This is a genomic window from Streptomyces sp. NRRL F-2580 (assembly GCF_000720115.1).
GTDB lineage: Bacteria > Actinomycetota > Actinomycetes > Streptomycetales > Streptomycetaceae > Streptomyces.
Genome location: NZ_JOIR01000007.1, coordinates 1 through 55,460 on the forward strand (window position 1 = coordinate 1; position 55,460 = coordinate 55,460).

Annotated in this window: 56 protein-coding genes, 1 tRNA gene and 1 pseudogene (1 of these 58 running past the window's edge); 31 read left to right on the forward strand and 27 right to left on the reverse strand. The window is 70.1% G+C overall.

The annotated features are described in order from the left end of the window. Positions 1 to 165 (reverse strand): MerR family DNA-binding transcriptional regulator (locus tag IF88_RS0109170; RefSeq protein WP_030709134.1); only part of this gene is annotated, 165 nt, incomplete at its 3' end. A gap of 919 nt (positions 166 to 1,084) precedes the next feature. Here IF88_RS0109170 and IF88_RS0109175 point away from each other — a divergent pair. Together IF88_RS0109175 and IF88_RS43295 are read left to right on the forward strand one after the other, a co-directional pair. Continuing rightward, positions 1,085 to 1,300: a hypothetical protein gene (locus tag IF88_RS0109175; protein WP_030709136.1), complete on the forward strand. Its 216-nt coding sequence runs from the start codon at positions 1,085 to 1,087 to the stop codon at positions 1,298 to 1,300. Positions 1,301 to 1,405: 105 nt separating this feature from the next. Continuing rightward, positions 1,406 to 1,579 carry a CsbD family protein gene (locus IF88_RS43295; RefSeq protein WP_078892791.1) on the forward strand — a complete coding sequence of 58 codons (174 nt, stop codon included), beginning with the start codon at positions 1,406 to 1,408 and terminating at the stop codon, positions 1,577 to 1,579. Between the two features lie 75 nt (positions 1,580 to 1,654). Here IF88_RS43295 and IF88_RS0109185 read toward each other — a convergent pair whose 3' ends face one another. The 3 genes from IF88_RS0109185 to IF88_RS0109195 form a co-directional block, all read right to left on the reverse strand. After that, positions 1,655 to 2,101 carry a DUF2267 domain-containing protein gene (locus IF88_RS0109185; RefSeq protein WP_030709137.1) on the reverse strand — a complete coding sequence of 149 codons (447 nt, stop codon included), beginning with the start codon at positions 2,099 to 2,101 and terminating at the stop codon, positions 1,655 to 1,657. 54 nt (positions 2,102 to 2,155) lie between these two features. Then, complete coding sequence (locus IF88_RS0109190) at positions 2,156 to 2,551, reverse strand: DUF2267 domain-containing protein (protein ID WP_030709138.1); 396 nt, start codon at positions 2,549 to 2,551, stop codon at positions 2,156 to 2,158. Between the two features lie 102 nt (positions 2,552 to 2,653). Further along, complete coding sequence (locus IF88_RS0109195) at positions 2,654 to 3,088, reverse strand: Hsp20/alpha crystallin family protein (RefSeq protein ID WP_030709139.1); 435 nt, start codon at positions 3,086 to 3,088, stop codon at positions 2,654 to 2,656. 126 nt (positions 3,089 to 3,214) lie between these two features. Between IF88_RS0109195 and IF88_RS0109200 the strand changes: the two genes are divergently transcribed. Then, positions 3,215 to 3,874, forward strand: a complete 660-nt coding sequence (locus IF88_RS0109200) for a hypothetical protein (RefSeq protein ID WP_030709140.1) — start codon at positions 3,215 to 3,217, stop codon at positions 3,872 to 3,874. A 233-nt stretch (positions 3,875 to 4,107) separates the two neighbouring features. Here the strand turns inward: IF88_RS0109200 and IF88_RS0109205 are convergent, their stop codons facing one another. Both IF88_RS0109205 and IF88_RS0109210 read right to left on the reverse strand, forming a co-directional pair. Continuing rightward, complete coding sequence (locus IF88_RS0109205; protein ID WP_008735947.1) at positions 4,108 to 4,311, reverse strand: cold-shock protein; 204 nt, start codon at positions 4,309 to 4,311, stop codon at positions 4,108 to 4,110. 251 nt (positions 4,312 to 4,562) lie between these two features. Continuing rightward, positions 4,563 to 4,901 carry a MerR family transcriptional regulator gene (locus IF88_RS0109210; RefSeq protein ID WP_030709142.1) on the reverse strand — a complete coding sequence of 113 codons (339 nt, stop codon included), beginning with the start codon at positions 4,899 to 4,901 and terminating at the stop codon, positions 4,563 to 4,565. A gap of 863 nt (positions 4,902 to 5,764) precedes the next feature. Here IF88_RS0109210 and IF88_RS0109215 point away from each other — a divergent pair. Beyond that, complete coding sequence (locus IF88_RS0109215) at positions 5,765 to 6,124, forward strand: hypothetical protein (protein ID WP_030709144.1); 360 nt, start codon at positions 5,765 to 5,767, stop codon at positions 6,122 to 6,124. A gap of 103 nt (positions 6,125 to 6,227) precedes the next feature. Here IF88_RS0109215 and IF88_RS0109220 read toward each other — a convergent pair whose 3' ends face one another. The 5 genes and pseudogenes from IF88_RS0109220 to IF88_RS0109240 all read right to left on the reverse strand — a co-directional run bounded on the left by IF88_RS0109220 (position 6,228) and on the right by IF88_RS0109240 (position 12,177). Continuing rightward, positions 6,228 to 6,539, reverse strand: a complete 312-nt coding sequence (locus tag IF88_RS0109220) for an SCO5918 family protein (protein WP_030709146.1) — start codon at positions 6,537 to 6,539, stop codon at positions 6,228 to 6,230. A 51-nt stretch (positions 6,540 to 6,590) separates the two neighbouring features. Next, positions 6,591 to 6,995, reverse strand: coding sequence for a CBS domain-containing protein (locus IF88_RS49020; protein WP_030709148.1), 405 nt, complete (start codon positions 6,993 to 6,995; stop codon positions 6,591 to 6,593). Positions 6,996 to 7,041: 46 nt separating this feature from the next. Next, positions 7,042 to 8,438 (reverse strand): annotated as a pseudogene (locus IF88_RS40165) (DEAD/DEAH box helicase). Between the two features lie 311 nt (positions 8,439 to 8,749). Beyond that, positions 8,750 to 8,953, reverse strand: a complete 204-nt coding sequence (locus IF88_RS0109235; protein ID WP_030647895.1) for a cold-shock protein — start codon at positions 8,951 to 8,953, stop codon at positions 8,750 to 8,752. Positions 8,954 to 9,558: 605 nt separating this feature from the next. Next, the gene (locus IF88_RS0109240) at positions 9,559 to 12,177 is read right to left on the reverse strand and encodes an RICIN domain-containing protein (protein WP_030709150.1); all 2,619 of its coding nucleotides are present in this window, start codon (positions 12,175 to 12,177) and stop codon (positions 9,559 to 9,561) included. A 403-nt stretch (positions 12,178 to 12,580) separates the two neighbouring features. Here IF88_RS0109240 and IF88_RS0109245 point away from each other — a divergent pair, with 403 nt between their 5' ends. The 6 genes from IF88_RS0109245 (at position 12,581) to IF88_RS0109265 (ending at position 19,887) form a co-directional block, all read left to right on the forward strand. Next, positions 12,581 to 14,122, forward strand: coding sequence for a sigma-70 family RNA polymerase sigma factor (locus IF88_RS0109245; RefSeq protein ID WP_078892808.1), 1,542 nt, complete (start codon positions 12,581 to 12,583; stop codon positions 14,120 to 14,122). Between the two features lie 282 nt (positions 14,123 to 14,404). Next, positions 14,405 to 14,560 carry a hypothetical protein gene (locus tag IF88_RS46450; protein WP_158754331.1) on the forward strand — a complete coding sequence of 52 codons (156 nt, stop codon included), beginning with the start codon at positions 14,405 to 14,407 and terminating at the stop codon, positions 14,558 to 14,560. Continuing rightward, entirely contained in the window at positions 14,557 to 16,920 is a 2,364-nt protein-coding gene (locus tag IF88_RS0109250) for a non-reducing end alpha-L-arabinofuranosidase family hydrolase (RefSeq protein ID WP_030709162.1), read from the forward strand. The genes IF88_RS46450 and IF88_RS0109250 overlap by 4 nt, the downstream gene beginning before the upstream one ends. Before the next feature lie 584 nt (positions 16,921 to 17,504). Beyond that, positions 17,505 to 18,413, forward strand: a complete 909-nt coding sequence (locus IF88_RS0109255; protein WP_234323465.1) for an expansin EXLX1 family cellulose-binding protein — start codon at positions 17,505 to 17,507, stop codon at positions 18,411 to 18,413. A 128-nt stretch (positions 18,414 to 18,541) separates the two neighbouring features. Next, the gene (locus IF88_RS0109260; RefSeq protein ID WP_030709166.1) at positions 18,542 to 19,075 is read left to right on the forward strand and encodes a SigE family RNA polymerase sigma factor; all 534 of its coding nucleotides are present in this window, start codon (positions 18,542 to 18,544) and stop codon (positions 19,073 to 19,075) included. Beyond that, positions 19,072 to 19,887 carry a hypothetical protein gene (locus IF88_RS0109265; protein WP_030709167.1) on the forward strand — a complete coding sequence of 272 codons (816 nt, stop codon included), beginning with the start codon at positions 19,072 to 19,074 and terminating at the stop codon, positions 19,885 to 19,887. Before IF88_RS0109260 ends, IF88_RS0109265 begins: the two co-directional genes overlap by 4 nt. A gap of 273 nt (positions 19,888 to 20,160) precedes the next feature. On the opposite strand, the gene IF88_RS0109270 is transcribed toward IF88_RS0109265, so the two are convergent. The 8 genes from IF88_RS0109270 to IF88_RS0109310 all read right to left on the reverse strand — a co-directional run bounded on the left by IF88_RS0109270 (position 20,161) and on the right by IF88_RS0109310 (position 26,171). Next, complete coding sequence (locus IF88_RS0109270) at positions 20,161 to 21,360, reverse strand: PP2C family protein-serine/threonine phosphatase (protein WP_030709169.1); 1,200 nt, start codon at positions 21,358 to 21,360, stop codon at positions 20,161 to 20,163. A 296-nt stretch (positions 21,361 to 21,656) separates the two neighbouring features. After that, entirely contained in the window at positions 21,657 to 21,941 is a 285-nt protein-coding gene (locus IF88_RS0109280; protein WP_030709171.1) for a hypothetical protein, read from the reverse strand. 49 nt (positions 21,942 to 21,990) lie between these two features. Next, positions 21,991 to 22,260, reverse strand: coding sequence for a hypothetical protein (locus IF88_RS0109285; protein WP_030709173.1), 270 nt, complete (start codon positions 22,258 to 22,260; stop codon positions 21,991 to 21,993). 95 nt (positions 22,261 to 22,355) lie between these two features. Then, positions 22,356 to 22,544, reverse strand: a complete 189-nt coding sequence (locus IF88_RS40170; protein WP_158754333.1) for a hypothetical protein — start codon at positions 22,542 to 22,544, stop codon at positions 22,356 to 22,358. Positions 22,545 to 22,549: 5 nt separating this feature from the next. Continuing rightward, positions 22,550 to 23,125 carry a DUF5994 family protein gene (locus IF88_RS0109295; protein WP_030709175.1) on the reverse strand — a complete coding sequence of 192 codons (576 nt, stop codon included), beginning with the start codon at positions 23,123 to 23,125 and terminating at the stop codon, positions 22,550 to 22,552. A gap of 945 nt (positions 23,126 to 24,070) precedes the next feature. After that, positions 24,071 to 24,958 carry an NmrA family NAD(P)-binding protein gene (locus IF88_RS0109300; RefSeq protein WP_030709177.1) on the reverse strand — a complete coding sequence of 296 codons (888 nt, stop codon included), beginning with the start codon at positions 24,956 to 24,958 and terminating at the stop codon, positions 24,071 to 24,073. 74 nt (positions 24,959 to 25,032) lie between these two features. Further along, on the reverse strand, positions 25,033 to 25,509 hold the full coding sequence (locus IF88_RS0109305) for a hypothetical protein (RefSeq protein ID WP_051836652.1): 477 nt from the start codon (positions 25,507 to 25,509) through the stop codon (positions 25,033 to 25,035). Positions 25,510 to 25,649: 140 nt separating this feature from the next. Then, entirely contained in the window at positions 25,650 to 26,171 is a 522-nt protein-coding gene (locus IF88_RS0109310; RefSeq protein WP_030709181.1) for a MarR family winged helix-turn-helix transcriptional regulator, read from the reverse strand. Positions 26,172 to 27,030: 859 nt separating this feature from the next. Here IF88_RS0109310 and IF88_RS43310 point away from each other — a divergent pair. Further along, complete coding sequence (locus tag IF88_RS43310) at positions 27,031 to 28,575, forward strand: restriction endonuclease fold toxin-2 domain-containing protein (RefSeq protein WP_030709185.1); 1,545 nt, start codon at positions 27,031 to 27,033, stop codon at positions 28,573 to 28,575. Between the two features lie 29 nt (positions 28,576 to 28,604). Beyond that, complete coding sequence (locus IF88_RS0109325) at positions 28,605 to 29,042, forward strand: hypothetical protein (protein WP_030709187.1); 438 nt, start codon at positions 28,605 to 28,607, stop codon at positions 29,040 to 29,042. Positions 29,043 to 29,482: 440 nt separating this feature from the next. On the opposite strand, the gene IF88_RS0109330 is transcribed toward IF88_RS0109325, so the two are convergent. Beyond that, positions 29,483 to 29,553 (reverse strand) — tRNA-Gly (locus tag IF88_RS0109330). 457 nt (positions 29,554 to 30,010) lie between these two features. Here IF88_RS0109330 and dcd point away from each other — a divergent pair. Both dcd and IF88_RS0109340 read left to right on the forward strand, forming a co-directional pair. Then, positions 30,011 to 30,598 carry a dCTP deaminase gene (dcd, locus tag IF88_RS0109335; RefSeq protein WP_030709189.1) on the forward strand — a complete coding sequence of 196 codons (588 nt, stop codon included), beginning with the start codon at positions 30,011 to 30,013 and terminating at the stop codon, positions 30,596 to 30,598. After that, the gene (locus IF88_RS0109340) at positions 30,595 to 31,092 is read left to right on the forward strand and encodes a phosphoribosyltransferase (RefSeq protein WP_030709191.1); all 498 of its coding nucleotides are present in this window, start codon (positions 30,595 to 30,597) and stop codon (positions 31,090 to 31,092) included. Before dcd ends, IF88_RS0109340 begins: the two co-directional genes overlap by 4 nt. Positions 31,093 to 31,168: 76 nt before the next feature. On the opposite strand, the gene IF88_RS0109345 is transcribed toward IF88_RS0109340, so the two are convergent. Next, entirely contained in the window at positions 31,169 to 32,110 is a 942-nt protein-coding gene (locus IF88_RS0109345; RefSeq protein ID WP_030709193.1) for a Yip1 family protein, read from the reverse strand. Positions 32,111 to 32,406: 296 nt separating this feature from the next. On the opposite strand from IF88_RS0109345, the gene IF88_RS0109350 reads away from it, so the two are divergent. Next, a complete protein-coding gene (locus tag IF88_RS0109350; RefSeq protein WP_158754335.1) occupies positions 32,407 to 32,739 on the forward strand; it encodes a hypothetical protein in 333 nt (110 codons plus the stop codon). After that, positions 32,736 to 32,876: a hypothetical protein gene (locus IF88_RS46455; protein WP_158754337.1), complete on the forward strand. Its 141-nt coding sequence runs from the start codon at positions 32,736 to 32,738 to the stop codon at positions 32,874 to 32,876. Before IF88_RS0109350 ends, IF88_RS46455 begins: the two co-directional genes overlap by 4 nt. Before the next feature lie 90 nt (positions 32,877 to 32,966). On the opposite strand, the gene IF88_RS0109360 is transcribed toward IF88_RS46455, so the two are convergent. Further along, positions 32,967 to 35,591, reverse strand: a complete 2,625-nt coding sequence (locus IF88_RS0109360) for a (Fe-S)-binding protein (RefSeq protein WP_030709197.1) — start codon at positions 35,589 to 35,591, stop codon at positions 32,967 to 32,969. 110 nt (positions 35,592 to 35,701) lie between these two features. Beyond that, complete coding sequence (locus IF88_RS0109365) at positions 35,702 to 36,238, reverse strand: sugar transferase (protein ID WP_030709199.1); 537 nt, start codon at positions 36,236 to 36,238, stop codon at positions 35,702 to 35,704. A 247-nt stretch (positions 36,239 to 36,485) separates the two neighbouring features. Between IF88_RS0109365 and dnaK the strand changes: the two genes are divergently transcribed. From dnaK to IF88_RS0109385, 4 genes are read left to right on the forward strand one after another with little or no spacing between them, the layout of a single operon-like run. After that, the gene (gene dnaK, locus IF88_RS0109370; RefSeq protein WP_030709201.1) at positions 36,486 to 38,330 is read left to right on the forward strand and encodes a molecular chaperone DnaK; all 1,845 of its coding nucleotides are present in this window, start codon (positions 36,486 to 36,488) and stop codon (positions 38,328 to 38,330) included. Beyond that, a complete protein-coding gene (gene grpE, locus IF88_RS0109375; protein WP_030709203.1) occupies positions 38,330 to 38,992 on the forward strand; it encodes a nucleotide exchange factor GrpE in 663 nt (220 codons plus the stop codon). The genes dnaK and grpE overlap by 1 nt, the downstream gene beginning before the upstream one ends. A 39-nt stretch (positions 38,993 to 39,031) precedes the next feature. Beyond that, positions 39,032 to 40,213, forward strand: a complete 1,182-nt coding sequence (gene dnaJ / locus IF88_RS0109380) for a molecular chaperone DnaJ (protein WP_030709207.1) — start codon at positions 39,032 to 39,034, stop codon at positions 40,211 to 40,213. 2 nt (positions 40,214 to 40,215) lie between these two features. Beyond that, the gene (locus IF88_RS0109385) at positions 40,216 to 40,686 is read left to right on the forward strand and encodes a heat shock protein transcriptional repressor HspR (protein WP_030709209.1); all 471 of its coding nucleotides are present in this window, start codon (positions 40,216 to 40,218) and stop codon (positions 40,684 to 40,686) included. A 59-nt stretch (positions 40,687 to 40,745) separates the two neighbouring features. Here the strand turns inward: IF88_RS0109385 and IF88_RS0109390 are convergent, their stop codons facing one another. Further along, complete coding sequence (locus IF88_RS0109390) at positions 40,746 to 41,819, reverse strand: hypothetical protein (RefSeq protein WP_051836654.1); 1,074 nt, start codon at positions 41,817 to 41,819, stop codon at positions 40,746 to 40,748. Positions 41,820 to 41,921: 102 nt separating this feature from the next. On the opposite strand from IF88_RS0109390, the gene IF88_RS0109395 reads away from it, so the two are divergent. Then, positions 41,922 to 42,182, forward strand: a complete 261-nt coding sequence (locus tag IF88_RS0109395; RefSeq protein ID WP_234323466.1) for a hypothetical protein — start codon at positions 41,922 to 41,924, stop codon at positions 42,180 to 42,182. A 29-nt stretch (positions 42,183 to 42,211) separates the two neighbouring features. Beyond that, complete coding sequence (locus IF88_RS0109400) at positions 42,212 to 42,493, forward strand: (2Fe-2S)-binding protein (protein WP_051762453.1); 282 nt, start codon at positions 42,212 to 42,214, stop codon at positions 42,491 to 42,493. A 134-nt stretch (positions 42,494 to 42,627) separates the two neighbouring features. Here the strand turns inward: IF88_RS0109400 and IF88_RS0109405 are convergent, their stop codons facing one another. Beyond that, the gene (locus tag IF88_RS0109405) at positions 42,628 to 43,038 is read right to left on the reverse strand and encodes a pyridoxamine 5'-phosphate oxidase family protein (protein WP_030709215.1); all 411 of its coding nucleotides are present in this window, start codon (positions 43,036 to 43,038) and stop codon (positions 42,628 to 42,630) included. A 125-nt stretch (positions 43,039 to 43,163) separates the two neighbouring features. Here IF88_RS0109405 and clpB point away from each other — a divergent pair, with 125 nt between their 5' ends. Beyond that, positions 43,164 to 45,749 carry an ATP-dependent chaperone ClpB gene (gene clpB / locus IF88_RS0109410; RefSeq protein WP_030709217.1) on the forward strand — a complete coding sequence of 862 codons (2,586 nt, stop codon included), beginning with the start codon at positions 43,164 to 43,166 and terminating at the stop codon, positions 45,747 to 45,749. 110 nt (positions 45,750 to 45,859) lie between these two features. Continuing rightward, positions 45,860 to 46,411 (forward strand): YbjN domain-containing protein, encoded by a 552-nt coding sequence (locus IF88_RS0109415; RefSeq protein ID WP_030709219.1) that lies wholly within the window; start codon positions 45,860 to 45,862, stop codon positions 46,409 to 46,411. Here the strand turns inward: IF88_RS0109415 and IF88_RS0109420 are convergent, their stop codons facing one another. Both IF88_RS0109420 and IF88_RS0109425 read right to left on the reverse strand, forming a co-directional pair. Continuing rightward, positions 46,412 to 47,602 carry a glycosyltransferase family 39 protein gene (locus IF88_RS0109420; protein WP_030709221.1) on the reverse strand — a complete coding sequence of 397 codons (1,191 nt, stop codon included), beginning with the start codon at positions 47,600 to 47,602 and terminating at the stop codon, positions 46,412 to 46,414. Positions 47,603 to 47,751: 149 nt separating this feature from the next. Next, positions 47,752 to 48,942, reverse strand: a complete 1,191-nt coding sequence (locus IF88_RS0109425) for a pyridoxal phosphate-dependent aminotransferase (protein ID WP_420710927.1) — start codon at positions 48,940 to 48,942, stop codon at positions 47,752 to 47,754. A gap of 130 nt (positions 48,943 to 49,072) precedes the next feature. Between IF88_RS0109425 and IF88_RS0109430 the strand changes: the two genes are divergently transcribed. The 7 genes from IF88_RS0109430 to fbaA form a co-directional block, all read left to right on the forward strand. Beyond that, entirely contained in the window at positions 49,073 to 49,297 is a 225-nt protein-coding gene (locus tag IF88_RS0109430; protein WP_030709224.1) for a hypothetical protein, read from the forward strand. Positions 49,298 to 49,641: 344 nt separating this feature from the next. After that, complete coding sequence (locus tag IF88_RS0109435; protein ID WP_030709226.1) at positions 49,642 to 50,190, forward strand: DUF2617 family protein; 549 nt, start codon at positions 49,642 to 49,644, stop codon at positions 50,188 to 50,190. Positions 50,191 to 50,401: 211 nt separating this feature from the next. Next, positions 50,402 to 52,045, forward strand: a complete 1,644-nt coding sequence (locus IF88_RS0109440) for a polyamine aminopropyltransferase (protein ID WP_030709228.1) — start codon at positions 50,402 to 50,404, stop codon at positions 52,043 to 52,045. A gap of 32 nt (positions 52,046 to 52,077) precedes the next feature. Then, positions 52,078 to 52,893 carry an SRPBCC family protein gene (locus IF88_RS0109445; RefSeq protein ID WP_030709230.1) on the forward strand — a complete coding sequence of 272 codons (816 nt, stop codon included), beginning with the start codon at positions 52,078 to 52,080 and terminating at the stop codon, positions 52,891 to 52,893. 33 nt (positions 52,894 to 52,926) lie between these two features. Further along, positions 52,927 to 53,715 (forward strand): aldose epimerase, encoded by a 789-nt coding sequence (locus IF88_RS0109450; protein WP_030709232.1) that lies wholly within the window; start codon positions 52,927 to 52,929, stop codon positions 53,713 to 53,715. Between the two features lie 21 nt (positions 53,716 to 53,736). Then, positions 53,737 to 54,276, forward strand: a complete 540-nt coding sequence (pyrE, locus tag IF88_RS0109455; protein ID WP_030709234.1) for an orotate phosphoribosyltransferase — start codon at positions 53,737 to 53,739, stop codon at positions 54,274 to 54,276. Between the two features lie 284 nt (positions 54,277 to 54,560). After that, on the forward strand, positions 54,561 to 55,460 hold the 5' portion of the coding sequence (gene fbaA / locus IF88_RS0109460; protein ID WP_030709236.1) for a class II fructose-bisphosphate aldolase. 123 nt of this gene lie beyond the right edge of the window; 900 of the gene's 1,023 nt are visible here — the first part of the coding sequence; it begins with the start codon at positions 54,561 to 54,563; the stop codon falls past the right edge of the window.

Sequence of the window (55,460 nt, forward strand, 5' to 3'; positions counted from 1 at the left end):
GTAGCGGCGGTGGCCGCCCTCGGAGCGGAGCGGGGTGATCAGGCGGGCCTCTCCGAGGGCACGGAGGAAGCCCTGGGTGGTGCCGAGCATGTCTGCCGCCCGGCCCATGGTGTAGGCGGGGTAATCGTCGTCGTCGAGACGGCCGAACGAGTCGTCTGCTGTCATTGAACCTCTCTCATGGAACGCGTGGAGGGGCCCTGGTGCCGTACGGCACCAGGGCCCCGAAGGAACTACTACACCATCTGTCGGCCCTGATACTGCGCCGACCCTGTGTTTCCGCCGACCCGACCGAGATGCTGCCGGGTGTGCGGGGATCGCGGTTGCTTGACCGGAGACCACCTCACTATCGATGTCCTGCGGTACCCGGGCTCAACTTCCACCCGGGCGATCCTGATGGTGCTCGGCTCCTCCGTTCTTCCCTCGGTGATCAACTGCTTACTGCTTACTGCTGGTACTGCTGGTACTGCGCTACTGCGTACTGCTGGTGGCCTGCGTCAGCGCCACTCTTCGGCAGCCAGCCCCGTTGCCCATCCTGCGTCTGCTCTGGCTTAGAACCCCACTGCCGAACTTCCCGGTGCGCGCGCCCGCAGCCGACGCCTTCACCGAGGTGCTGCTCATTACTTCACTGCTGGGTACTGCGCACTGCACTTACGGGTACTGCCACTGCGTTTACTGCGGTACTGCTCACGGCGGCCCCTGATGACTGCGGGCCACCCGGTCCGGTCGTCAGTCCCGTCGCCGTCCTTCAACAACCCTGGCTTCGGAACTCCACCACCGCACCGTCCTGCGAACTGCAACTGCGGGTACTGCGTACTGCGGGTACTGCTGCCCGGCAGTTCGTCTCTGCCAGGCCGAGACCGTCGCGGCACAGCGGAAACGGTGTCCTGGAGGAGGGAAGAATCGTTTTGACGAACGTGACGGACGATCATTGGACGGACTCCTGCCGCGGCGCACAGGTCGGCAGCGGCAAGCGCAGAGCGGTGAGCCGTCTTCCGGAACAAGCGTGCCGAAGGTCGGCTCCACCTGGCGGGGAGCCCCGCCCCGTGGAGGGCGCAGCCGAGTCGGTTCGACCGGAGGCGCTCACGTGAACCACGCTGCACTGGTGTGCCGGGGCTGCTTCGGCAACCTCTACGCCGTCTCCACCAGCTGCGCCCCCGCCGCACCCTTGCCCACCTGGGAAGTCGACCACGACCACACACCGGCTGACTGTCCCCTGCGCCCTCTCCTGCCGCTGGAGGGTGCGGCCGCTCACGTCCACGATCTCCCCGACGCCGGCCACGTCCTGACCGAGCCGGCCTGACGCGGTCCCGGCTCGTCACCATGGCCGGCCCGTCTGTTTAGGAGGGCTCCCACCGGTCATACGGGGTTCTGTAAGTCCTTTCCGACGAACAGGGAGTGATCAGCTGTGTCTGGTGAGCAGAAGGCCGAGGCGAAGGGCGAGCAGGCCAAGGGCAAGCTCAAGGAGACCGCTGGCCGCCTGACGGGCAATGAGCGGCTGACCGGCGAGGGCCGCGCGGAGCAGGCCAAGGGCGATGCCCGCGAGGCCAAGGAAAAGATCAAGGACACCTTCAAGCACTGACCGCTCGTGTGCACGGGGCCGGGACCGCAGGAGCGGTCCCGGCCCCGTTGCATGTCCGCGCGCAGCCGGCTCCGGTCAGGCGGCGGCGCGCTGAGGCCGGCGCAGTTGCGCCTGTCCGAAGAGGAGGGCGTAGTCGTCGGGGAGTCGCTGGAGGACGCGGGCAAGGAGGTCGGGTCCGGCGAGCGCGGCGACGGTGGCGAGTACGGCGCCGGTGTCCCAGCGGGCGATGGCCGGGCTCACGCCGGTTCGGGCGGCCAGGTCCTTGACGAAGCCCCAGCCGGTGAGCTGCTCGGTCTCGGGGATCTGCGCGGTCAGGGCGAGGGCGGCTTCGACGGGCAGGCACTGGGCGAGGTCGACGCGCTCGTCACCGGTGACCTGGCGGCCGAGCGCGGCAAGAACGGTGCGGACGGCTTCTTCCGCGCGTTCGCGGGTGGGGTAGGCGCCCTCGTAGCGGACGCGTTCCAGCATCTGGTCGAACGTCATGGCGGGGGTGGGCCGGTTCGGTCGAGGCTGGTCGTACATGGTGCTGCGGTTGCCTTTCTCTTCGAAGGTTCGGGTTCCGGCCGTCGGCGCTGGTCAGGTGGGCTGGGGGTGGCCGAAGAGGAGGTCGTAGCCGGGCGGGAGCTGGAGCAGGACCTCGCGCATGAGGACGTCACCCGCCGCGGCGGCCACGGTGGACAGGACCGCGCCGATGTCCCACAGGGCGGTCTTCTCGGTGGCGCCTTCGATCCAGGCCGCGGTCGCGCGGACGAAGCGTTCGGGGGAGAGCGGTTCGGCGGCCTGCAGGGGATTGAGGAGGATCAGGGCGTACGTCTCGGGGAGCCGGGCCGCGAGTTCGGCTCGTATGGTGCCGGCCAAGTGCGCGCCGAGCAGGGCCAGGACGACGCGGGCCACGCGTTCGGCTTCCTGTGGGGTCTGGTACTCGCCGCGTTCCCGGACGTGGGCCAGGAACGCCTCCCTGCGTATCGACATCACGTCACCTCAGGGGAGGGGTGAAGGGACGAGGAGGGGCGCGGAGGACGGGCTGCCGGAGGGGGATCGGTTCCCCGTCCTCCGCCGCTGGTGCCAGGCTGTTCAGCCGGAAATCTGCTTGCGGCCGGATTCGCCGCCGATGCTGATCTTGCGGGGCTTGGCCCGCTCGGCGATCGGGATCCGCAGGGTCAGGACGCCCGCGTCGTAGTCGGCTTCGATGTGCTCGGTGTCGAGGGTGTCGGCCAGCATGACCTGGCGGGAGAAGACGCCCAGGGGCCGCTCGGAGAGCTCCATCTGCACACCGTCGGACTTCCCCGCGGGCCGGCGCTCGGCCTTCACGGTCAGCATGTTCCGCTCGACGTCGATGTCGATCGCCTCGGTGCTCACGCCGGGGAGGTCGAAGGCGATCACGTACACGTCGCCCTGCCGGTAGGCGTCCATCGGCATCACGGACGGCTTCGACCAGGTACCCGACGTACCCGACAGCTGCTGGACGATCCGGTCCATCTCGCGGAACGGGTCAGTGCGCATCAACATCGCGAAACACCTCCAGTTGGTTCAGGCAGGAACTGCCCATGCGCTTCAACGTGCTTCCGTTGTAACATGTCATCGGAACGATGACAAGCAAGCAGTCATCCGGAGGGTGACAGACTGGAGACCGTGATGAACGAGGCCCCTGAGCCGCCCGAGCCGATCCCTTTCCCGGCCGCCGCCGCAGCACTGGACGCGATCGACCAGGCCGTGAGGCACGCGCAGCGTTCCTCTGCCGGAACGCCCCCGACCGAGCCGACAGGCGCGGGCCCGCACCCGGCGCTGGCCGCGCTGCTGATGCTGCGCGAGATCCGTGAACAGCTCGCCGGCTGGGAGAGCGGCCTGATCGAAACAGCCCGGGGCCAGGGCGCGAGCTGGGCCGACCTCGCCGGACCCCTCGGGGTCGCGAGCCGCCAGGCCGCCGAACGCCGCTACCTGCGCCTGCGCCCCGGCACGGCCGGAAGCACGGGCGAGGAACGCGTCCAGGCCACCCGCGACACACGTGCCGCAGACCGCGCCGTCACGGCCTGGGCCCGGGACAACGCGGCCGACCTGCGCCGGCTCGCCGGCCAGATCACCGCCCTCACCGACCTTCCCGACGCCGCCGCGGCGGCCGTCGGCGAACTGAACCGGGCCCTGGCCGACAACGACGCAGCCCGCCTCGTCCGGCCCCTGACCGACACCCGGCCTCACCTGCGCCCCGAGGACTCGGCTCTCGTCGATCACCTCGACGCCATGACCCGACACACCGACCACCTCCGCCAGGACAGCCGCGACCGGCGCAGCACCTGACCTCGGAACACGAACCGCACCGGGCCGACGCCGCGCAGCTGTTCGAGGATGCGGGGCAGCGGGGCCGGGCCCCGGCCTGGACACAGATCAGGGCCGCGCAGCAACAGCTGCGCGGCCCTGATTCGGTACGCGGCGGATCCCGCCGACATCGCAGGCGTCCGCTGTTCAGGTCGGGCGGTACGGGCTGCGGGGCAGCCTTACGCGCCGGTCTCCGCGCCCGCGGGTGGTGAAGGTCAGGCCGGGTTGATGTTCTCGGCCTGGGGGCCCTTCTGGCCCTGGGTGACGTCGAACGTCACGACCTGGCCCTCCTGGAGCTCACGGAAGCCCGAGGAGTTGATCGCGGAGTAGTGGGCGAACACGTCCGGGCCGCCGCCGTCCTGGGCGATGAAGCCGAAGCCCTTCTCCGCGTTGAACCACTTCACAGTTCCCGTAGCCATGTCTCATGCCTTCCAGTCGATGGACGCCTCCCGCTCCATGCGGAAGGCGGAGGTGATCGCCCTGGTTCCTGCGGCACAGCACAGCAAAACGCCCACGCCGAACGCGCGGGCAAGGGGAACTTCCGAACCACGACAGCTGACGCAGACGCTACACGCCGACAGCAGGCTGTCACCAGAGGGAAACGAGCACGCGTCGCGACCCGACATGCACGGGTGGGGCGCGCCCGCCGAAACCGGCGGGCGCGCCCGCCTCAGGCCGCTGTCCGTGGATGCACCTCGGCCGCTGCGCGACGGTACTCGGCGTTGACGCGCTGCGCTTCTTCGAGTCGGACTTCGAGCATCACGATCCGGCAGGCCGCCTCGATGGGGGTGCCGTGGTCGACGAGTTCGCGGGCGCGGGCGGCGATCCGCAGTTGGGAGCGGGAGTAGCGGCGGTGGCCGCCCTCGGAGCGGAGTGGGGTGATGAGGCGGGCTTCGCCGATGGCGCGGAGGAAGCCCTGGGTGGTGCCGAGCATCTCGGCGGCCCGGCCCATCGTGTAGGCGGGGTAGCCGTCGTCGTCGAGACGGCCGAACGGATCGTCTGCTGTCATCGCACCTCACTGCGAAACAGGTAGGGAAAGGGGTCGGAACACGGAGAGGGGCCCTGGCGCGTACGACACCAGGGCCCCGAAGGAACTGCTACACCATCTGCCGGCCCTAGTCCTGCGCCGGCCTACTGTTTCCGCCTACCTGTCCGAACGGGGACAGGCTGTGCGGGGATCGCGGTTGCTCGACCGGAGACCACCTCACTATCGATGTCCTGCGGTACCCGGGCTCAACTTCCGCCCGGGCGATCCTGATGGCGCCTCAACTCCTCCGTTCTTCCCTCGGTGATCAACTGCTTACAAACGGGAGAGACTGCGCGTCCTGCTGGTGGCCTGCGTCAGCGCCACTCTTCGGCAGCCAGCCCCGTTGCCCGTCCTGCGTCTGCTCTGGCTTGGAACCCCACTGCCGAACTTCCCGGTGCGCGCGCCCGCAGCCGACGCTTTCACCGAGGTGCTGCTCACTTACTTCACGGCGGCCCCTGATGACTGCGGGCCACCCGGTCCGGTCGTCAGTCCCGTCGCCGTCCTGCAACAACCCTGGCTTCGGAACTCCACCACCGCACCGTCATGCGAATGCAACTGCGGGTACTGCGTACTGCGGGTACTGCTGCCCGGCAGTTCATCTGTGCCGGGCCCTGCGGTCTCTCTGGGCTACGAGAGAAACCGTACCCACGTCACTGCCCAATGTCTACCTCGGCCGTCATAGATTTTCGTCCCCGCCGAGGAGAGCAGAGCTTCGCGGTCGGCCCAGACGCAATCTGAGTCGGGTTGGCGTGCAGTGGGGGCGGGGGCGCAGGGATCAGATAGCCAGGGGCCAGTAGTCCTCCCGGTCGAGAGAACGGGACGGCCGGTGCATAAAATCGGCTCCCATGTCGAAGCCTGACGAGCTGCTCGTTGACGTTGCCACCCTGGTGGAGTCCGGGCAGAGCAATCAGATGTCCCTGACCGTTGTCACCGGTGGCGCTGTCATCACCGGTCGGCTGGCACCCGAAGCCGTGTGGAGGCAGCGGGTGTCGGAGGTCCTGACGGACTCCGCCCGCCTGGGCGAGTTCGCCGCCATCTTCACCGCCACGACGCCCCAAGAGGGGCCGCCCACCCATCTGCACTTCCACGTGGCCCGCATCCTTCAGGGCACGGTGGGGATCCCGGAGACGGGTGGGATGTATCGCGTCTCGATCGCGGATGTCAGCGCCTGGACCATGGGCGACTTCAGCTACTCCGACCACTGACCCCACATTCGCGTAACCCCCGGGTATGCGGGAGGGCCCGACCGGCACGTGCCGGTCGGGCCCTCCTCGCTGTTCGGGTGTCGGCTCGCGCCGGTCCTGTCCGTCAGACGGTCACCGGGATGCCGAGCATCGCGGAAGCCTGCTGGAACGGGCTGAGGACGCGCGTGGGCACGGCGGCCCGGGGGAGGCTGCGGCAGGTGAACCCGAGCTGGGTCATGGCCCGGAGGACTTCACCGGCGCTGAAGTCACGGCGGTCCTGCCGAGTGATGACCTGGCCGACCTGCTTGGCGGGGTAGGTACGGCGCCCGATGATCACTGACTCGCCGACGACCTGCTCGGGCTTGATGCCCTTCATCGACTCCAGGACACCGCTCTTGGTCAGGTCGAACGGGAAACGGGCGATGACACAGCGCATGTTGCCTCACAGGAAGAAGAAGGGGGGACGGTCGTGCCGTGGTGAGGCGGTTCAGCGGGCAAGGGCGAGGACGCCCAGAGCACTGCCCTGGTCATCGACGACCGGCAGGGCATCGAGCCGGCGGTAGCGCATCGCGTGTTCGGCTTCGGCCATCGTGGTCGCGGGTGAGGCGACCGGCCCGCGGTCCCCCAGCACGTCGCGGAGACGGACCCGGTCGGTGTACGCCGCGCTGTCGCGGATGGCGGCGAGCCGGCCCTGGGTGACCAGCCCGGTGCACAGGCCGTCCTCGTCGCAGACGAGCAGATGACCCGCGCGGGCGCCGGCCATGACGGCCAGGGCCACCTCGACCGTCATGTCGTCATAGACCTGTGGACCGGCCGCCTCCATCGCGTCGTCCACCGTCCGGTGCACAGGGTTGGTGTTCGCCGAGCGGGGCTGCATCTGGACCAGCGTCAAAACGTGCCTCCTGCAGAGATGGGTCAGTTTCCTGATCAAGTGCTTCTCAGGCCGCCGCATCGAAGGCGGACTGCCGCACGCTCACGCGCCGGGCCGTCGAAGCGGGCCGGCGCCTGCCCCGGGAAGCGGTGCTGCGCTTGGCGCGTTCGACGACCGGTGCGGTGATGACGACGGGGACGCCGGAGGGGGCCTGGGCGCCGGTGATGCGGTTCAGGGCCTCTTCGCCGGAGCGGACCTGGGTGGTCTGCGGGGTGATGCCGGCGGCCTGCATGAGGCGGGTCATGTCGCGGCGCTGGTTCGGCGTGACCAGGGTGACGACGCTGCCGGACTCGCCGGCGCGGGCGGTGCGGCCGCCGCGGTGCAGGTAGTCCTTGGGGTCGGTGCGCGGACACCGCTGTTCAGCAGGTCCTGGGTCAGCCGGTCCACGGCGTGCTTGGTGTCCAGGAACATCATCACCCGGCCCTCGCGCGCCGCGATCTCCGTCGTCGTACGGTGCTTGTCGGCGCCGTGGACGTGCAGCACGTGGTGTTCCATCGTCGTCACCGCACCGGCCGAGGGGTCCACCGAGTGCACGACCGGGTCGGTGAGGTAGCGGCGGACCAGCAGGTCGACGTTGCGGTCGAGGGTGGCGGAGAACAGCATCCGCTGGCCCTCCGGGCGCACCTGATCGAGCAGGGCGGTGACCTGCGGCATGAAGCCCATGTCGGCCATCTGGTCGGCCTCGTCCAGGACGGCGATCGCGACCTGGTTCAGCCGGCATTCACCCCGGTCGATGAGGTCCTTCAACCGGCCGGGCGTGGCCACGACGACCTCCGCGCCTCCGCGCAGCGCTCCGGCCTGCTTGCCGATCGACATGCCGCCGACGACCGTGGTCAGGCGCAGCTTCACGGCGCGGGCGTACGGGGTGAGGGCGTCCGTGACCTGCTGGGCGAGCTCGCGGGTGGGGACGAGGACCAGGGCCAGCGGCTGGCGCGGCTCGGCGCGCTGTCCGGCGGTACGGGCCAGCAGCGCGAGGCCGAAGGCGAGGGTCTTGCCGGAGCCGGTGCGCCCGCGGCCGAGGACGTCGCGGCCTGCGAGGGTGTTGGGCAGGGTGGCGCCCTGGATCGGGAACGGCACGCTCAGCCCCTGCGCGCCGAGGGCGGCCAACAGCTCGGCCGGCATGTCGAGATCGGCGAAGGCCTCGACGGCGGGCAGCGCGGGAGTGATCGTCTTCGGCAGGGCGAACTCGCCTTGGATCGCGGCGGGCCGGCGGCCGTAGCCGCCGGAGCGGCTCGGACCTCCGGAACGGCTCGGACCTCCGGAACGGCTCGGCCCTCCGGAACGGCTCGGGGCCGACGAGCCGAAGCGGCTGCCGCGCTCCGAACCGGCGGCAGCGCCGAAAGCGGGGCCGCCGGTGCGGCTGCGGGTGCGAGAGGAACGGTCGTTCGTACGTGTGCGGTTCATTCAGAACCTTCCTTGATGCGGCACATATCAAGGAATTCCCGCAGCGGAAACGCAGCACGGGGAATCACAAGAACGGGCCGAATGGAATGCGAAAGCGACTCTGGCCCTACAGGGATTCTGTACGGGCGCATGCGCTGGGATGGGGCGGCGTCATACGGACGCGAAACCAAGAAAAAGCGAACGGGTGAAGCGCCGAGCAGGCTGTAACCCTGAATACTTCGTCACGCAGGTGACACCACTGCGGGAAATGCTTGCAGCTGGGGCCCGCACCCCGAGGGATGCGGGCCCCAGCTACGAAATGCGCGTCAGCGTCAGGCGGGAACGATGTTCTCGGCCGTCGGGCCCTTCTGGCCCTGCGCGATGTCGAAGGTGACCTTCTGGCCTTCCAGCAGCTCGCGGAAGCCCTGGGCGGCGATGTTCGAGAAGTGGGCGAAGACGTCGTCGCCGCCACCGTCCTGCTCGATGAAGCCGAAACCCTTGGCCGCGTTGAACCACTTCACGGTGCCAGACGCCATGTCGTATCTCCTTTGGGGCAGTACACCGGCGGCCGCACTGTACGGACACCGTGTCGCCGCCATGATGCCCCGCCGGAAAATGACCCGGAAATATGAAGCACTCGAATGTGGCGCGGAGGCCGACTGGAGCGCTTGAAGTTTTTGGGTACCAAAACTGCAACCGAGATCGACAGTAGCACGCTGCAGCGGTTTGTGTGCGCTAAATATCTTCATCGTGTGCGGTGCGGAAAAACTCTCCCTGCGGGGTCCATTAAACTCTCCGACCGCGGGGATAGATATTGACTCCCCTGGAGTGCAGCGTTTCGTGCCGGCGCTCGCTACACGTCTGTTCCGCAGCGCCACTGCCTTCATCCACCGGTGCGCCGCCTTCTTCGAGGCTCGCATCAGTGGGGACCGGTCTGAAAAGAGGACTAGGTGGTGCCGTCGAGGGCCTGAGCCAACCCCTCCGGCCAACCGCCCCTTGCTCCACGCCTTGACGGTGCGGGGTCGCCTCGTCGCGCGTCGTCCGGACAGCCCCAGGAGCTCGTGCAGGACGAGACGAGGTCCCTCAGCCATGGCGGTGCCGCAGGCCGTTGTGTGCCTGCGGCACCGCTCGGGCGTTGGGGTCAGGACGGGTCGCCGTACTGGAGGCCGCGTCCGTTGGTGCCGACATAGACGCGGCCGTAGGTGTCGGGGTCGCCGGCGATGACGCCGACGCCGCCGATGCTGCCCCACTGGTGGGCGTCGTCGTTGACGCGGAGCCAGGTGGCGCCCTTGTCGGTGGAGCGGAAGACTCCGGTGACGTCCTTGACGGTACCGATCAGGTACAGGGCCTGGTAGTCGGCGCCCGGCGCGGCCTTGCCGAAGCCGAGCGCGGAGCCGGACCGCACCGTGGTGAGCGTGGTGAAGGTGCGACCGCCGTCGGTGGAGTGCAGCAGCCCCTTGTCGCCGCCGGAGATCCACAGGTCCCCGGCGATGCCGGGGACGGCCGCGAGCCGGCCGGCGGGCAGGTTGGTGGCGCGGGCGGTGAAGGTCGCGCCGCCGTCGGTGCTGGCGTAGAGCGTGCCGTCGGCCAGTGAGTAGAAGGTCTTGGCCGAGGAGCGGTCGGCGACGACCACGGCGCCGGTGCCCAGGCCGCTGACCTTCGACCAGCTCGCCCCCTTGTCGGTCGAGCGGTACGGGGCCTGACCGGCCTCGGTCCAGACGATGGCGGAGCCGTCCGCCGAGAGCGCGACATGACCGCTGTCGGCGCTGCCCACCGGCTCCGACTTGAAGCCGTTCCAGGTGCTGCCGCCGTCGGTGGAGTAGGCGCCGTCCTGCGCGCCGCCACGGCCGACGCGAACCATCGCCGAGGGATTGGACTGGGCGAAATCGATGTCGGTGCTGGTGATCATCATCGGGTTGTCCAGCCGCCCGGCGGGCACCTTCGTCAGGGAGTCGTGGCGGAAACCGCCCAGGTCACCCATGGCGGAGATGACGGTGGCGCCGCCGGGCGGGGCGACCACGTCCATCAGCGAGGTCTCCTCCAGCCCCCGGGACCCCACGATCCAGTGGCTGGTGCCGCCGTTGTCGGTGGCGCCCGCGTCCTTGCTGCGCCAGATGCCGCTGCCGGTGCCGTACAGCACGTGCCCGGAGTCGAAGGGGTCGATGGCCAGGGCGGTCATCCAGTGCCCGATGCCGGTTCCGACGTAAGGCGCACCGGAGGCGTCCCGCTCGGATTTCGCGGCCTGTGCCTTCCAGGTCGTGCCGCCGTCGGTGCTCCGGTACAGCTCGTCCTGGGGCCACCAGCGGTGGAGGGTGGTGACCATCACCGTGGACGGCTTCTGCGGGTCGACGGCCAGACCGGAGAACCCGTAGTTGCCCTGGGACGGGGAGACGTTCTTCCACGCCCCGCCGGCGGGCGTGTACTTCCACACCGAACCCGCCGTCGCATCGCCGATGGAGTTGGCGTACGCCAGGTACAGCGAGCCGTCACCGGAGACCACGCCGTGCTGCGGTATCTCGCCGGTGGGCTGCCCGGAGACGGCCTGCCAGGTGCTGCCGCCGTCGGTGGAGCGGTACAGGGAGGTGGACTTGTCGGCGACGCCGACGTAGACCGTCCTGCTGCCGGCCGGGCCGTACGTCACGAAGGTGACGCCCGCGCCGCTGCTCGCCCCGTCCTTGACGGGGAACGAGGAGACCTGACTCCATGTCACGCCGTGGTCGGTGCTGCGCCACAGGCCGTTCTTGCGGGTGCCCAGCAGCAGGGTGCCGTTGTCCGCGGGGTTGACCGCCAGCCGCTCGCCCGCTCCGCGGCCGTGCTCGTTGGCGCCCAGCTTGAACGGCAGAGCGGTGCGCTGGAAGGTGCGGCCCCGGTCCGTGGAGCGCAGGAGCTCGGCGTTGCCCGCCCAGCCGTTGGTGTAGGTGCCCGCCGCGGCGTAGAACCGGTTGGGGTCGACGGGGTCGGTGGCCAGCGAATCGATGCCCAGCAGGTTCCAGTCCTTCTCGCCGACCCAGTCGGTGAGCGGGATCCACTGCTCGGCCGCGGCATCCCAGCGGTAGGCGCCGCCCATGTCGGTGCGCGCGTACAGCAGGCCCTTCTCGCGGGGGTTGAACACCAGCCCGGTGACGTAACCGCCGCCCACCACCTGGGCGTTGTTCCACACATACGGTCCGGTCGCGGTCGCCTGGGTCTTGGCCGTCTTCACCAGCTTCCACTGCTGGTTGGTGCTGCCCTTGCCCTGGTACTGGATGACTGCCGCGCCGTCGGCCGTGGACTCTCCGGAGACGTCCAGGACCCGGCCGCTCCTGCGGGAGGTGAAGGTGACGGCGTCGGAACCGCTCACATCGTCGATCCGCCACTCCTGGGAAGTGGAGGAGCTGTCGGTCTGCTGCTCGGCAGCGGTCGCCTGGGCGGTCGAATCGCCCGCTATGCCCAGCACTTTGCCGCTGTTGCGGTTCACCAGCTCGTAGTAACCGTCCCCGGCGGCTCTCAGCTTCCATTGCTGGTTGGCGGTGTTCTGGTCGGTCCACTGCTGGATACGGGTGCCGTCGGCGGTGGAGAAGCCGTTGACGTCCAGCACCTTGCCGCTGCGCACGGAAACCAGCCGGTAGTAGGCATCGCCGTCGACCGTCGCCGCTTGTGAGTCCTCCTGCACGAACAGGAGGTACGGCACGACGATGGCGGGGACGCCGAGCAGCAGGCTGGTCGCGGTCCAGCGACGGCGGTGACGCCCGCGGCGCCCGCCGTTCATGGGGTTCTTCATGGGGGGTGTTCTCCTTGCATGCCACCAGAGGAAAGTGGATCCAGCTACCGGAACGGCCGGACCCGACTCCTTGTGGTAACAGGCCCCGCAAAGGGTTGCCTTGAGCCGGATTCTTTTTCAGGTCACCTCGTGGTGCGGTAGGCGTTGACCAATGGCCGGGTGGCACTGGTGCCCTTGGTGTCCACGGCCTTGGCCCGGAAGGACACGCGCCCGGATGATCTGTGGGAGTCGGCCACGGAACACCACCGACAAGCCCACAACGCGCGGTGCCGGGACCTCCAAGTCGGCGCGGGCCCCGTTCCATTGACCAAAACACAGGCTTCGGCCGCATACCCTTGCCGACGCCAAGGTGCGGCGCCGTACGCGGCGGATCGCTCCCCTGAGGGAGGTCGGAATGGGGCTCATGGATGCGGACCACGCGAGGTTGGTCGTCGCGGCGCAGGGCGGTGACGATCGGGCGCGCGAGGAGCTGATCGCCGCGTACCTGCCGTTGCTCTACAACATCGTCGGGCGAGCGCTGAGCGGACATGCCGACGTTGACGACGTCGTCCAGGAAACCCTGCTGCGCGTGGTGCGCGACCTGCCTGCCCTGCGTGCCCCGGAGAGCTTCCGGTCCTGGCTGGTGTCGATCACCCTCCGCCAGATCCATACCCACTGGCAGCGGCAACGCGCCTTCGCCGGCCGGACCACGGTCATCGACGAGGCGCTCCAGATACCGGACGCCGGCGGCGAACCTGAGGACCTGACGATCCTGCGTCTGCATGTGTCGGACGAGCGCCGTCAGGTTGTCGAAGCCAGCCGGTGGCTCGACCCGGACCATCGGGTGCTGCTGTCGCTGTGGTGGCAGGAATGCGCCGGCTTGCTGAGCCGTGACGACATCGCCGCCGCGATGGGGCTCAGTGTCGCCCACGTCGGAGTACGCCTGCAACGCATGCGCGAGCAGCTGGAACTGAGCCGGACGATCGTCGCCGCGCTGGAGGCCGACCCGCGTTGTCCGCAGTTGGACGAGACCGTCGTCGGCTGGGACGGTCTCCGCGCCTCGGTGTGGCGCAAGCGGATCGCGCGGCACACCCGCGGCTGCCCAATCTGCATGGCGACGACGACAGAACGGGTTCCGGCCGACCTGCTGCTCCTCAGCCTCGCGTCGCTGGCCGTCCCTGCCGGACTCATCGCCGCGCTGGCCGCCAAGGGCCTGCTGTCGGGTACGGCCGCGAGCGCCGCCGGGCTGGCCACGACACACGTCGCCGTCGGCACGGCGACGGGGGGAGGCGGTCTGCACAGCTCGCTGATCGGCAAACTCTTCGCGGTCACCGCTCATCCGGTGGCGAGCCTCGCCACCGGCGCGGTGCTCATCGCCGGCACCGCCACCTACGCGACCTGGCCCGAACCGGCGCACCGGGTGCCCAGCGTCATCGCCGCTCCCACGGTCGGCAGTCCTACGCCGATCCCGTCGGGCACCACCACGTCGGCCGGACCGACCCCGGTGAGTCCGTCCGCCGTCGCAGGCACTGTTCCGCTGGGCGCACAGTCGCTGGAGTCCGTGGACGACCCCGCCCTGTACCTGACGTATGCCGACGACTTCGCGACGCTCGGGCGAGTCTCCCCGTCCAGCAGCGCGCAGACACGGCAGCGGGTCACGTTCACGGTCATCCGGGGGCTTGCCGACACGCGGTGCGTCACCTTCCGCGCCGCCGACGGCCGCTATCTGCGCCATCGTGACCTGCGGCTACGGCTGAGCACCAACGACGGCAGCGAACTGTTCCGTGAAGACGCCACCTTCTGTCCGCAGCCCGGCGCGGTCGCCGGGTCGGTAACCCTGCACGCGCACAACTATCCCGGATCGGTCCTCCGCCACCGTGACGGTGGCGTCTGGCTCGATGGCTCCGACGGCACTCGGGCCTTCGCCGACCAGGCTTCCTTCATCATGCGCGGGGCCTGGGGTTGAGAACCGCTCCTTGAGCACGTCGGACGGGGTCGCGCAGTGACAGCTGGTGATCCTGCACCACGATCCACAGGGACGACCAGACAGCGGGGCTTGGCGTAACGCTTTTTGTCTGCGAGATGCCTCACTGAGCAATCGTCCGGGCGGCGCGACTTTTTCGTTACGAGACCGCGAGTCCGGAGGCCTCCACTTCGTGGGGTGTCCTTCCCGCCGCTCACGTGACGGGCCGGCGTGGCAGGTGCCCCGACTTCCCCGTTCACGTATCCCCTGAAGAAGGCCCTTCCCATGACGCGACTCACCGACGAACCCCGGGCGACCGGTACGCAGGAACGGCCCCGCGTCCTGCACCGCACCCACCCCGCGGCGGATCAGGCCGTACCGGCCGATGCGCGCGCGATCACGGCACCCAGGGTGACCCGCGACCCCCGAGGAGAAGCATGAAAGGCCTGCACCGGCTCAGCCGGCGTCGCCGGACACTGACGATAGGGCTGTCGGCCGCGGCGCTGGTGGCCGGTGTCGTGACGCTCCTCCCCAGCTCCGCCGGAGCCGCGAACCTCGGTACGCAGGCGGCCCCTTCGGGCAGGTACTTCGGCACCGCTGTGGCCTCCGGCAGGCTCGGCGACCCGAAGTACGCCGCGATCGCGGACCGGGAGTTCAACATGATCACCCCGGAGAACGAGATGAAGTGGGACGCCATCGAACCGTCCCGCGGCAATTTCAACTTCGGCCCCGCCGACCAGATCGTCAACCGTGCGTTGGCGCGCGGCCAGCGCATGCGCGGCCACACCACGGTCTGGCACTCGCAGCTCCCGTCCTGGGTCAGCTCCATTGGCGACGCGAACACGCTGCGCAGCGTGATGAACAACCACATCACCGCCGAGATGACCCACTACAAGGGCAAGATCTACGCCTGGGACGTGGTCAACGAGGCGTTCGCCGACGGCTCCACCCAGCACCGCAGCTCGGTGTTCCAGAACGTGCTGGGCAACGGCTTCATCGAGGAGGCGTTCCGCACCGCCCGGGCGGCCGACTCCTCGGCCAAGCTCTGCTACAACGACTACAACATCGAGAACTGGTCGGACGCCAAGACCCAGGGCGTCTACAGCATGGTCAAGGACTTCAAGTCCCGCGGCGTGCCGATCGACTGCGTCGGGTTCCAGAGCCACTTCGGCCCCGGCGGGCCGCCGGCCAGCTTCCAGACCACTTTGTCCAACTTCGCCGCCTTGGGCGTCGACGTCCAGCTCACCGAGCTGGACATCGCCCAGGCTTCGCCCACCCACTACGCCAACACGGTCAAGGCCTGTCTGTCCGTGGCCCGGTGCACCGGCATCACGGTATGGGGCATCCGTGACAGCGACTCCTGGCGCAGCGGCGAAAGCCCCCTGCTGTTCGACAACAACGGCAACCCCAAGGCCGCCCACACCGCCGTCGTGAACGCCTTCAAGGCCGCCCCCGGGACCACCGGCGGGACGGGTACCGGGGCGATCAAGGGCGTCCCCTCCGGTCGTTGTATCGACATCAACGGCTCCACCACGGCCAATGGCACCCAGGCGCAGCTGTGGGACTGCAACGGACAGGCCAACCAGCGCTGGACCTACACCTCCGGCAAGCAGCTGATGATCTACGGCAACAAGTGCCTGGACGGCTTGGCCAAGGGCACCGGCAACGGCGCGGCGGTAGTCATCGAGGACTGCAACGGCGGCGCCGGCCAGCAGTGGAACATCAACACCGACGGCACGATCGCCGGTGTCCAGTCCGGGCTGTGCCTCGACGCCGTCGGCGCGGCCACCGCCAATCGCACCAAGATCCAGCTGTACTCCTGCTGGTCCGGCACCAACCAGAAGTGGACCGGCCCGTCCGGGACGCCGACCCCGACGACGCCCGCGCCGCCGGGCGGCACGTGTGCGCTTCCGTCGACGTACAAGTGGACGTCGACGGGTGCGTTGGCGCAGCCGGCGAACGGGTGGGGCTCGCTGAAGGACTTCACCAGCGTGGTGTACAACGGCAAGCACCTGGTCTACGGGTCGAACGTGTCGGGATCGTCGTACGGCTCGATGATGTTCAGCCCCTTCACGAACTGGCCGGACATGGCATCGGCAGGCCAGACCGGGATGAGCCAGGCCACGGTGGCGCCCACGCTGTTCTACTTCGCGCCCAAGAAAATCTGGGTGCTGGCGTACCAGTGGGGTGCGTGGCCCTTCATCTACCGCACGTCGAGCGACCCCACCAACCCCAACGGCTGGTCCGCGCCGCAGCCGCTGTTCACCGGCAGCATCCCGGGCGCAGCCCCGATCGACCAGACCCTGATCGCCGACGACCAGAACATGTACCTGTTCTTCGCCGGTGACAACGGCAGCATCTACCGGGCGAGCATGCCGATCGGGAATTTCCCGGGCAACTTCGGCTCGGCGTACACGACGGTCATGAGCGACACGGTGAAAAACCTGTTCGAGGCGCCCCAGGTGTACAAGGTCCAGGGCCAGAACCAGTACCTCATGATCGTTGAGGCTCGGGGTGCGAATGAGCAGCGCTACTTCCGCTCGTTCACGGCCTCCAGCCTGAGCGGTTCGTGGACCCCGCAGGCCGCCAGTGAAAGCAACCCCTTCGCGGGCAAGGCCAACAGCGGTGCCACGTGGACCAACGACATCAGCCACGGTGACCTGGTCCGCAACAACCCCGACCAGACCATGACCATCGACCCCTGCAACCTGCAGTTCCTCTACCAGGGCAAGTCCCCCACCGCGAGCGGCCCCTACGACCAACTGCCGTACCGGCCGGGTGTCCTCACCCTGCAGCGCTGACCTGCCCGGTCCGCGGTGATCGCGATTCGGGGCGGCCTGCCAGTGCCGAGACGAGCGGTTTACGGCACGGGCAACTCCACCTTCTGACCGATACCCACCGCCTCGAGGAACCCCAGCCGTGCGTCGGCTGGGGTTCCTCCCTTTTGCGGACTTTCATCGCGGGTACGGACCGAAGCACTACGACGCCACCGCGGACACCGTGCCTTGGCGATCCGGTCCGACTTCGGCTCGTCCAGCCCGGCCAGGAGGCCGCAGTGCCGAGCAGGGCGGTGAGCACGGAGTGACCCGGCGCACCAGGGGCTTGTCGCCGCGCACTCGGAGCTCCTCCGCGCGGCATCCGTGCCGCCCAGCCCCATTTCCCCGCACTCCCGCGCCCAGTGAGCGGACCGATACGGGACGCAGCTGCCCGGCCGCCCCGGAAGACCCGCCCGTGCCGGCTTCCTCGTCATCCCCGGGGGGAACCGGCGGCAACCTTTTCGCATCCTGCGGCGACCAAGGAGTGCACCTCGACTCGAATCTTCGAACGGACGGACATGCAGACTGCACGGCAGGCCGCGCGGCAGCGCCGGCGTAGACACAGGCTGATGAGGGGAACGGCGGTGACGCTGACCGCCGCGGGCGTCCTCGTCTGCCTGATAACGGCCATGCTCCCCGGCCCCAAGGCCGAGGTCGGGGCAGAGGTGGTGGCCCCCGCCGCCACCCAGGCGGAAGCCACGCCCTCGACCCCGACGAGCCCCGCGCCCCCGACGAGCCCCGCGCCCCCGACGGACAGCTCGCATGCCGCGGAAACCCCGACTGCGGCCGTCGGTACCACCACCGCGGCGCCCCAGCCTTCGGTGAAGGCACCCCCGCAGGCGGCGTCCAGCACGGCACCGTCGGCAGGCCGCATCCAGCCCGACACCACCTACAAGGGCGTCGCCACCGCCTACGCCGCCGGCGACGGCAACGGCGCCTGCCTGTTCGGCCCGAGCGACGACCTCATGATCGCGGCGATGAACGCCACCGACTACGAGTCGTCCAGGGCGTGCGGCGCTTACGTGCGCGTCCGTGCCGCGAGCGGCGCCTCGATCACGGTCCGGATCACCAACGAGTGCCCACTGCCCTGCGCCCCCGGGCAACTGGACCTCAGCGAACAGGCCTTCGCCAAACTGGCCGATCCCAAGCTCGGCCGCATCCCGATCACCTGGAGCCTGCTGAGCCCCCAGACGTCCCGCACGATCTCCGTCCGGTACAAGGCCGGGTCCAACCCCCACTGGTGCGGCATCCAGGTGATCGACCACCGCAATCCGGTCGCACAGCTGGAGGTACGCACCACCAAGGGCTGGCGGAGGCTGCCTCGTACCGAGTACAACTACTTCCTCTCCGCCGACGGCAGCGGGTGCGGCGGCGCGATGAGGATCACCGACATCCACGGGGAGCAGCTGACGGTCGACGGGACCGCGCTGCTGCCGAACGTCGCACAACCGACCCGGGTCCAGTTCGCTCCGCACTGACACCGCACCGCGGCCGGGTGGCGGATCCGGGGAGTGGCGCATCGGAGCGCCCTGGGCCGCAACGGGCGTTGGTACGCTGCCGCTCGGATGTTGGCGCACACATTTGCGGAGGGGGCGAACCGACGGACATGGTCCTCGATGACGCGTCCGCGGAGTTCCACCACTTCTTCGAACGCCACTACGCCGAACTCGCCCGGTTCGCCCATCTCCTGACGGGCGAGGCGGACGGTGCCGACGATCTGGCCGCGGACGCCCTGATCGCACTGTGGCAGCGCTGGGACCGGCTGCGCCAGGCCGAGTACCCACTCGCCTACGCGCGTGGCGTGGTCGCCAACCTGGCACGGTCACGGATCCGCAGCGCGGTTCGCGAGCGCCGCCGGATCGCCCTGTTCTGGTCCCGCGGCGCGGAGCCGTTGGACGGTCCGGACGTGGCCGCCGTGGTGGACGTGCGTACTGCTCTCGACCGGTTGCCGTTCCGGAAGCGGGCATGCGTGGTCCTGCGGCACGCCTTCGACCTGTCGGAGAAGGACACCGCTCTGGCGCTCGGAATATCGGTCGGTACGGTGAAGAGCCAGACCTCGAAGGGGATGGCCGAACTGGAACGGATGCTGGGCAGCACAGGAGCAGCCGGGGAACTGTTGGCGGGGAGGAGGAGCCGTTGAACGAGGAGCTCACCAGGCGGCTGCACGCAGCCGCCGAGGCCCACCAGCCCGACCGCGCCCGGATCCTGGCACGCATGGAACGCGGCATGTCCGGCGCCCCCGCCGACCCCCGCGAGTCATCAGGCACGAGGCCCTGGCCCAGGGTCGCGCTCGCCTCCCTCGCCACGGCCGGCATTCTGGCAGTCGGGGGTTTCGCCGTCGCCGCCATCGTCGAGTCCCCGCCGGACCGGCCGGACATCTCAGCCACCCCCGCCGCACCGTCCGCTCCGTCTGCGCCGTCCGCGTCCGGGACTCCCCGCCCGACGCCGTCGGCGCCCACCACCGGTAGCCCGACCGCGCCGGACCGCCCGTCCTCGACGAGCCCCAGCCCTGCGACGTCAGGCAGCGCGGGCTCGGCCCGGCCCGGCAGCGCGCACGTCCAGGACGGGCCCCTGTGGTCGGCCGGCTCCTTGGACGCGGGCAGCAACACCTACTGGGCGCAGAGCAACATCACGCTCAAGGCCACCCAGCCGCTCACCGCACTCACCCTGGAACTGCGCATCACGCAGACCGGCGGAGTGCAGAGCACCGGCAGTTGGCGGACGCTGCCCGCCGACGACTTCACCGTGACCGTGCAGAACGAGGGCGGCGCAGTGGTCTACCGCTGGACTCTCAAGCCGGGCCGCACCGTCCCGGCCGGACAGCATGTCTTCGCCGGCCAGTACAACCACGCCGCCGGCGAGCGCGAGGCCCAGCACGACGGCTACCGCGTCGACGCCAACGGTCCCCGCGGCGCCCTCTCGGTCTGGGGCGGCTTCACCCCGACACGCTGAGGCCACGCCCCAGCCGGGTCGAAGCCACCCCCGCACCTGCGCGCCGCGGGGGTCGGCGAGGACGGCGAGGACGATGGCGCGGGTGCGGCGGCGGTCGAGGCCGTGGATGTCGAGAGCGTCCTCGGAACGAGCCCAGCTGATCCCACCGGCCGGAGGCTTCGCCCCAACGGGGTACAGGGAAAACCGGGCCGGGTCAGCCCGCCAAGCTCCACGTCGTACGGATCCGAACCGTTGTTCACGGTCCCTGCCGGCACGTTGGGTCACGGCCTTCCGTCATCCGCGCCACTCGAACAGGACGAGCGTCGCGTCGTCCGAGGTGGTTTCGCCCCGTGCCCGCATGAGGGTGTGGGACAGGTCCCGGGCCACCGCGCGGATCCCCTGGTCAGCCTGCTCCAGCTGGTTCACCCAGTCGATCAGCTGCTCCTCGCCGAACTGTTCCTGCCCGCTCTGGTGTTCTTCGACCAAGCCGTCGGTGAAGCAGAGGACGCGGTCGCCCGGTTCCAGTGCCACCGCGCTGACCTGTGGCTGGGCCCCTCCGAAGCCGACGGGGAGGGTCGTGGGGCTGTCCAGACGGCGTACGACGCGGTGCGCGCGGACCAGCATCGGCGCGGGATGCCCCGCGTTGACCCACTGGAGGCGTCCGGTGTCCGTGTCCAGGCGCATCATCTGCGCGGTCACGAAATGGTCCGGGTCGAACTGTTCGGCGATGGCCCGGTCCATGAAGAGGTAGATCTCGGACAGTTCGATGCTGATCCGGCGGGCGTGGCGGTACGCGCCGATGGCCACCGTGGCCATCGTGGCCGCGTCCAGGCCGTGCCCCATGGCGTCGACCATGGCGAGGTGCAAGACGTCGCCGTTCAGGGCGTAGTCGAAGCTGTCCCCCGCCACGGCGTAGGCGGGCTCCAGGACTCCGGCGACCGCGAAGCGCGGCATCACCATCGACAGTGGGGGCAACAGGGACCACTGGATCTCCGCGGCCACGCTCATCGGTTCGCTGCGGCGGGTGCGGAAGAAGAGGTCGGTGTAGCCGTTCTTCGTCTCCAGCAGGTCGGCCACCAGGCCCGCGACCCTGCGCAGGAGCCGGCGGGCGTCGTCGTCGATCCCGCCCAGAGTGACCGCCAGGACCCCCACCTGGTCGCCGCCGTCCAGCAGGGGCAGGTGGACCCGCACGCCGTCGGGCGTCAGGACTTCGACGGGGCGTGACTCCAGGAAGCACCGGCCGGCTTCGGACCGGTCGATGGGCTGCGGATCACCTGCGGCCAAGCCGCCGGCGGGCAGGGGGACCAGCTGTCGCTGGCCGTAGTCCTGGAGCAGGATCTGTGGTTCGCGGCCCCCCAGCCGGGCCACCGTCTCGGCGACGAGCGGGCCGACCAGGTGCGGCGCCAGCTCGGGCGCCCGGTCCAGGAACACCCCGAGCAGTTCCTCCCCGAAGCTCTCCGAGCGGTCCCGGTCCCCGCGCCCTCCGACGGTCATCCTGTTGCCTCCAACCGGGCGGCGGGCTGGCGTCCGGCTGCACGGGCGGCCTGGCCTCCAGGATGCTCCCGCGCGACCGGGCCCGCCACACGGCTTCCGTGTCCGACGGCCTCCACCACCCGAATGCCCTGGTGGGCCGGTTCACGCAGGGCTTCCACGGTCGGGTCCCGGCGCGCGCCGACGGGGTCTGACCGGGTGCTACCACCCATTTTCCGGTTCGCCCAGCGTTCGCGTCCGCGCGCACGTCGGCCGACCCTGAACGCTCGTGATCAATACATGATGGCGTGCCTTTCGGATCAGGCCGGGCCCGTGGCCGTCCCTTCCTCCTCGGCCTCCATGCGCCGGATTCCCTCGTGGGTGAGGGTGACCATCGCGGGGGTGTTGCCGGGTTCCCAGTCGACGGCGATCAGTCCTTCGCCGGCCAGGTAGGTGCAGGCGGCGGCCAGATCCTGTTCCGGTACGTGCAGGTCGCGCCGCAGCTGTGCTCCGGTGATGCCGAGGAGGCGGTTGCCTTCGACGGCTTCGTACAGGACCCGGAGCACCTGTTCGCGGTAGGTCTTGCGTTCGCGCAGTGTGGCCATGACCGCGTCCTTTCGGGTGTGGGGTGCACTCCGGGGCCGCCAGGGCTTCTCAGATCTCGTTGGAGTGGGCGCCGGTGCCGACGGGGGTCCGGCCGGCGGCCAGCCACGAGCGGGCGGCGGGGCCGGCGGGTGTTGCCGTGTCCACGCTGAGGTGGAGGCGGGTGTCACCGTCGAGGCCGGGGTAGCTGCGCTGTTCCGCTCCGGCGAAGCACCGGCGGAGGGCTTCCGCGACCGCGCGGGCGGCTTCGGGTGTGTGCGCGATGATCCGTACCTCGGCGTGCCCGAGCGACGGCAGGGTCTGGGTCTCGATGTATTTCACGTGGTCGTGTTCCCTTTCAGGGAGGGTGAGAGGCCGGCGGGCCGGGGCACCCGGGCGCCCCGACCGCCGCCCCCGGTCGGAGGAAGGTCTGTTCCTCACCGGTCGGCATCCGTGTGGAGGGCTCGACGACCGGTGTCGTCCGGTAGGCCGGGAGGCCTCGGCAGGGGGTCGCTGAAGTGGTAGGCCGCGATCCGCGCGTCGTGCTGGGCGTTCAGCAGGTGGATCCAGCGCATTCCGACGGCGATCGCGAGAATGATCACCGCGATGAGGACGACGGTCTCCACGAGGCTCACCTCCAGCCGTTTCCGGGCAGCGGGAGGGTGCTTCGGTCCGGCAGGTTCCCGAAGGCGGACGCGCATGCCCCGCCTTCGCCCTCCCAGGTGTCCTGCCGGCGACGGGCGTCGCGGATGTCGCGTCCGATGGCGGCTTCGTTGGCCATCAGTGCGCCCGATGTGAGGACGCTGCCCGGTATCGTCGCGGCTGCCATCAGGCGGGCCGCGGCTGCGGGTGCCGTCTCGGGCGGGATGACGAGGAGGTCCCAGCGGCCGACGGTGTAGGAGAGGAGGATCAGCTTGTCGGGGTCCTGTTCGGTGAACCAGCCCACGTGCAGCATGCGCCCGTCCATGGGCACGGTGTGCGGTACGACGGGCCAGCCGGTGGGGTTCACGGTGACGCGGGTGATGCGGCCCCAGGGCTCGTCCAAGGCAGCCAGCAGCACCGGGAGCTCGGCTTCGAGGTTTCGTGAGTAGGGCCACCAGGCGCCGTCCAGCTGGCCGGCGAGCGTGCTCTTCGGGGTGAGGGACAAGCGAGCCGGAAGCTCTGCGGCGAGGTCGCGGGGCGCGGTCCGTTCGAGGGTCGTGGTCATGATGTGGACCTGCCCCCGGGCTGCCCGTCGGCAGCCCGGTTTTTAGGCGATCGCCGGAAATGACACCCGCGTTAAAGCCGGTGTGCGAAGTACTTCCGGTGCTTTCACTGTACGCCTGTTCGGCCGACGATAACCGGCGTGACCAGGTATTTCCCGGCGGGCCGCGGAGTGGGTGGCGGGAGTACCGTGAAAGGACGGCAGGCCCGCGCACGTCGCCCGACGGCACCGCACTGGTGCCGACCTGCGACGCAGTACGGCGCACCGCGTAGAGGGGCGGATCCACATGGCTGACTCCGACACCCCCCACACGCCCCCACTGCTCCTGCCGGACGCCATCCACCGGGCAATCAAGCCCGGTCCGGCACTGCTGGGGATCACGCTGACACGCACAGCGGCGGCCCGCATCATGTCGACTGCGAAGCGAGGCACACGGATGAGGCCCCTCCCCAGCGGGCAGCGTGGAAAGGCCGGCCATCCGTCCAGCGCCGAGGAGGACGCTTCCGCACCCCGCCCGTCGGCCTCATCGTGAAAGGCGACTGACCGGACGGCAGCCACTCGACATCGGGTAGCGTCCGGGGCCCAACCTGACGCCCTACGAGTGCACTTGTGGCTGCTCGGATGGGGCACGCCCCGCTGCTGCGGAGAACGGGCAAGCCTTTCGCCGCTGTGCTGAACGGGATTCGCGCGGGCAAGTCGTAGTGCACCGAATAACTGCCTGTGTGGTGGGAGGTACTGCACGGGTGCGCCTGCCCTGGTTCGATGGCAGGAACCCGCGTTGACGATCTTGGCGGCTGTCAGGGTGCTTTGCGCCGGCGCTCCTTATCCAGGCCTGGCCCCAATCGCCGTCCATGACGGAGGACGGGCTCTGAAGCGCCCAAATGGCCTTGGCCAGTGAGGCGGTGGCGTTGCGGTATCCCGAGCGCTCGCTCGCGTCATTCATGGTGATCAGACCCGGGGTCTCGGTGCTCCTCGGAAGAGGTCGAGGTGCTCATGGAGGAAGGTTTCGAGGGTCCGGGGCGGGCGGCCGAGTATGCGGGTGACGGTGTCGTTGGGCTCTTCGGGGTGGGTGGTGGCCATGTGCTGGATCTCGACGATGTGGGAGGCGAGCCAGCCGGGCATGTGGGCTGTGCCGGTGAGGTGGCGGTGCAGGTCCGTGCCCGGCAGGTCGACGTACTGGACGTTGCGTTCCAGCAGGCTGCCGAGCAAGTCGGCGAGCTGGGGGTGGCTGTAGGTCCGGTCGCCGGTGAGGGTGTAGGTGTGCCCGGCGATTTCGGGGCGCGTCAGCGCGGCTGCCGCCACGTCGGCGATGTCGCGGCAGTCGATGTAGTTGCAGGCCGCGTCCGCCATGGCGCCGTGGATGATGCCGCCCGCGGCGACCCCGGGTGCGAGGAGGAGCAGTTTCTGCATGAACGCGTAAGGGCGCAGGACGGTGCGGGTGGGCCCCGAGCTCCGGAGGGCCACCTCGATGGTGTGGTGTCCGCGTGCGATGGCTACGGGAGAGTCGGGGCCGGCGCCGGGGGCGGAGAGTTTGACGATGTGCCCGATGCCGCTCTTGGCGGCTGCCGCGATCACGTTGGTCTCCAGGGCTACCTGAGCGGGGCTGTTGGCCATGGTGAGGAAGAGCTGGCTCGCGCCGGTGAATGCGGCCCGCAGGGACACGGGGTCGGCGGCGTCAGCGGCCAGGACTTCGGTCCGCGAGAGGGTGGTGCTGTCGAGTCGGGTGCGGAGCCGGCCGGGGTCGCGGCTCAATGCCCGCGTGGGTGCCCCGAGTTCGGTGAGGCGGTGCAGGAGGGCGCTTCCGGTCGCTCCGGTGGCGCCCATGACGACGATCATTCGGTGTCCTTCCTTTGGGGCCCGCGTGCGTATCGCGCAAGGGCCCACCGATGTGGCGGATGCGGTGAAGGAGTTCAGTGGGTGACGCTGGTGACGCGGGTGGCTCCGCGCCAGCGCCAGGTGGTGATGGTGGCGGCGAGTGCCGCGGACAGCGGCAGGTCCAGTGGGAGGCGTCCGGGCCACGGCGTGCCGGACAGGAACGGCGCCGGCCATACAGCCAGGCCCTTGACGGCGAGGTGTGCGGCCCCTGCCGCGACGGCTGCCGCCACCAGCCCTGCCCCTGCCGCCAGTACGGCCTTCGGCAAGGAGGCGGCCCAGCGAGGACGGATGCCCGAATGCTGGAGTCGGGCGCCGGTGAGGGCGGCGACGAGCGCTGAGGTGCCCGCGATGGAGGTGAGCGCGGCGACGGTCAGGTCCTGCTGCCCCGAGACGAGTCCCCCGGCGCCGGCGGTCAGGGCGGGGGCGGCGTAGGCCACCAGTACTTCGCGCCACAGCGCGAAGCGCGGCGGGGTGTGTTCCTCGGCGGTCGGGATGCTTCTTCGTCTACCCACGAGGGCCTCTCTCTCGCTTTCTGTTGGTTGGATTCGCTTGTAATTAGGTGCCTAATTATATGGGCGTGCGAACCTGTGCATCCTTTGAACGCCTTGAACCTGCGGGGGCTTTGGGCTTTGGGTTGCGGGGTGTCGGTGGCCTACTGGTCGGTCAGTGCGCAGATGCCCCGGGTGACCCGAGAGAGCAGGTCGAGGAAGACGGTCCGCTCCTCGACGCTCAGGTCGGCCACCATGGCCTGAAGGCGACGGAAGTGGTCGGGGGCCAGGTCGCGCAGTTTCCGTGCGCCGCGAGCGGTGAGGACGACCACCGAGGCGCGCCCGTCCTGCGCGGACGGACGCCGCAGAACCAGTCCGTCCTTCTCCAGGGAGTCGATGAGCCCGCTGACCGTCGCACGGGAGACACCGAGGCTGGCGGCCAGGAGTGAGGGTGACTTCTCGCCCTCGCTGTCCTCCAGGTCCGCGAGAAGGCGGTAGCGGCCGGTGGACAGCCCGAACCGGGAGAAATGAACCTCGCTCGCCTGGCCGAGCCGGGCGCCGGCGGCCATCAGGCGCACCGCGACCAGTACGGCCTGGGGGTCGGAGTCGAGGCCGTAGTGCCGGATCTGGCGCCTGGCCTGCTCCAGTGTCGGGGCCTCCTCGGCCGGGGCCTTCTGTGCGTCCATGTGAATAATATGGAGCCTAACTAACTGGAGTGTCAAGAGTGTTGGCTGCTCGACGCAGGCCGCGTCGTGGTGGCGGTGCCGTGGGCCCGTTCGATGGTCTGGGCCCAGTACGGTCCGGTGGCCATCAGTGCGGCGCCGAGGGCGGCGAGGGTTCGGGTCCCGGTCATGGGGTCGGCGCGTGGCAGGACCGGGAGATGGCCGGCGGCGCGGATCAGGAGCAACGCCGTGCCGCGATGGGCTGCACGGCTGTCAGGTGGAGCTCTCCATCGGGAGATTCGCTGAGGTGCGGTGGCCCCGACGCTCTTTACGGACAAGTGGTTCGCAAGTGGTGCGGGACTCCGGAACCGGTCTAGACAACGAAGAAGGCCCAGGTCGCTGACCTGGGCCTTCTTCAAATAGCGGACGACGGGAATCGAACCCGCACTATAAGCTTGGGAATCACCCGGCACTTGGCCATGCGTATGGCATCTGACCTGCGAGAACGTCTGCTGGTGGCCCCGTTCTGGCTGCCTTGTCGGACCCTGTGTTGACCGTTGTTTACCGGTCCTACTGGCACGTTGTGGCACTCGGCGCTGAGAGGTCGTGCCGTTGCTGCCGGGCATGCCGGGCATGCCGAGCCAGGGCACGCGCCAAGGGTCTGCGTGCCAATGGGCTTTCGCTTCTACTTTTACGACCTGCGCCACACCGGCCACGCGCTCTCCACACAGTCCGGCGCCACCCTCAAGGACACGCTGGTCCGTGCCGGCGAGTGCCTGCCGATCTGGGGCCCGGGGTGGCGGAAAGCCGTCCCGACCCCAGGGGCAGGTCAGGGCACACAGGTACGGTTTCCAGGGGCGGCCAGGCATCAGGAGGGGGAGCCTTGGAGTTCGAACACCGGACAGAGAATTTCGTCAACGCCTCCTGGTCCATGGTGTACTTGAGAGATCTCATCTACGACATGCTGGGCCTGCTGTTCACCGAACTGAGCCAGCACGGCGGCATGGCGGGAGACGACGGAGCCGGGCGGGCGTTCGCTGCCGTGTACAAGCCGGCGGTGACGACTGTCTTCGCGTCGGCGGGCCATGCACACCAGGTCATGGCGAGCGGCGCCGGCACCCTCCTCAAGGCCGCAGAGGACTTCGTTCGACAGAACAGTGAGATTGCCGCGTCGTTCCTCAACCAGAGCCCGGCCACCCCCGGTATCGGCGCGCAGCCGTCCGGCCCGGACTGCAACCCACGTGCCAGCCACAAGGCAGAGGATCTTCCCGAGGTCGTAGGGGAGACGAGCTGGACCGACCAGTACCTCCTCGACAAACGCTTCCACGGGCAGCGCGACAAGCTGCGCAAGACAGCAGCTGTCTGGAACTTGGCCGCGAAGATCCTCGAAGACGCCTACTGGGACTTGGGGACGGCGTGGAAGACGGCGACCACCAACCAGCAGGGCGAGACCGCCACCGCAGTGGAGGACTTCTTCAAGCTGTTCGTGGGCAAGACCCCGCCGCCCAGCGAAGTGGGTGGCGAAGAGACGCTGATGGCCAACCTCCCCACGGCCTGCCGCATGATCGCCAATGCCTGTGAGGCGTATGCGGACCACATCGAGACTGCCTTGAAGCGCATCCCTGAACAGGAGAACCCCATCACGGGTGACACCCTGCTCCCCTGGGACCGACCCCGCCTGGGCGGTGACGGTCACGACGGCGGGCTGCACGAGCTGGTCGCCGGTGACATGCGCATCGCGAGCCTGGGCAAGATCCCGCCCGCCATGGACAACTCCCAGGCCCGCGTCCCCATGCCACAGCCCGATGGGGGCGGCTTCCTGCCCTCGCTGCCGCCCTTCCTGGCACCTTTCGCTCGTGTACGTGTACCCCTTCTGGTCCCGGTGGCGTACCGTCCCGCGAACGGGCCGCGGGTCCAGCCGATAGCGCCACCGGCGCCACCCAATCCGCGGTTCCCTCCCCTCACGGCGCCGCAGCAGCAGAACTTCCAGACCTGGCTGAACTCGCTACGTGCCGGTGACGTGTCGGGCGGCAGGCCCGCCGAGGTTGCCTATCAGCTCCGCGTAGCCGGCTATCCCGAGTACGAAGTCCCCATCGCCCCCGGCACAGGCAAGGGCACCACGCTGATGGTGGACGGCTTTCGCGACAGCGACGGGATGGCCGTCGAGGCCAAGTACGTCAACAACCCCGGCAAGAAGTGCTACCGGTCGCTCGAAGAACTCCGTACCAACCACCAGACGCGCAAGAAGGAGTTCCTCTTCGACCCCGACCGGAACGAGCTGCAGAAGTACGCCGCCGCACTGAACGACCCGCGCAACACAGAGATGCGCGGAGTGGAAACGGTCACCAACAATCCCGACTCCGTCGCCTACTGGCGCGTGATGATGGCGGCATACGGCGTCAAGGGCTATGCCCGCTACGTTCCCTGACCTACCCTGCACCGCCGAGGAGTACACCCGTGGACGCGTCCCAGCTCGCCGAACTGCGCACCATGTACGTCTTCACCCCCATAGAGGGGCAGACTTGGGGGCTGACGTACGACAGCCTGAAGGCCAGGCTCCTGGAGCGCGATCCGGACGAGTTCATCCGGATCCAGGAAGGCGGGCAGATCCGAGGCTCGGCCATGCACTACGGCATCACCCTCGAAGGCGAAGAGCTCGAAGGGTACGCACGGGTCCAGCCCGAGGGCATCTCGATCCTCGACTCCACCGCCCAGGCGGCTGCGAACTTCGTCGGCTGGCTCCGCGAGCACGTCGTCCCGGAGGGTGTGGCGATGACGTTCAACACCGCATGGGGGCTGGAAGAGGATCTGCCCGACGCCCCCGTCCCCGAAGTGACGCGGCCCCGGCTCGTCGCGGCCTTCCTCGCGCACCTCGAAGCCACCGGCCTGGAGTGAGGGGCTCGCGCGGCAGGTTTCGCCCCATGGGGCCAGGCGCATCGTGCCTGGCCCCATCGCCCGCATCCACGAGCCCTGGCTTGTCGAGGCGGTCGCACTGTCTCTCCTCTGGGGTCAGGAGATAGACGTGGGCTCGCGGGGTGGTGGGACGGCGCGGAGGAGCTCCCACTGGGGTGGGATCCGTCGGCCCACTGGCTGAGGAGGTGGCGGTCGGGCTTTGGGGAGGCGAATTTGCGAAGAGGGGGCCACCTGTGGCGCAGATCGCATGAAATGCGTCTCGCGATGCGAGACGGTCCCGCGCTCAGGTGGTGCAAGTGGTGCGCGAAAGGCCCTCTGGGCAGCGCGGTCCTGCGAGTTGGGGCACGCGGAGGGCACGGAAGGGCCTGAGAGGTCTAGACAACGACGAAGGCCCAGGTCGTTGACCTGGGCCTTCCTTCATGAGCGGATGACGGGAATCGAACCCGCGCTATAAGCTTGGGAAGCTCATGTTCTACCATTAAACTACATCCGCGCGGTGGACCAGTTGCCTGGAGCTCCATCGTCGCCCACTCTACCTCATGATCGACCCCCGGTGAATTTGCCGCGGGGTCGATGTCGTGTGTGGTGTGCACCGAGGCGTGTGGGCGCGGGAGTTGGGGCGTACGGTGTGGGTGCGGAGCGGCGGCTGGAGTGGGTGCCGATCATCCCCTAATGTGGCGATTCGTCGCAGTACGGCTCGTTGGGGAAAGGGACTCGATGGAGCACACCGTCGTCCGTTGTGCCGAAGGGCACGTTTTCAGTACCGCCTCCTTCCCGCTGCAGCACCTCGGTGCCGGCCGGATCGGGCCCGGGCGGTTGCTGCGGTGTCCGCGGTGCGCGCGGTTGCGGCACGCCGTGCCCGTCGGGGCAGCGGTCAAGCGATAGCGGACGGGCGCGCGGGCGCCGCTCTCGATTGGGGGTGGCCCGCGCGCTCTGCGTATCCTCGGGACGTGCTTCTCTCTGACAAAGACATCCGGGCCGAGATCGACAGCGGACGGGTTCGCATCGACCCGTTCGAGGAGTCGATGGTGCAGCCCTCCAGCATCGATGTACGTCTCGACCGGTTCTTCCGGGTGTTCGAGAATCACCGGTACGCCCACATCGATCCGGCGATCGAGCAGGCGGACCTGACCCGGATGGTCGAGCCGGAGGGGGACGAGGCCTTCATCCTCCACCCCGGTGAGTTCGTGCTCGCGTCCACGTACGAGGTCATCTCGCTGCCCGACGACATCGCCTCCAGACTGGAGGGGAAGTCCAGTCTGGGCCGCCTCGGCCTGGTGACGCATTCGACCGCCGGATTCATCGACCCCGGGTTCTCGGGCCACGTGACCCTGGAGCTGTCGAACCTCGCCACGCTGCCGATCAAGCTCTGGCCGGGCATGAAGATCGGGCAGCTCTGCATGTTCCGGCTCAGCTCGCCCGCGGAGTTCCCGTACGGCAGCGAGCGCTACGGGTCCAGGTACCAGGGGCAGCGCGGCCCGACCGCCTCGCGCTCCTTCCAGAACTTCCACCGCACCCAGGTGAGGCACGACGCATGAGTGAAGTACGCGAGAACCTCGACTACGAGGGGTTCGGGCGGGCCGTGCGGCAGCTCGCGCAGACCATCGCCGACGACGGGTACGAGCCCGACATCATCCTGAGCATCGCCCGTGGCGGCGTGTTCGTCGCGGGCGGACTGGCGTACGCGCTCGACTGCAAGAACATCCACCTGGTGAACGTGGAGTTCTATACGGGTGTGGGGACGACCCTGGAGATGCCGGTCATGCTGGCGCCCGTCCCCGAGGCGATCGACTTCACGAACAAGAAGGTCCTCATCGCCGATGACGTGGCCGACACCGGCAAGACGCTCAAGCTCGTCCACGACTTCTGCCTGGGCCACGTCGCCGAGGTGCGCTCCGCCGTCATCTACGAGAAGTCCCACTCGCTCGTGAAGTGCGAGTACGTGTGGAAGAAGACCGATGAGTGGATCAATTTCCCCTGGTCGGTCGAACCGCCCGTCGTGAAGCGTGAGGGTCAGGTTCTCGACGCCTGATCATCGAGTGCGAGTACGTGGAAGGGCCCCCCGCGCAGACACTGCGCGGGGGGCCCTTTCGCGTGCGAGGGCAGGGCTAGATGGTGCCCAGTTTGATGATCGACAGCAGGGCGATCAGCTGGATGGCGGAGGCGCCCAGTGCCTTCGGCCACGGCAGGTCGTGCGACTTGCTGACCAGCGAGGTGAAGAGCGCTCCGGCCGCCACCCAGGTGGCCCAGCCCAGGACCTGCACGACCATGTTGTCGCCGCCGAGGAACACCGCGAACAGCAGGCGCGGCGCATCCGTTATGGACATGATCAGCATGGACAGGCCGACCGTCGGCTGCCACGTGCCGTCGCCGCCCATCTGGCGGGCGAGCGTGTGGGTGACCGCGCCCAGGATCAGACCGCAGATGACGAAGGCGACGCCGGCGGACAGGACGATCGGGACGGCCTTCGACAGGGTCGCGTTGATCGCGTCCTCGCGGGCGTCGTCGAGGCCGAAGACCGCGAGGAGCCCGTAGAGGAAGGTCACGGTCAGCGCGGGACCCCAGACGGCGTAGTCGCGCATCTGCAGGAAGGTCTGGCCCGGCCGCGTCACGATGCCGCGCAGGAGCTCCTTCCACGGCAGTCGCGGCCCGGACGGAGCGGCCGCGGCCGCGCCCGCGTGGTAGGTCGCGCCCTGGCTGTACGGGTCCTCGCCGACCGCGAAGACCTGGGTGTGCCCCGGGTTGTCGTTCGTGTAGCCGCCGCCACCACCGCCGCTGTGGCCTCCGTGGCCGTACGGGGCCTGCTGGCCCGCCGGGTACGGCGGTTGCTGCTGCTGCCCGTACGGGTCGAAGTACTCCGGCTCGCCGTGGCCCCCGGCGCCCGGCTGCGGCCACTGCTGCTGCGCAGGTGGGCCTCCGGCGGGAGGGTACGGCTGCTGGCCGTACGGCGGCGGTGGTTGCTGCCGGCCGTACGACTGCTGCTGCTGCTGCGGGGGTTGTTGCGGAGTGCGGTTGTTGTCCCGGCCGCGTCCGATCCTGAATCCAGCCACGTGATCGAACGTACCTGGTCCGGCGAGCGTCTGTGGACGGTCGCCCGGAACACGCACCCTTTGCGGCTGACCTGTGACAACCCCTAGGGGAACCCCGAGGGCCTTACCGGGTGTCCGGTTTACATGGCTACGCCACAGTCCGCTGCTCTTCGTTACTTTGTCGATGGAATACGCACATATTGGGCCCGCGCGGCCACCGTCCTGGCCTCCCGGTCGGATCCGCCTTCGCGGACTCCCCGGCCGTTCCGGAGCCGGAGGTGCTGCCGGGCATCGAACAGCCGGCGGTGGACCCGTTCGTGCCGTCAGTCGATCCGTCCGTGCCGCCGACGCCGCGGCCCACGACGCCGCCGGTCACGCCGAAGCCGAAGCCGAGCGTCCGTGCGTACGTCACCACCGTGAAGCTGGCGGACGGCTCGGTCGCCAAGGTCTACAAGATCGGCGACAACCACTTCGAAGCCGACATCTTCGCCGGCTCGACGAAGCTGGACACGCTGGTCAGCAAGGGCGGGGCCGCGGCGTACGGGCAGAACGACGGCCTGCACGTCGAGAAGGACGTCAAGAAGGAGAGCCCGGTGCGCGTCACCATGCCCGACGGGCGGATCGCCAAGCCGTCCGGGACGGCGGCGTGAAGGCCGGCGCGGAGGGGGTCGACCCGGCGGAGGGCGAGAGCCCGGCGCTGGTCGCCGCGGGCGGCAGCATGGCCTCGGGTGCGGCCGGGCTCGGCGTCGCGCTGCTGCGGCGCCGCCGTGCGGGGAGCGAGGGCTGAGGGACGCCCCACCCGGCCTGGAACGCCGGAACGGCCGGTCCCCCCGCCTGGGGGGACCGGCCGTTCCGTTCCGCGTGGTGCGGGCTGGTGCTACTTGGCATCCTCGGGCTTCGCCTCTGCCGCCGGCGCGGCCTCGGCTGCGGGCTCCGCCTCGGCGTCAGGCGCGGCCTCGACCGCCGCCACGCCCTCGGGCTCAGCCTCGGCGTCCGCCTCAGCCGCGGCCTTCGCTTCAGGCTCAGCCTCAGCCTCGGCCGCGGGCTCCGCCTCAGCCTTGGCCTTCGCTGCGGCAGCGGCCTCGGCCTCGGCCTTCGCAGCGGCCTCAGCCTCCGTCTTCGCAACGGCCTCAGCCTCGGCCTTCGCAGCAGCCTCAGCCTCGGCCTCCGCCTTCGCGGCGGCAGCGGCAGCGGCCTCGGCCTCCGCCGCGGCCTCCGCCGCGGCCTCCGCCGCGGCGGCCGCCTCGGCTTCCGCCTCCGCCGCCGCGGCCGCCAGCTCGGCCTCCGTGGGGCCGGGCGCCTTGACCGACTCCAGGAGGAGCTGGGCCACGTCGACGACCTGGACGTGTTCCTTCGCCTGGCCGTCGTTCTTCTTGCCGTTCACCGAGTCGGTGAGCATGACCAGGCAGAACGGGCAGGCGGTGGAGACGATGTCGGGGTTCAGGGACAGGGCCTCGTCGACGCGCTCGTTGTTGATGCGCTTGCCGATCCGCTCCTCCATCCACATCCGCGCGCCACCGGCGCCACAGCAGAAGCCCCGCTCCTTGTGGCGGTGCATCTCCTGCTGGCGCAGCCCCGGCACGGCCGACATGATCTCGCGCGGCGGCGTGTAGACCTTGTTGTGCCGGCCCAGGTAGCACGGGTCGTGGTACGTGATCAGACCGTCCACCGGCGTGACCGGCGTGAGGCGGCCCTCGTCGATCAGGTGCTGCAGCAGCTGCGTGTGGTGGATGACCTCGTACTCGCCGCCCAGCTGCGGGTACTCGTTCGCGATGGTGTTGAAGCAGTGCGGGCAGGTCGAGACGATCCGCTTCGCCGACTTCGGCTTCTTCGTCTCCGGATCGTCGTCGTCCTCGCCGAACGCCATGTTCAGCATGGCCACGTTCTCCTGGCCCAGCTGCTGGAACAGCGGCTCGTTGCCCAGACGGCGCGGCGAGTCACCGGTGCACTTCTCGTCGCCGCCCATGATCGCGAACTTGACGCCCGCGATGTTCAGCAGCTCCGCGAAGGCCTTCGTGGTCTTCTTGGCCCGGTCCTCCAGGGCGCCGGCGCAGCCGACCCAGTAGAGGTAGTCGAACTCGGAGAGGTCCTCCGCGTCCTTGCCGATGATCGGGACCTCGAAGTCCACCTCCTTGGTCCACTCGACGCGCTGCTTCTTCGCCAGGCCCCAGGGGTTGCCCTTCTTCTCCAGGTTCTTGAGCATCGTGCCCGCCTCCGACGGGAACGCGCTCTCGATCATCACCTGGTAGCGGCGCATGTCGACGATGTGGTCGATGTGCTCGATGTCGACCGGGCACTGCTCCACGCACGCACCGCAGGTCGTGCAGGACCACAGCACGTCCGGGTCGATGACGCCGTTCTCCTCGGCGGTGCCGATCAGCGGGCGCTCGGCCTCCGCGATCGCCGCGGCGGGGACGTCCTTCAGCTGCTCCGCCGTGGCCTTCTCATTGCCCTCCATGTCCTTGCCGCCACCGGCCAGCAGGTACGGGGCCTTGGCGTGCGCGTGGTCGCGCAGGGACATGATCAGCAGCTTCGGGGACAGCGGCTTGCCCGTGTTCCAGGCCGGGCACTGCGACTGGCAGCGACCGCACTCCGTACACGTGGAGAAGTCGAGGATGCCCTTCCAGGAGAACTGCTCGACCTGCGAGACGCCGAAGACGTCGTCCTCGCCCGGCTCCTCGAAGTCGATCTCCTTGCCGCCGCTGGTCATCGGCTGCAGCGCGCCCAGCGCGACCGCGCCGTCCGCGTTCCGCTTGAACCAGATGTTCGGGAAGCCCAGGAAGCGGTGCCAGGCGACACCCATGTTGGTGTTGAGCGAGACCGTGATCATCCAGGTGAAGGACGTGACGATCTTGAGCGCCGCGAAGAAGTAGGTGAGGTGCTGCAGCGTGCTCAGGCTCAGCCCGTCGAAGGCGGCGATCAGCGGGTACGAGGCGAAGAAGCCCGGCTCCCAGCCGTCGACGCCGTGCTGGGCCCCCTCCAGCGCGCGCAGCGTCATGATGCAGATGCCGACGATGAGGATGACGGCCTCGACGAAGTACGCCTGGCCCGTCTTGGAACCCGCGAAGCGTGACTTGCGGCCCGCCTTGCCCGGCCGGCTCAGCTGCCGGATCACGATCAGGGTGACGATGCCGAGCACGGTCATCAGGCCGAGGAACTCGGTGAAGATCTCGTACGGCAGCCAGTCGCCGATGATCGGGATCAGCCAGTCGGCCTGGAAGAGCTGGCCGAAGGCGTTGACGATGGTCAGCAGCAGCGAGAAGAAGCCCACTGCCACGAACCAGTGCGCCGCGCCGACGATGCCCCAACGGTTCATGCGGGTGTGGCCGAGGAACTCCTTGGCCAGCGTGATGGTGCGCTGCGTGGGGTCGCCGGTGCGCGTGCCTGCGGGCACTGGCTGGCCGAGGCGCACGAAGTGGTAGATCTGCGCGACGGCACGGCCGAACAGCGCGACGGCTACCACCGTGATGACCAGCGACACGATGATCGCGGCGAGTTGCATGGAAGGGCTCCTCGGGCGGCACTTACTAAGCGGTAACTTATATAGTCAAGGCTTGAGGTTACCCAGTTCCGGCGCCGCAATGTAGCGGGGCGTGCGGTGATCTGTGTCGCTCAGGCGACCCTATGCCGCAAGGCCGCCCGTGGGGTCCGCGCCAGGATCGCCAGGTCCACCCCCAGCCAGTGGTTCTCCACATAGTGTCGGTCAAGCAGCGCCATTTCCTCCCACGGGAGGTCCGAGCGCGCGCTCACCTGCCACAAGCCGGTCATCCCGGGCCGTACGAGGAGCCGCTCGGGGCGGTCCGTGCGGGCTTCCGGGCGCGGCCCGACCAGCGACATCTCGCCGCGGAGCACATTGAGCAGCTGGGGGAGGACGTCGAGGGCGCAGCGGTCCAGGGCGGCGCCGAGCCGGCCCGTGTCGTCGGTGCGCAGCCGCCACGTCCGGAACGGCCTCCCGGCCAGGCCGACCACGGCCTCCCGCGCGAAGGGGCGGCGGCCGTGGGTCGCGTACAGCAGTGCGGTGACGCCGGCGAGCGGCAGGCCGAGCACCGCGAGCAGGGTCAGCGCCCCCAGCAGGTCCACCACCCGCTTGGCCGGCGGCCGGGCCGGCCGGAGCCCCGGCAGGGCGGGGAGGGGCGGCAGCAGGGGCATGCCAGCACGTTGCCGTATGCCTCCGGCGGTCTTGCGGTGGCGCGCGGCCACGGTGACCCGTTCGGCCGCCCCACCGCTGCCGGGGGCCGGCCCCCGACCCTCGCGCCTCAAACGCCGGCGGGGCTGGACGTGGTTGCGCGTAAGCGGGGCCTAAAGGTTGAGTCGACTCGGCTCAGCTCTGTTGACGCCGGCGTGGCGATGGGGCATGGTTGAGTCTGTTCCACTCAAGTCAGCTGGAGGAATCAAAATGGCACGTGCGGTCGGCATCGACCTGGGCACCACTAACTCCGTCGTCAGCGTTCTGGAAGGCGGCGAGCCCACCGTCATCACCAACGCCGAGGGCGCCAGGACCACGCCGTCCGTCGTCGCCTTCGCCAAGAACGGCGAGGTCCTCGTCGGCGAGGTGGCCAAGCGCCAGGCGGTCACGAACGTGGACCGGACCATCCGCTCCGTCAAGCGCCACATGGGCACTGACTGGAAGATCAACCTGGATGGCAAGGACTTCAACCCGCAGCAGATGAGCGCCTTCATCCTGCAGAAGCTGAAGCGCGACGCCGAGGCGTACCTGGGTGAGAAGGTCACGGACGCGGTCATCACCGTCCCGGCCTACTTCAACGACTCCGAGCGTCAGGCGACGAAGGAGGCCGGTGAGATCGCGGGTCTGAACGTCCTGCGCATCGTCAACGAGCCGACCGCCGCCGCCCTGGCCTACGGTCTCGACAAGGACGACCAGACCATTCTCGTCTTCGACCTCGGTGGCGGCACCTTCGACGTGTCGCTCCTGGAGATCGGCGACGGCGTCGTCGAGGTGAAGGCCACCAACGGTGACAACCACCTCGGTGGTGACGACTGGGACCAGCGCGTCGTCGACTACCTGGTGAAGCAGTTCGCCAATGGTCACGGCGTGGACCTCTCCAAGGACAAGATGGCGCTCCAGCGCCTGCGCGAGGCCGCCGAGAAGGCGAAGATCGAGCTGTCCTCCTCCACGGAGACCACGATCAACCTGCCCTACATCACGGCTTCCGCCGAGGGCCCGCTGCACCTGGACGAGAAGCTCACGCGCGCCCAGTTCCAGCAGCTGACCGCGGACCTGCTCGACCGCTGCAAGACCCCGTTCCACAACGTCATCAAGGACGCCGGCATCCAGCTGTCCGAGATCGACCACGTGGTCCTGGTCGGCGGCTCCACCCGCATGCCGGCCGTCGCCGAGCTCGTCAAGGAGCTCACCGGCGGTCAGGACGCCAACAAGGGCGTCAACCCGGACGAGGTCGTCGCCATCGGCGCCACCCTCCAGGCCGGTGTGCTCAAGGGTGAGGTCAAGGACGTCCTGCTCCTCGACGTGACGCCGCTGTCCCTCGGCATCGAGACCAAGGGCGGCATCATGACCAAGCTCATCGAGCGCAACACCACGATCCCGACCAAGCGGTCCGAGATCTTCACGACGGCCGAGGACAACCAGCCGTCCGTGCAGATCCAGGTCTACCAGGGCGAGCGCGAGATCGCGGCGTACAACAAGAAGCTCGGCATGTTCGAGCTGACCGGCCTGCCGCCGGCCCCGCGTGGCGTCCCGCAGATCGAGGTCTCCTTCGACATCGACGCGAACGGCATCATGCACGTCACGGCCAAGGACCTCGGCACGGGCAAGGAGCAGAAGATGACCGTCACCGGCGGCTCTTCGCTCGGCAAGGACGAGGTCGACCGCATGCGCCAGGAGGCGGAGCAGTACGCGGACGAGGACCTCCGTCGCAAGGAGGCGGCCGAGTCCCGCAACCAGGGCGAGCAGCTCGTCTACCAGACGGAGAAGTTCGTCAAGGACAACGAGGACAAGGTCCCGGCCGACGTCAAGACCGAGGTCGAGGCCGCCGTCTCCGAGCTGAAGGAGAGCCTCAAGGGCGAGGACACGGCCGAGATCCGCACCGCGACGGAGAAGCTCGCCGCGGTCAGCCAGAAGCTCGGCCAGGCCATCTACGCCGACGCCCAGGCCGCTCAGGGCGCCGCCGGCGCCGAGGGTGCCCAGCAGGCCAAGGCCGACGACGACGTCGTCGACGCCGAGATCGTCGACGACGAGAAGCCGAAGGGCGGCGCTGCCTGATGTCGGAGGAGACCCCGGGTTTTGACGAGAAGCCCGAAGTCCCCGCCGACGGCACGCCCGACGAGCCGCAGGCCGCCGACTCCGCCAAGGAGGAGGCGGCCCCGGCCGGGGACGCAGCAGCTCAGGCCGTCGGCCAGGAGGCAGCGCTGCTCGCGCAGCTGGACCAGGCCCGTACGGCGCTCTCCGAGCGCACCGCGGACCTCCAGCGGCTCCAGGCGGAGTACCAGAACTACCGCCGCCGGGTGGAGCGGGACCGGATCACCGTCAAGGAGATCGCGGTCGCGTCCCTCCTGACGGAGCTCCTCCCGACCCTGGACGACATCGGCCGGGCGCGGGAGCATGGCGAGCTGGTCGGCGGCTTCAAGTCGGTGGCCGAGTCGCTGGAGACGGTGGCCGCCAAGATGGGGCTGCAGCAGTTCGGCAAGGAGGGCGAGCCCTTCGACCCGACGATCCACGAGGCCTTGATGCACTCGTACGCGCCGGACGTCACCGAGACGACCTGCGTGGCGATCCTGCAGCCGGGGTACCGGATCGGCGAGCGTACGATCCGTCCCGCACGGGTCGCGGTGGCCGAGCCCCAGCCGGGCGCGGCCCCCAAGTCCGAGTCCGCCGAGGGCGACGAGCCGTCCGGCGAGGACACGGATGCAGCCGACAAGGGCTGACGCAGTACACGTAGAGGTACGAGAGGAGGGACACCGGGGATGAGCACGAAGGACTTCGTCGAGAAGGACTACTACAAGGTCCTCGGTGTCCCGAAGGACGCCACCGAGGCCGAGATCAAGAAGGCGTACCGGAAGCTCGCGCGCGAGTTCCACCCGGACGCCAACAAGGGCGACGCCTCGGCCGAGGCGCGCTTCAAGGAGATCTCCGAGGCGAACGACATCCTCGGCGACGCGAAGAAGCGCAAGGAGTACGACGAGGCGCGCGCCCTGTTCGGCAACGGTGGCTTCCGCCCCGGGCCGGGCGGGGGCGGCGGCTCGTTCAACTTCGACCTCGGCGACCTCTTCGGCGGTCAGCAGCCGGGCGGCGCGGGCGGCGGCTTCGGCGGCGGCCTGGGCGACGTCTTCGGCGGCCTCTTCAACCGCGGCGCCGGCCCGGGTCCGGGTACCCGCACCCAGCCGCGCCGCGGCCAGGACATCGAGTCGGAGGTCACCCTCTCCTTCACGGAGGCGGTGGACGGGGCCACGGTCCCGCTCCGGATGTCCTCCCAGGCACCCTGCAAGGCCTGTTCGGGCACCGGCGACAAGAACGGCACGCCCCGCGTGTGCCCGACCTGCGTCGGCACCGGCCAGGTCTCGCGGGGCAGCGGCGGCGGCTTCTCGCTGACCGACCCCTGCGCGGACTGCAAGGGCCGCGGCCTGATCGCGGAGACCCCCTGCGACGTCTGCAAGGGGAGCGGCCGGGCCCGTTCCTCGCGCACCATGCAGGTCCGGATCCCGGCGGGCGTCTCCAACGGCCAGCGGATCCGGCTGCGCGGCAAGGGCGCGCCGGGCGAGCGCGGCGGCCCCGCCGGTGACCTCTACGTGGTCGTGCACGTCGATGCGCACCCGGTGTTCGGCCGCAAGGACGACAACCTGACGGTGACCGTGCCGGTGACGTTCGCGGAGGCGGCGCTGGGCGCCGACGTCAAGGTCCCGACCTTGAACGGCCCCTCGGTGACGCTGAAGCTGCCGCCGGGCACCCCCAACGGACGGACCATGCGGGCCCGCGGCAAGGGGGCGGTCCGCAAGGACGGCACCCGTGGCGACCTGCTGGTGACGGTGGAGGTCGCGGTTCCGACCGAGCTGTCGGACAAGGCCCGCGAGGCGCTGGAGATGTACCGCGAGGCGACGGGGTCCGAGGACCCGCGCTCCGCGCTGTTCGAGTCCGCGAAGGGAGCATGACCATGGACGGCCGCCGACGACAGTCCTCCCGCCTGGGCGGGGGCTACCAGCTCACCGACGAGACCCCGGTCTACGTGATCTCGGTGGCCGCCCAGCTCTCGGGTCTGCACCCGCAGACACTGCGTCAGTACGACCGTCTCGGCCTGGTCTCCCCGGACCGTACGGCCGGCCGCGGCCGGCGCTACTCGGCCCGCGACATCGAACTGCTCCGCACGGTGCAGGCGCTGTCCCAGGACGAGGGCATCAACCTGGCCGGCATCAAACGGATCATCGAACTGGAGAACCAGGTCGCCGCGCTCCAGCAGCGCGTGGCCGAGCTCTCCGCGGCGGTGGACGGCGCGGCGGCCACGCTGCAGGCCCGCGAGGCCCAGGTGCACGCCTCGTACCGGCGCGACCTGGTCAAGTACCGGCCCCCGCAGCCGGGCAGTGCCCTGGTCGTCTGGCGGCCCAGCCCCAAGCGCCCGATGGACTGACCCGGTCCCCGTTCCGCACCTTCAGGCTCCGCCCCTCCGGGGCGGGGCCTGACGGCTTTCTAGAGGCCTTCCCGGACCTCGTCGGGGTCATGGCCCAGCTCCTCGCCGCAGTCCCGGTCAGGGGCCGAGGGCCGGCCCAGGATGCCCGACTGGGCGATGAGGTAGCCGAGCTGGGCGCGGCTGCCGCTGCCGAGGGTCGAGGCGAGCTTGGCGATGTGGGCCCGGCAGGTGCGGACGTTCATGCCGAGGCGGCGGGCGATGGCCTCGTCGACGTGTCCCTCGATGAGGAGCTGGGCGATGGTCCGCTGCACGCCGGTGATCCCGCCGGGGGTGCTCCGGTAGGTCACCTCCTCCTGTAGGGGCACGGCGCGGTGCCACAGCTGCTCGAACACCTTGATGAGGTAGTCGACGAGGCCGGGGTGGCGCAGCTCCAGTGCGACCCGGCGGTCGTCGCTCACCGGGATGAAGGCGACGGTGCGGTCGAAGATGATGAGCCGCTCTATCAGCTCTTCGAGCGTGCGGATCTCCACCTTGCCCGTGGAGATGCGGTCCACGTAGGCGAGCGTGCCCTGGCTGTGCCGGGCGGTGTGCTGGTAGAGGGTCCGTATGCTGACCCCGCGGTCGATCAGCGGCTGGTCGCGCTCCAGGGCCTGGGTCAGGGCCTCGGAGGGGCGGGCCCCGCCCGGCTGTACCGTCAGCACCTCGGTGTGGCATTCGGCCGTCGCGAGGTTGAGGGCGGCGTTGATCCGCTCGAAGCCTTCCAGCACGGTGATGGCGTGGGTGTTGGCCGGGCTCTGCGCGCTGATGGCCAGGAAAGGCTCGAAAGTGTCGGTGAGATCTACAGCGCTGCGTCGGCGGTCTTGGATCTCGCGTTCAATCGGATGGAGCCGTTGAGCCAAAGCGACCGACGGGGGAACCGGGCGCAGTTGGTTCGCGTCATCCGGGTCGGGCTGTAGAAGGGCGAATTCAAGCAGGCAGGGGGCGTTCTGGATCTCGCCCCGGGCGATCCGGCCGGTGCTCAGTGCAGTCGCGTAGAGCCGCGTTCCCTCGGCGCACATGGACGTGACGGGGTGGGGATGTGTCGCCATTGTCTCGTTTCGCGTCAAATCTCCACCCCCCAGGGTCCTGAACATGCAAGAACATGATGCATCGTCCCTGTGGCATTGACGTGCCTGAATGAGCCATCGTCTGACACGCGGGGGAGAGGATTCCATCAAGTGAGGACGAAGCCGACCATGTTCAAGAGAATGCTTCGCTCGGTGCTTGCCATAGGTTTCTCCGCCGTTGCGGTTTTTGGGGCAGTCAGCGCCGTCGAAAGTGACGCGGGGAGCGCTAGGGGCGGTCAGGGCACCAGCCTGACGAGCACGGAGTTCGACACCGGCTGGACCACGGCGCCCGTGGGCAAGTACGCGGACACCGGATGGACCAGCGGCCAGCTGGGCGGTAACGGCGGCGATACGGGTTGGACCGAGGCTCCTGTGACGGTGTCCGCGTGACCCCCGACGACCGCGGCTTCCGCCGCGAGATGGCATCCGCCTACCGCTCGGGCTGGCAGTTCATCGATCTCGCCACGGCCATCCCCCACCCTGGCGACTCGTTGATGGTCACCCTGTTCGGCCAACCGATCGTCGTCGTGCGCGAGGAGGACGAGGACGTACGTGCCTACCGGTGCCTGCGCCGCCCGCGGGGCGCGCCGCAGCCCGTCCGCTGCGAGGTGCGCTACGGAATGGTCTTCGTCAATCTCGATCAGCGCGACCACCAGCTCTTCGAACCCGATATCACCACCGCCACCCCCCGCAGTGCCTGAAGCGATTCCCCCGTCGTTACAGATCGCTCAGGCGCTACCCCCACACAACGGCGCCATCGTGGACCTGACCACGATGGCGCCGTTGTGATGCCCGCGTCCAGTGCCTGAACCGGACAAGATGAAGGATCAACGGCTCACGCGCGCCCCATGGCCCGGTCCAGGGTGATCTCGATGACCACGCGGTCGGGATTGGGCGACGGCGTGCGGCCGTACCGCACCGCGTAGCGCGCCACGGCGTCGGCGACCGACGCCTCGTCCGTACGGACCACCGCGCGCCCTTCGAGGGTGGCCCAGCGGCGCCCTTCCATCTGGCAGACCGCGACCCGGGCCCCGCCCGCCGGCGCCTGCGCCGCGAGGACGTTGCGCACCTTCTTGCTGTGCTTGTTGCTGATCACCCGTGCCAGCCCGGCCTCCGGGTCGTACGTCACGCCCACCGGCACCACGTGCGGCGTGCCGTCGGGGCGCGGGGTGGTCAGCGTGCAGACGTGCCGCTCCCGCCAGAAGGCGAGGTACTCGGGCGTCGGGTTGAGTACGTCATGGGACATGCGCCGAAGGGTACGGGCCGGGGGTGTCCTCCCTTGCCTTGAGTGGAATAGACTCAACTTTGCATAGGTTGACCCTGTCAGAGTTCATACCTGAGTTCTGATCCCTCCGGAGAGGAGAAGACGCAGTGGACGCCGAGCTGACCAACAAGAGCCGGGACGCCCTGAACGCGGCCACCAGCAGGGCCGTCAAGGACGGTCATGCCGATCTGACCCCCGCGCACCTGCTGCTGGCCCTGCTCGCCGGCGAGGACAACGAGAACGTCACCGACCTGCTGGCCGCCACCGACGCCGACCAGGCCGAGGTACGGGCCGGCGCGGAGCGGCTGCTGGCCGCCCTGCCCAGCGTCACCGGCTCCACCGTCGCGCCCCCGCAGCCCACCCGCGACCTGCTCGCCGTACTCGCCGAGGCCGACGCCCAGGCAGGCAGGCTCGGCGACGAGTACCTCTCCACCGAACACCTGCTCATCGCCATCGCCGCCAAGGGCGGCGCGGCGGGTGAGGTCCTTTCCGCCCAGGGCGCGAGCGCGAAGAAGCTGCTGGCCGCCTTCGAGAACGCACGAGGAGGACGGCGGGTGACCACCCCCGACCCCGAGGGTCAGTACAAGGCCCTGGAGAAGTTCGGCACCGACTTCACGGCGGCCGCGCGCGAGGGCAAGCTCGACCCGGTCATCGGCCGCGACCACGAGATCCGCCGCGTCGTGCAGGTGCTCTCGCGCCGCACGAAGAACAACCCGGTGCTCATCGGCGAGCCCGGCGTCGGCAAGACGGCCGTCGTCGAGGGCCTGGCCCAGCGCATCGTCAAGGGCGACGTCCCCGAGTCCCTGAAGAACAAGCGCCTGGTCTCCCTGGACCTCGGGGCGATGGTCGCGGGCGCCAAGTACCGCGGCGAGTTCGAAGAGCGGCTGAAGACCGTGCTCGCCGAGATCAAGTCCAGCGACGGGCAGATCATCACCTTCATCGACGAGCTGCACACGGTCGTCGGCGCGGGCGCCGGCGGCGACTCCGCCATGGACGCGGGCAACATGCTCAAGCCCATGCTGGCCCGCGGCGAACTGCGAATGGTCGGCGCGACCACCCTCGACGAGTACCGCGAGCGCGTCGAGAAGGACCCGGCGCTGGAGCGCCGCTTCCAGCAGGTGCTGGTCGCCGAGCCGTCCGTCGAGGACACCATCGCCATCCTGCGCGGGCTCAAGGGCCGCTACGAGGCCCACCACAAGGTCGTCATCAACGACAGCGCGCTCGTGGCCGCCGCCACCCTCTCCGACCGGTACATCACCTCCCGCTTCCTCCCCGACAAGGCCATCGACCTCGTCGACGAGGCCGCGTCCCGGCTGCGCATGGAGATCGACTCCTCCCCGCTGGAGATCGACGAGCTCCAGCGCGCCGTGGACCGGCTGCGGATGGAGGAGCTGGCGCTGAGGAACGAGTCCGACCCGGCCTCGGTCGAGCGCCTGGAGAAGATCCGCAAGGACCTCGCCGACAAGGAGGAGGACCTGCGCGGCCTGACCGCCCGCTGGGAGAAGGAGAAGCAGTCCCTCAACCGCGTCGGCGAGCTCAAGGAGCGCCTGGACGACCTGCGCGGCCAGGCCGAGCGCGCCCAGCGCGACGGCGACTTCGACACCGCCTCCAAGCTGCTCTACGGGGAGATCCCGACCCTGGAGCGCGAGCTGGCGGAGGCCACCGAGGCCGAGGCCGAGGCGTCCAAGGGGACGATGGTCAAGGACGAGGTCGGCCCGGACGACATCGCGGACGTGGTGGGCGCCTGGACGGGCATCCCGGCGGGCCGCCTGCTGGAGGGCGAGACCCAGAAGCTCCTGCGCATGGAGGACGAGCTGGCCCGCCGCCTGATCGGCCAGGGCGAGGCCGTACGGGCCGTCTCGGACGCCGTGCGCCGCACCCGCGCCGGCATCGCCGATCCCGACCGCCCGACCGGCTCCTTCCTCTTCCTCGGCCCGACGGGCGTGGGCAAGACGGAGCTGGCCAAGGCCCTCGCCGACTTCCTCTTCGACGACGAGCGGGCCATGATCCGCGTCGACATGTCGGAGTACGGTGAGAAGCACAGCGTGGCCCGCCTCGTCGGCGCCCCGCCCGGCTACGTCGGCTACGAGGAGGGCGGCCAGCTGACGGAGGCCGTCCGCCGCCGCCCGTACAGCGTGGTGCTCCTGGACGAGGTGGAGAAGGCCCACCCCGAGGTCTTCGACATCCTGCTCCAGGTCCTGGACGACGGCCGCCTCACGGACGGCCAGGGCCGGACCGTCGACTTCCGCAACACCATCCTGATCCTGACCTCGAACCTGGGAAGTCAGTTCCTCATGGATCCCGCTACCCCCGCGGAACAGAAGAAGCAGCAGGTCCTGGACGTGGTCCGGAGCTCCTTCAAGCCGGAGTTCCTCAACCGCCTGGACGACCTGGTGGTCTTCTCCGCCCTGTCCGGCGACGAGCTCGCGCACATCGCCGAGCTCCAGATCGGCCGCCTGGCCAAGCGCCTGGCCGACCGGCGCCTCACCCTGGACGTCACGCCCGAGGCCCTGGCCTGGCTGGCGGACAAGGGCAACGACCCGGCGTACGGCGCCCGGCCGCTGCGCCGCCTGATCCAGACGGCGATCGGCGACCGGCTGGCCAAGGAGATCCTCTCGGGCGAGGTCCGCGACGGCGACACCGTCCGGGTCGACGTGGCGGGCGAGGACCTGCTGGTCGGCAAGGCGCTCTGACCCGGCCGGGCGGACCCGTGTCCGCCCGCAGCGGATCGGCGCTGCGGGGCTGGACACGGGGTGGGCGGGATGGGGGAGGATGCATGTATCCGCACGAAGGGAAAAACACGGTGAGCATCGACCCGGCCTCGATTCCGAACTTCGGAGGGCAGCAGCCCGATCCGCAGGCCACAGGACCGGCGGGCCCCGTCGTCCCCGACCAGGATCTGGTCAAGCAGCTGCTGGAGCAGATGGAGCTCAAGTACGTCGTCGACGACGAGGGTGACCTCGCGGCGCCGTGGGAGGAGTTCCGCACGTACTTCATGTTCCGCGGCGAGGACGAGCAGCAGGTTTTCTCGGTGCGGACCTTCTACGACCGTCCGCACAAGATCGACGAGAAGCCGCAGCTTCTCGAGTCGATCGACGACTGGAACCGCCGCACCCTGTGGCCGAAGGTCTACAGCCACACGCACGACGACGGCTCGGTCCGCCTGATCGGTGAGGCGCAGATGTTGATCGGCACCGGCGTCAACCTGGAGCACTTCGTGTCCTCCACGGTCAGCTGGGTCCGCGCCTCCATCGAGTTCGACAAGTGGCTCGTCGAGCAGCTCGGTCTGGAGAAGGACATCGACTCCACCGACGGCGAGAACGACGGCGAAGGCGACGCCGACAACGGCAACTGACTAGAGCGGCACCCGGGCCACCAGAAGCAGGTACAGCCCGTAGCCGTAACCGAGCCCGGCCACCACCGCGGTCACCACGACCGCGGTGCGGGGCCGGGCTCGCGCCATGACGGCGGCCGGCGGCAGGAGCAGCGGGAAGGCCGGCAGCAGGAAGCGCGGCTTGGACTCGAAGAAACCGGCCCCGCCGAAGGCCATCACCAGCAGGACCGCGGTGTACACGAGGAGCGCGAGCGGCGTGCGGTCCAGGAACAGCAGCACCGCGAGCAGCCCGGCCGCGGCCAGCAGCACCACCGTCACGGTGGTGGCGAGGGGCACGTGCCCGCCGGTCAGCACCCGCTCGGCCGAGCGCAGCGCCCCGGCGCCGAAGTCGAAGCGGGAGCCCCAGCTGCGCTGCACGGCGAAGTAGCCGCCGAAGGGGTCGCGCACCTTCACCCCGACGGCCAGGACGTACGCCGCCCAGCCCGCCGGCGCCACCAGCCCGGCCACCCACACCTCAGGCGCCCGGGATCTTCGTACGAGGATGGCGTGGAGGGCCAGGGCCGACACGGCGGCCGCGACGGCGAGGCCGGTGGGCCGGGTCAGCCCGGCGAGTACGGCGAGGCCGGCGGCCCCCAGCCAGCGGCCCCGCAGCAGGGCGTACAGGGCCCAGGCGGCGAAGGCGGCCAGCAGTGCCTCGGTGTAGGCGAGGGTGAGCACCACCGAGTGCGGCAGGGCCGCCCACAGCCCCACGAGCAGCAGCCCGGCGCGCGGCCCGAGGACCCGCTCCCCGACCCGGTAGATCCCGACGGCGGCGACGGCCGCGGCCGTCCAGGTGACGAGGAGCGCGGCGGGGACGGGCCCGCCGGGCAGGATGCCGGAGACGGCCCGTATCAGCGCCGGGTAGAGCGGGAAGAAGGCCTGGTCGCTCTGGACGGGCCCGGTGCCGGTGGCGGCGTCGGGCCACATCAGGGTGCGGCCGTAGCCGTGGGCCGCGATCCGGAGGTACCAGTCCGCGTCCCAGGACCGGCCGAGCACCCGCAGCGGATCCCGCCCGGCCCACCAGGACCCGAGGGCGAGCACCAGCACCCCGGCCCCGCGCACGGCGGCGAACACCCCGAGCGCGATCACCGCCGGCGGCGCGGCCGACCGTACGGCGCGGACCGCGCGCATCTCCAGGGGCGACGCGGACACGGTCGCTCTGCCCGTTGCCATCAATCCCGACTTCCGTCTCTCGGTGAGGTCCGCTCACCGGGAGGTGAGGGCTTCGGGCACTCGTGCGAGCGACAGCTTCACACCGGCCTCGGCCGGCCCGCAAGCACCCCTGCCGGCCCCAGTCGGACGGCAGGGTCCCGGGGCGGGTCTCAGAGGCCGCGCAGCCGTGAGGCGGCCTCCCGCAGGACGTCCTCGCGCTTGCAGAAGGCCCAGCGGACCTGGGTGGCGCCGGCGGACTTGTCGTCGTAGAAGACCTGGTTCGGGATGGCGACGACGCCGCAGCGCTCGGGCAGGGCGCGGCAGAAGGCGAGGCCGTCCTTCTCGCCGAGGGGGGTGATGTCGGTGGTGATGAAGTACGTCCCCTGCGGGCGGAAGACCTCGAAGCCGGCCGCCGCGAGGCCGTCGGCGAGGATGTCGCGCTTGGCGGCCAGGTCGGCGCGGAAGGCTTCGTAGTACGTGTCGGGGAGGACGAGGGCCTCGGCGATGGCGTACTGGAAGGGGCCCGAGGAGACGTAGGTGAGGAACTGCTTGGCCGAGCGGACCGCCGTGACCAGCTCCGGGGGCGCGGTGACCCAGCCGACCTTCCAGCCCGTGAAGGAGAAGGTCTTCCCCGCCGAGGAGATGGTGACCGTGCGCTCGCGCATGCCGGGGAGGCCCGCCAGGGGGACGTGGGCGCCCTCGAAGACCAGGTGCTCGTACACCTCGTCCGTGACGACCAGCAGATCGCGCTCGACCGCCAGCTCGGCGATCGCGGCGAGCTCGGCCGCGGTCAGGACGGTGCCCGTCGGGTTGTGCGGGGTGTTCAGCAGGAGCAGCCGGGTGCGCGGGGTGACGGCGGCGCGCAGTTCGTCCAGGTCGAGGGCGAAGGCCCCGGCGTGCGGGCGCAGGGTGACCGGGACGCGTACGGCGCCGGCCATCGCGATGCAGGCCGCGTACGAGTCGTAGTACGGCTCCAGGGCGATGACCTCGTCACCGGGCTCCAGCAGGGCGAGGAGGGAGGCGGCGATGGCCTCGGTGGCGCCCGCCGTGACCAGGACCTCGGTGTCGGGGTCGTAGGACAGGCCGTAGAAGCGCTGCTGGTGGGCGGCGATCGCGGTGCGCAGCTCGGGGACGCCGGGGCCGGGCGGGTACTGGTTGCCCCGGCCCGTGAGGACCGCGCGGGAGGCCGCCTCGGCGATCTCCGCCGGGCCGTCGGTGTCGGGGAAACCCTGGCCGAGGTTGATCGAACCGGTGCGGGCGGCCAGTGCCGACATCTCCGCGAAGATCGTCGTGCCGAAGGCCGCCAGCCGGCGGTTCAGGAAGGGGCGGTCGCTGCTCACGGGTGCGCTCATGGGCGTCATCCTGGGGTCAACCTCTGGACTTCCTCAAGTGTGCTTTGGGCCGTGCGGCCCGGGGGCATCCCCCCTTCACGCGGGACGAGGGGATCCCGCTCCCCGGGAAGACCGGGGCGTGAGAGAAGGGCGGACCGCAATGTTCGTCTTCATCGTTGGAGCATTCCTGATCGTCGCGTTCGTCGTGGCGATCGCAGCCCGCTCGGCCAAGAGCGGGCAGACCCGCGGCGGCCGCAAGCGCAGCGGCAGCTCGTGGGTGGACGGGGGCGGCGGCTCGGGCTGCGGCTCCTCCTCGTCCTGCGGCTCCTCCTCGTCCTGCGGCTCGTCGTCCTCGTGCGGCGGCGGGGGGTGCGGTTCCAGCTGACACGGGGCAGCGGGCACCGCGTGGACGAGGGCGCTCGGCGGTCCGGTTTCCGTCGGGCGTCCTCGTCGTTCTCCCCTGTGTGACGACTCGTTCGCCGATGCATGACGACGCGCGGGACGCAACAAGTTGAACACGTGAACTGTGGAGCCCCCGGGGGGATGTAAACCACTTCAAGTTGGGTAAAAACGCTGTGAGTGCCGTGCCTTTCATGATTCCCTCGGTTGAGTAGACCAGTCCTCGGACCTCCCTGGACTTCCTGTGGACCCGTGCCGGTGTCCCCCCACCCGTTGACTACCGCTGGCGGGCCCCGGCCCATCTCCCTCGCGCGTTTGCGGAGCCGACTCATGCTCACGACCCTCCAGACCTCCTACACCGACACGCGTGCCGCCGATCTCGCCTGGGCCCTGGGTCGGGACCGGCTGCCCGCCCTGGCCGTACTGAATCTCGAACTGTCCGGAGCCAAGGTGGAGTTGCGCCTGCTCGGGGCCTCCCACCAGGTTCTTCTGGAAGAGGCCGAGGTGCTCTGCTCGGAGACGGTCGCCTGTATGCCCGGCAGCAGTACGCCGCTGCCGCTCGGCGTGGCCAAACGGGTGGGTGACTGGGAGTACGAGTTCGCCGCGCGGGTCGAGACGCTGTCCCGCGGGTCCTTCGCGGGGCGGGCGCAGGAACTGCTCGCACTGGTGGCTGACCACCCGAACGGGCTAGCGGGGACCTTCCCCGGAAGTCCGCACGCCTTCACGGCCATGCTCGCGCAGCGCTACGAGGGCCAGGTGCGCTGGCGGACCTGGCACGCGTACCCGCAGGAGGGCCAGCTGGTGGCCACCCGGACCCGGGTGGGCGTACGGACGGGGGCCCCGGCGGAGGCGGCGCTGGAATCGCCGGCGCTGCTGTAGCGGCCGCGGGAGGCGCGGGTCGGGCGCGTGCGGGGCCCGGTCGGCCGCGTGCGGGGTCGGGTGCGTGCGGGGTCGGTCCGGGCGCGGGGCCGGCGGGCGCCGCCGGGGCGCGGACGGCCCGGCGCCGTTACGCCAACTGGCTGGATCGGTGCGCCACTTGCACTCATGTGGGTGACCGGATGTAGGAGGGTGGTGACGTACGGTTCGCTTCATGATCGACCGTTCCGTCCCGCGCCGGGTGCTCCCGGCTCCGGAGCCGCGGGGCGCCGCGACCCTCCCGGCCGCCCTGCCCGTACGGCCCCGGACCGGCCGACTCCTCGTCCTGGCCACCGTGTTCGTCTGCGCCGCCTGCGGGCTCGTGTACGAACTGGAGCTGCTCGCCCTGGGCACCTACCTCATCGGCGACTCCGTCACCCAGGCGTCGGTCGTGCTGTCCGTCATGGTCTTCGCCATGGGCGTGGGCTCCCTGCTCGCCAAGCGCCTGCGCCACCGGCCCGCCTTCGGCTTCGGCGCCATCGAGGCCGGGCTCGCCCTCCTGGGCGGGCTCTCGGCCATGGCGCTCTACGCGAGCTTCGCCTGGCTGGGGGAGTCCCGCCCCGCCCTCGTCGCCTTCTCCTTCGCCATCGGGGTGCTCATCGGCGCGGAGATCCCGCTGCTGATGGTCCTCATCCAGCGCATCCGCAGACAGGACGCGGGCGGGGCCGTCGCCGACCTGTTCGCCGCCGACTACGTCGGCGCCCTCGTCGGCGGCCTCGCCTTCCCGTTCCTGCTGCTCCCGGTGCTCGGCCAGCTCACCGGCGCCATGCTCACCGGCACCGTCAACGCGGCCGTCGGCGGCGGGCTGGTCCTGTGGCTGTTCCGGCGCGACCTGAGCCGCCGCCGCCGCTGGCTGCTGATCGCCGCCAACGTGACCGTGCTGGCCGTGCTCGCGTCGGCAACCGTCCTCGCCGACGATTTCGAGCGGGTGGCGCGGCGCGCCGTCTACGGCGGGGAGGTGCGCGTCGCCGTCCAGACCGGAGTGCAGGAGCTGGTCCTCACCGGCCCCCCGACCGGCTCCCCGCGCTCCCTCGACCTGTACCTCGACGGACGGCTGCGGGTCAGCGGCTACGACGAGTACCGCTACCACGAGGCCCTGGTCCACCCCGCGATGACCGGTCCGCACGCCCGGGTCCTGATCCTCGGCGGCGGCGACGGGCTCGCCGCCCGCGAGGTGCTCCGCTACCGGGACGTCGCCTCCGTCACCGTGGTCGAGCTCGACCCCGGCGTGGTCGGGCTCGCCCGCACCGATCCGATGCTCTCCGCGCTCAACGGCCGGGCGTACGAGGACCCCCGCCTGGCCGTCGTCACCCAGGACGCCTTCCGCTGGCTGCGCGGGCCGGCCGCCTCCAGCCGTTTCGACGTCATCGTCTCCGACCTCCCGGACCCGGGCATCACCCCCAGCACGAAGCTGTACTCGCAGGAGTTCTACGGGCTGGCCGCGCGGGCCCTGCGCCCCGGGGGCCGGATCGCCGTGCACGCCGGGCCGCTGGCCACGCGCCCGCGTACGTACTGGACCGTCGACTCCACCCTGCGCGCGGCCGGCCTGCTGACCTCCCAGTACAGCGCGGGCGGCCGTCTGTCCGGCTTCGCCGCCGGACCCGACCGCAGCCCCCTCGGCGTGGCCGACGCCCCGCCGCAGGACTGGGGCTTCGTCCTGGCCGCCCGCGACGGGGTCCCCCCGCTGCGCGTGGACCGCGACACGCCCGCCCTGCGCTCGCTGTCGACGCGCTCGCTGCAGGACGCCGCGCGCGACGCGGAACGCACCCGGGTGCCCGGGCTCCCGCCGTCGACCCTTCCGCACCCGCGGTATTCGTGACCCGGTGCGCTGTCGTCGGTAGGCTCGACCGCATGGAGCATCAGGTGTTCGTCCCGGTACCGGCAGACGATCTCCGCGCCGTGCTGCGCGACCCCGCCCGGGTCGCCCGGTGCGTGCCGGGACTCCAGCAGGACGCCGACACCGACGCCGGGCCGGTCTCCGGCCGGCTGAAGGTCCGCGTCGGCGGGAGCACCGTGACCTACCGGGGGGCCCTGGCCGTCATCGAGCGGGACCCCGGGCACTTCACCTTCGAGGGTGAGGGCACGGAGGTCCGCGGCAGCGGGACGGTGAAGTTCTCCGTCGACCTGCGGCTGTCCCCCGCCGAGGAGGGGACCCGGCTGGACTTCACCGCCGGGGCCACCGCCGACGGGCGGGCCGCCGCCTTCAGCCCCCAGGCCGTGGCCGCCGCCGTACAGCGGCTGCTGGAACGGGCCGCCGGCCAGCTGAGCGCCGGATCCGCCCTCGGTGACCCCGTCGCCGAGGCCGAGGAGGCGGAGGAGGCCGCGCAGGCCGGTCCCGGGTTCGTCGAGGACGACGTCACCGAGGTCAGTGCCTCCGTCTTCGACACCGAGGTACCGCCCCCGTCGCTGGACCCGTTCCTGGCAGGCGGGTTCGAGGAGCTGGACGGGGCCCCGCGGCCCCCGGCCGAGGCCGCGCACGCCCGCCGCACCATGATCGGCCGCAGTGCGGAGGAGGTGGACCACGCGCCGCCGCGCGGCCGGTACGCCCCGGTCCCCGCGCCCGCCTCCACCACCGCCGGCGACAGCCTGCGCTGGATCGCCCCGGCCGCCGCTCTCGCGCTGGCCTCGGCGGTCGTCATCGGCCGGGCCCTGCGCCGCCGTCGCTGACCTGCGGCCGCGGCCCGCATTAGGGTCGACCGCATGAGTACGCAACTGAGCGCCGGCGGCGCCGAGGTGACGGTCGACCAGGAGAACGGCTGCCGCATCAGCAGCCTGCGCATCGACGGGACGGAGCTGCTGCGCCAGGGCCCGCGGTACGGGGCGTTCCCGATGGTCCCGTGGTGCGGCCGGATCGAGAACGGCCGGTTCCGCGACGGCGCCACCGTCCACCAGATGCCGGTCAACCACCCGCCGCACGCCCTCCACGGGTTCGGCCGCGACGCCCCCTGGCGCCCGGCGGGGGCCACCGCCACCGAGGCGGCGTTCACCTACGACCTCGGCGAGCCGTGGCCCTACCCCGGCCGCGTCACCCAGGTCTTCGCGCTCACCGAGGACGCGCTCACCCTCACCCTGGGCGTCGAGACCTACGGGGACTCCTTCCCGGCGCAGGCCGGCTGGCACCCCTGGTTCCGGCGCGACCTCGGGACCGGCGGCGGGGCGGCGGAGCTCTCCTTCGAGCCCGCCTGGCAGGAGGAGCGCGGCGCCGACCACCTCCCCACCGGCCACCGCATCGACCCGAAGCCCGGCCCCTGGGACGACTGCTTCGGCATGCCGCACGGCGTCGACGTCACCCTCACCTGGCCCGGCGCCCTGGAACTGCGGCTCACCAGCCGGGCCGAATGGGTGGTCGTCTACGACGAGGAGTCCGAGGCCGTCTGCGTGGAGCCGCAGTCCGGTCCGCCGAACGGGCTGAACACCCTGCCGCGCCTGGTCACACCCGTCGATCCGCTGGAGGTCTCCACGACGTGGACGTGGCGGCGGCTGCGCTAGGGCGCAATTAAGCTCAGGGCCATGAGTGACGTACGGGATGCGCTTCTGCAGCAGATCAAGGACAAGGCCGTCGTGCACGGCAAGGTGATCCTCTCCTCCGGCCGGGAGGCCGACTACTACATCGACCTCCGGCGGATCACCCTCGACGGCGAGGCGGCCCCGCTGGTCGGTCAGGTCATGCTTGACCTGACCGCCGAGCTCGACTTCGACTGCGTCGGCGGTCTGACCCTGGGCGCCGACCCGGTCGCGACCTCGATGCTGCACGCCTCCGCCGCGCGCGGACAGCGCCTGGACGCCTTCGTCGTCCGCAAGGCGCAGAAGGCCCACGGCATGCAGCGCCGCATCGAGGGCACCGACGTGAAGGGCAAGCGCTGCCTGGTCGTCGAGGACACCTCGACCACCGGCGGTTCCCCGCTGACCGCCGTCGAGGCGGTCCGCGAGGCCGGCGGCGAGGTCGTCGCCGTCGCCACGATCGTCGACCGCGGCGCGGCCGACGCCATCGCCGAGGCCGGTCTCCCGTACCTCACCGGCTACCACCTCGGGGACCTGGGCCTGTCCTAGGAAGGGCCTCCTTCCGGGTCTCCTTTCGGGGCCCGGGGGCGCCGGACCGGCCACCGGGACAACTGGTGACGAAGGTCCTCGCCGACGCCTGAGCCGGTCCTGACCTGCGCTTTCGTGGCGGCCCGGGATGTTTCACGTGAAACATCCCGGGCCGTTCGCCCAGCACGTGAGACCGGCAGGCTGGACCCCCGCGCTGAGTCTGGAAAGATAGGCGCGACGATGACGTCGCCCCCAGGTCAGGGCCCGCAATAAGCACACTCCCCGCACATCCAAGGAGCGGACAGATGCCCATCGCAACCCCCGAGGTCTACAACGAGATGCTCGACCGGGCGAAGGCAGGCAAGTTCGCCTACCCGGCCATCAACGTGACCTCCTCCCAGACCCTGCACGCTGCCCTGCGCGGCTTCGCGGAGGCCGAGAGCGACGGCATCATCCAGATCTCCACCGGTGGTGCGGAGTTCCTGGGTGGCCAGCACAACAAGGACATGGTCACCGGTGCGGTAGCCCTGGCCGAGTTCGCCCACATCGTGGCCGCCAAGTACGACATCACCGTCGCGCTGCACACGGACCACTGCCCCAAGGACAAGCTGGACGGCTATGTCCGCCCGCTGCTCGACATCTCCGCCGAGCGCGTGGCCCGCGGTCTGAACCCGCTCTTCCAGTCGCACATGTGGGACGGCTCCGCCGAGACCCTGGCCGACAACCTGGCCATCGGCCAGGAGCTGCTCGCCAAGGCCGTCGCCGCGAAGATCATCCTTGAGGTCGAGATCACCCCGACCGGTGGCGAGGAGGACGGCGTCAGCCACGAGATCAACGACGAGCTGTACACCACCGTCGACGACGCCATCCGCACCGCCGAGGCCCTGGGCCTGGGCGAGAAGGGCCGCTACCTGCTGGCCGCGTCCTTCGGCAACGTCCACGGCGTCTACAAGCCGGGCAACGTCGTCCTGCGCCCCGAGCTCCTCAAGGACCTCCAGGCCGGTGTCGGCGAGAAGTACGGCAAGGCCTCGCCGTTCGACTTCGTCTTCCACGGCGGTTCGGGCTCCACGGCCGAGGAGATCGCCACCGCGCTGGAGAACGGCGTCGTGAAGATGAACCTCGACACCGACACCCAGTACGCCTTCACCCGCCCGGTCGTGGACCACATGTTCACCAACTACGCCGGTGTCCTGAAGGTCGACGGC

Coding starts and splice junctions, on each gene's coding strand:
- grpE (WP_030709203.1), top strand. CDS start 38,330: ATGTCGGAGGAGACCCCGGGTTTTGACGAGAAGCCCGAAGTCCCCGCC.
- IF88_RS0109300 (WP_030709177.1), bottom strand. CDS start 24,958: ATGATCGTCGTCATGGGCGCCACCGGAGCGACCGGAAGCGCCCTCCTG.
- IF88_RS0109270 (WP_030709169.1), bottom strand. CDS start 21,360: ATGACCGTCGGAGGGCGCGGGGACCGGGACCGCTCGGAGAGCTTCGGG.
- IF88_RS0109210 (WP_030709142.1), bottom strand. CDS start 4,901: ATGACAGCAGACGATCCGTTCGGCCGTCTCGACGACGACGGCTACCCC.
- IF88_RS0109185 (WP_030709137.1), bottom strand. CDS start 2,101: ATGTACGACCAGCCTCGACCGAACCGGCCCACCCCCGCCATGACGTTC.
- IF88_RS0109405 (WP_030709215.1), bottom strand. CDS start 43,038: ATGTCCCATGACGTACTCAACCCGACGCCCGAGTACCTCGCCTTCTGG.
- pyrE (WP_030709234.1), top strand. CDS start 53,737: ATGAGTGACGTACGGGATGCGCTTCTGCAGCAGATCAAGGACAAGGCC.
- IF88_RS0109420 (WP_030709221.1), bottom strand. CDS start 47,602: ATGGCAACGGGCAGAGCGACCGTGTCCGCGTCGCCCCTGGAGATGCGC.
- IF88_RS0109390 (WP_051836654.1), bottom strand. CDS start 41,819: ATGTTCAGGACCCTGGGGGGTGGAGATTTGACGCGAAACGAGACAATG.
- IF88_RS0109450 (WP_030709232.1), top strand. CDS start 52,927: ATGAGTACGCAACTGAGCGCCGGCGGCGCCGAGGTGACGGTCGACCAG.
- IF88_RS0109365 (WP_030709199.1), bottom strand. CDS start 36,238: ATGCCCCTGCTGCCGCCCCTCCCCGCCCTGCCGGGGCTCCGGCCGGCC.
- IF88_RS0109295 (WP_030709175.1), bottom strand. CDS start 23,125: ATGACCACGACCCTCGAACGGACCGCGCCCCGCGACCTCGCCGCAGAG.
- IF88_RS0109260 (WP_030709166.1), top strand. CDS start 18,542: ATGGTCCTCGATGACGCGTCCGCGGAGTTCCACCACTTCTTCGAACGC.
- IF88_RS0109235 (WP_030647895.1), bottom strand. CDS start 8,953: ATGGCGTCTGGCACCGTGAAGTGGTTCAACGCGGCCAAGGGTTTCGGC.
- IF88_RS0109430 (WP_030709224.1), top strand. CDS start 49,073: ATGTTCGTCTTCATCGTTGGAGCATTCCTGATCGTCGCGTTCGTCGTG.
- IF88_RS0109220 (WP_030709146.1), bottom strand. CDS start 6,539: ATGCGCTGTGTCATCGCCCGTTTCCCGTTCGACCTGACCAAGAGCGGT.
- IF88_RS46450 (WP_158754331.1), top strand. CDS start 14,405: ATGACGCGACTCACCGACGAACCCCGGGCGACCGGTACGCAGGAACGG.
- IF88_RS0109400 (WP_051762453.1), top strand. CDS start 42,212: ATGGCATCCGCCTACCGCTCGGGCTGGCAGTTCATCGATCTCGCCACG.
- IF88_RS0109205 (WP_008735947.1), bottom strand. CDS start 4,311: ATGGCTACGGGAACTGTGAAGTGGTTCAACGCGGAGAAGGGCTTCGGC.
- IF88_RS0109280 (WP_030709171.1), bottom strand. CDS start 21,941: ATGGCCACACTGCGCGAACGCAAGACCTACCGCGAACAGGTGCTCCGG.
- IF88_RS0109190 (WP_030709138.1), bottom strand. CDS start 2,551: ATGTCGATACGCAGGGAGGCGTTCCTGGCCCACGTCCGGGAACGCGGC.
- IF88_RS0109435 (WP_030709226.1), top strand. CDS start 49,642: ATGCTCACGACCCTCCAGACCTCCTACACCGACACGCGTGCCGCCGAT.
- IF88_RS0109440 (WP_030709228.1), top strand. CDS start 50,402: ATGATCGACCGTTCCGTCCCGCGCCGGGTGCTCCCGGCTCCGGAGCCG.
- IF88_RS0109340 (WP_030709191.1), top strand. CDS start 30,595: ATGAGTGAAGTACGCGAGAACCTCGACTACGAGGGGTTCGGGCGGGCC.
- IF88_RS0109200 (WP_030709140.1), top strand. CDS start 3,215: ATGAACGAGGCCCCTGAGCCGCCCGAGCCGATCCCTTTCCCGGCCGCC.
- IF88_RS0109445 (WP_030709230.1), top strand. CDS start 52,078: ATGGAGCATCAGGTGTTCGTCCCGGTACCGGCAGACGATCTCCGCGCC.
- IF88_RS0109195 (WP_030709139.1), bottom strand. CDS start 3,088: ATGTTGATGCGCACTGACCCGTTCCGCGAGATGGACCGGATCGTCCAG.
- dnaK (WP_030709201.1), top strand. CDS start 36,486: ATGGCACGTGCGGTCGGCATCGACCTGGGCACCACTAACTCCGTCGTC.
- IF88_RS0109240 (WP_030709150.1), bottom strand. CDS start 12,177: ATGAAGAACCCCATGAACGGCGGGCGCCGCGGGCGTCACCGCCGTCGC.
- dnaJ (WP_030709207.1), top strand. CDS start 39,032: ATGAGCACGAAGGACTTCGTCGAGAAGGACTACTACAAGGTCCTCGGT.
- IF88_RS0109250 (WP_030709162.1), top strand. CDS start 14,557: ATGAAAGGCCTGCACCGGCTCAGCCGGCGTCGCCGGACACTGACGATA.
- IF88_RS0109395 (WP_234323466.1), top strand. CDS start 41,922: ATGTTCAAGAGAATGCTTCGCTCGGTGCTTGCCATAGGTTTCTCCGCC.
- IF88_RS0109245 (WP_078892808.1), top strand. CDS start 12,581: ATGGATGCGGACCACGCGAGGTTGGTCGTCGCGGCGCAGGGCGGTGAC.
- IF88_RS0109360 (WP_030709197.1), bottom strand. CDS start 35,591: ATGCAACTCGCCGCGATCATCGTGTCGCTGGTCATCACGGTGGTAGCC.
- IF88_RS0109310 (WP_030709181.1), bottom strand. CDS start 26,171: ATGGACGCACAGAAGGCCCCGGCCGAGGAGGCCCCGACACTGGAGCAG.
- IF88_RS0109215 (WP_030709144.1), top strand. CDS start 5,765: ATGTCGAAGCCTGACGAGCTGCTCGTTGACGTTGCCACCCTGGTGGAG.
- IF88_RS0109255 (WP_234323465.1), top strand. CDS start 17,505: ATGAGGGGAACGGCGGTGACGCTGACCGCCGCGGGCGTCCTCGTCTGC.
- IF88_RS0109425 (WP_420710927.1), bottom strand. CDS start 48,942: ATGACGCCCATGAGCGCACCCGTGAGCAGCGACCGCCCCTTCCTGAAC.
- IF88_RS0109385 (WP_030709209.1), top strand. CDS start 40,216: ATGGACGGCCGCCGACGACAGTCCTCCCGCCTGGGCGGGGGCTACCAG.